This is a genomic window from Microbacterium sp. NPDC058021 (assembly GCF_042885955.1).
GTDB lineage: Bacteria > Actinomycetota > Actinomycetes > Actinomycetales > Microbacteriaceae > Microbacterium.
Window position 1 is genome coordinate 354170 of sequence record NZ_JBHVRF010000001.1, and the last position, 55621, is coordinate 409790.

Consider the following 55621-nt stretch of genomic DNA (forward strand, 5'->3'; position numbering starts at 1 on the left):
GAGTGGTTCGACCACTGGGTCGAGGCGTGCTGGAACTGGTTCGTCGACCTCGGCGTGAACCCCGACAACATGCGCCGGTTCGACGTGCCCGAAGAGGACCGCGCGCACTACTCCGCCGGCACGATCGACGTCGAGTACCGGTTTGGGTTCGCGGGCAAGGAGTGGGGCGAGCTCATGGGCGTCGCCAACCGCACCGACTACGACCTGGGCAGCCACTCCGACGCATCGGGCCAGTCGCTGACCTACTTCGACCAGGCGACCGGCGAGAAGTACATCCCGTACGTCATCGAGCCGTCGTTCGGCCTCACCCGCGCCATGATGGCGTTCCTCGTCGACGCGTACGACGAGGAGGAGGTGCCCAACGCCAAGGGCGGGGTGGACACCCGTACGGTGCTGCGCCTGGACCCGCGCCTCGCGCCGGTGAAGGTGGCCGTGCTGCCGCTGTCGCGCAACGAGCGGCTGTCGCCGCTGGCGCGCGAAGTGGCCGACACGCTGCGCAGCAACGGCTGGAACATCGACTTCGACGACGCCGGGGCCATCGGGCGCCGCTACCGCCGTCAGGACGAGGTCGGCACGCCCTTGTGCGTCACCGTCGACTTCGACTCGCTGGACGACAACGCCGTGACGGTGCGCGACCGCGACACCATGGCGCAGGAGCGCGTGCCGCTGGACGGCCTCACCGCGTACCTGGCCGAGCGCCTGCGCGGCGCGTAGCCCGCGGCATCCCTCCCCCGCGGGGGCGGGGCGCTCGCGTGCCCGGGCTGCTCGTGTGCCCGGGTGCCACGTTCGTCCCCGGGTGCCACGTTCAGCAGTCAGAAACCACTTTTCGGATGGGAAACCACGCACTGCGTGATGTCCCATCCGAATCGTGGTTTATCGGGTGAATCGGGCTGGTGAAGCGGGCGGGTGGATGCCGCCGGGCGGGTGCCCCCGGGTGGGTGCGGGCGGGTGGACGCCGGCGGCGGGGTGCCGCGCGGCATCCGTCCGACCGGCGAAGGGTTCTTCGGAGAACGCCGGTTCCTCGGAGCACAAGGCGGGGGGAAGCTCCGAGGTCGCGGCGTTCTCCGAAGAAGTGGCGTCCGCAGGGTGCGGGGTCGGGGGTCAGTCGCCCTTCGCGGCGCGCGAGCCGTTGCCGCTGCCGGCGGCGACGGGGGCCGCGGCATCCGCAGCCCGTGCCCCGGCGAAGCTCGACAGCAGCGTGCCGAGGTCGAGGCCGGTGAGGGACTTCACGACCTCGGTGCCCTCGCCGAGCACGGTGCCGACGGTCTTGGTGATCGCCGAGGCGCCGTCGGTGGAGATGACGGTGAGCTGGTCGATGTTGCTGATCGGCTCCGCCGCGGCGCGCACGATCTCGGGCAGGCGGGAGATGATCTCCTGCGCCAGGGCCGCCTCGCCGTACTTCTTGAGCGCTTCGGCCTTCGCATCGGTCGCGGCGGCCTCGGCGACACCCTCGGCCTGGGTCGCGGCGGCGCGGGCCTCGCCCTCGGCGCGGATACCGGCGGCCAGGGCGACCTGCTTGTCGCGCTCGGCCTCACCGGCGAAGCGGACGGACGTGGCGGATGCCTCGGCATCCTGCACCGCGGCGACCTTGTTCGCCTCGGCGATCTTGGTGCGCTTGTAGGCGTCGGCCTCGGTGGCGGCGTTGGCCGCGTCACGCAGGGCCGTGGCCCGCTGCACCTCGGCGTACGCCTCGGCCTCGGCGGGCTTGCGGATCTCGATGTCCAGGCGCTCCTGCGTCACGAGTGCCTGCTCGATGAGCGCCTCGCGCTCCTGCTGGGCGACGAGGCGATCCTGCTCGGCCTTGGTGAACGTACCGGCGGCCTCCGCCTCGGCGTTCGCGCGGTCGGTCTCGGCCTTGATCGACGCCTGCCGCAGGCTCAGCGCCTTCTGCCGCTCGGCGATCTGCTCGGCGGCCTCGATGCGGGCGAATTCGCTCGCACGGGCGGCCTCGGCCTCGCTGACCTCGGCCACCTGGCGGGCTCGGGCGGCCTCGGCGCGACCGAGGTTCGCGAGGTAGTCGCTGCCGGGCGTGGAGATGTCGCTGATGTTGAGCAGGTCCACCTGCAGGCCCTGCTCGACGAGGTCGGCCTTGGTCTCCGCCACGACCCGGTCGGACAGACCCTTGCGGTCGGAGATGATCTGCTCGATCGTCATGTCGCCGATGATCGATCGCAGCGACCCCTCGAGGGATTCGCGGATGATGTCGGTGAGGGTCTCCTGCTGCGAGAGGAAGCGCTGGCCGGCGCGGCGCACGCCCTCTTCGGTGCCGGAAACCTTGAAGTTGATCGACGCCTTGATCGCGATCTTGATGCGGTTCTTGTCGACGCCCTCGACGGTGATGCCGATCTGGCGCTGCTCGAGCGAGATCGGGAACCCCTGCTGCAGGATCGGCCACACGAACGTGCGCCCGCCGATGACGACCCGCTGACCGGTGGCCTCACCCGGGACGGGCTTGCCGGCTCCGCGGCCGACGATGATGAGCGCCTCGTTCGGGGGCACGCGGCGGATGCGGCGCGCGATGAACGTCAGCAGCCCGAGAACGGCGACGATCAGGGCGAGGACGGCGGCGATCTGGATGATCTCGACCGGCATGGGGTTCCTTCCGTGGATCGCGGCGACGCCGCGGGCTATTCGGCGACGACCTTGACGCGCGTGCCGCTGTGCTCGACGACGCGGATGCGCACGCCTTCGGGGATGGGCACCTCGGCATACGCCAGGCGGCGTTCGATCTCGTGCGGGCCGTCGAGGGAGACCTCGCCGCCGGCGGGAGTGATGGGGGAGCGGCTGACGCCGACGAGGCCCACCGCGTTGACGGGGGCGCCGTCGGAGCTGGCGGCGAGCCTGCGGATGAACAGCAGGGCGACGACGTACGCCACGAGGGCCAGGGCTGCGGCGATGACGTACACCCACACGTCGTCCAGCGCCGATGACGTGGTGAACACCCCGCTCGCGCCGAAGACGACGGCGGCGATGCCCAGTGCCGTGCCCGACAGGGCGCCCTCACCGATCTCGAAGTGATCGAACACGTCGCCCACGACGAGGGAGATCACGAGCACGAGAAGACCGATGCTGCCGATGATGATGAACGGCATGAGCATGGCTGGCCTCCGCGGGCTTCGGTGGTCGGGTGTCTCCTACCCTATGAGAAACCTGAGAGCCCGCGACGTTTTTCTCAGGACTTCGTGGCTGCGGCCTCGCGTGCGGCGGCTTTGGCGGCCTTCTTGAACTCGCGCACCTTCTGCAGCGAGTCGGGCGAGACGATGTCCGCGACGCTGCGGTGCGACCCCTCTTCGCCGTAGGGGGCGGATGCCTCGCGCCACCCGTCGCCGGTGTAGCCGTACTGCTTGCCCAGCAGCGCCAGGAAGATCTTCGCCTTCTGCTCGCCGAAGCCGGGCAGCGTCTTGAGGCGCGTGAGCACCGTCGCGCCGTCGGGATCGCCCTGGGTCCAGATCATCGCGGCATCCCCGTCCCAGTCGTCGACGACGGCGGTGCACAGCGCCTGCACGCGCCCCGCCATGGAGCCGGGGAAGCGGTGCACGGCGGGGGTCTGGGCGAACAACTCCGCGAACCGCTCGGGATCGGTGCCGGCGATCGTCGCGGCATCCAGGCTCCCGAGGCGCTCGCTGATCTTCAGCGGGCCGGCGAACGCCGTCTCCATCGGCACCTGCTGGTCCAGCAGCATGCCGATGAGCAGCGCCAGCGGGTCACGGGTGAGCAGCTCGTCGGCCGCGGCGTCGTCGGTGATGTGCAGGCTCATGCCTCCATCGTCTCACCGTGCGACGGATGCCGCCGGGCGTCGCGAGTGCTCACTCGGCGTCGCGAGTGCTCACTCGGCGTCGTGAATACGCGCTCGGCGACGCGAATACGCGCTCGGGGGCGGGGTCAGCTCGCGGAGGCGATGCCGTCGGGGACGGCGGGGGAGGATGCCTCGTCGATCTCGAGACCGAACAGCGCCGACACGGCGGTGAAGACGTCGTCGGCGCGGCCCTGCTCGGCCAGTTCGTGGGCGCGCACGGTGGGGGTGTGCATGAGCACCCCGGCCAGGTGGCGCAGCGCCTGCTCGGTCGTGCCGTCGTCGCCCCGGCCCCGCGCGCGGGCGATCTCGGTCTCGAGTACGGCGGCCACATGGGCCCGCATGGCCACGACGGCGGGCGTCACGCTGCGACGCTCGCCGGCGACGACGAAGCGCGCGGCGGCGTCGGCCACGAGCCGGCGGGCGTCGTCGGTAGCCTGCAGTTCCTCCAGCGGCGCGTGCAGGCGGATGGTCTCGAGGTCCAGCAGATCGGTGTCGGCGACGGCGGCGACGTCGTGGTCGACGTTGCGCGGCAGGCCCAGGTCGATCACGAGGCGGCGCGCCGGGTGCAGTGCGGCATCCGTCGCCGCCAGACCCTCGGCGAACGTCGCCGCCGACAGCACGGGGTGCTCGGCGCTCGTGCAGGTGATGACGAGGTCGGCGGTGGCGACGGCAGCGGCGAAGGCTGCCGCGGGCACCGGCTGCAGCGCGTGCCGGCCGGCGAACAGCGCCTCCCGACCCGACGGCGAGGCGACCGAGATGTCGGCGGCGCCGCGGTCGCGCAGCGCCGCGACGGTGGCCGCGGCATACGAGCCGGTGCCGACCATGACCACGCGCAGCTGCGACCAGTCGGTGACGCGGCTGTCGGCCAGCTCCAGGGAGAGGCGGACGAGCGAGCGGCCGGCGCGACCGATCGCGGTGGCGTTCTTGATGCCGCGCTGGGTCTCGCTGGCGCGCTGGAACAGGCGCTCGAGTTCGGGGGAGGTGGTGCCGTGCTCGCGGGCCTCGGTGAGCGCGCGGCGCACCTGGCCGGCGATCTCGCCCTCGCCGATGACGACGGATTCGAGGCCGGATGCCACCGAGAAGAGGTGATGGGCGACGTCATCGCCTGCCACGACCTCGTAGAACCCCTCGAGCTCGGTCGGTGTCACACCGGTGGCGGATTCGATCGCGAGGAGGGCGGCCTCGACGCCGACGGCTCCGGCCGCGGTGACGGGCTCGTCCATCTCGACGTACGCCTCGAAGCGGTTGCAGGTCGCCACGACCACGGCTCCCTGCACGCATTCGTCGTGCCCGGCGATGGTCGCGGCGACGCGGTCGGTGTGCACGCTGAGTCGTTCGAGCAACTCGAACGGGGCGGTCTTATGACTCGCGGAGACACACAGCAGCACCCTAGAAGGGTACCTGGCCCTCGGCTGGGAATCGCGGGAGCGCCGGGTGGGAGGATGGAGCAATGGCCACCGCCCCTCTTCTGCGCGCCCTCCACGGCGACCGTCCGGAGCAGCTTCCCGTCTGGTTCATGAGACAAGCCGGGCGCTCCCTTCCCGAATACCGCGACCTTCGCGTGGGCACCCGCATGCTCGACGCGTGCCTCGACCCGGCGCTCGCCGCCGAGATCACGCTGCAGCCGGTGCGCCGGCACGGGGTGGATGCCGCGGTGTTCTTCAGCGACATCGTCGTGCCGCTGCTGCTGGCCGGCATCGACGTCGAGATCCAGCCCGGCCGCGGCCCCGTCTTCGCCGACCCCGTCCGCACGACCGCGGACGTCGACCGCATCACGGCGATCGACCCCGCCGAGGTCGTCGCCGCAGCCGGCCCCGTCGCCGAGGCGGTCGGCATCGTCGCGCGTGAGCTCGGCGACGTGCCCGTCATCGGCTTCGCCGGTGCGCCCTTCACCCTGGCGGCCTACCTCGTCGAGGGCGGGCCGTCGAAGGAGCACCTGCGCGCCCGCGGCATGATGCACGCCGACCCCGAAGCCTGGCATCGCCTGGCCGGTTGGCTCGCCCAGGTGTCGCATGCCTTCCTGCAGGTGCAGGTGGATGCCGGCGCCTCCGCCGTGCAGCTGTTCGACTCGTGGGCGGGGTCGCTGTCGGTCGCCGATTACCGCGCCCACATCGCCCCGCACTCGCACACCGCCCTCGAGGGCATCGCGGTGCCGCGCATCCACTTCGGCGTCGGCACCGCGCACCTGCTCCCCGACATGCGCCTGAACGGGCTCGCCGACGCCGTCGGCGTCGACTGGCGCACCCCGCTGGATGAAGCCGCCGCGATCGTCGGCCCCGACGTCACCCTGCAGGGCAACATCGACCCCGCGCTGCTGACCGCGCCCTGGCCGGTGCTTGCCGCCCACGTGCGCGACGTCATCGCCCGCGGTGGCGCGGCGCGCGCGCACATCCTCAACCTCGGTCACGGTGTGCCGCCCGAGACGGACCCGACGGTGCTCACCCGCATCGTCGCCCTCGCCCACGGAGAGGACGTATGAGCGACATCGAGGACATCGTCGCCCACGCCCAGGAGTCGCGCATCGTCGTGATCGGCGGTGGCATGGGCGGGCTCGTCGCCGCGCTCGAATGCGCGAAGGTGGGTCTGCCGGTGACGCTGCTCGAGGCATCCGACCGCCTCGGCGGCGTCGTGCGCTCCGCCGAGCTCGACGGGGTGAGCGTCGACGTCGGCGCCGAGAGCTTCGCCGTGCGCGGCGGGGCGGTGGCCGAGCTCGTGGGCGAGCTGGGGCTGGCGGATGCCGTCGTGTCGCCCGCCGCGGGCGGCGCCTGGGTCGCCGGCCTCCCCGGCGGCGGGGCGGCACCCCTGCCGACCGGCGGCATGCTCGGCATCCCTGCGAACATCTGGGCCGACGACGTGCGGCGCATCATCGGCTGGCGGGGCGTCTGGCGGGCCTACCTCGACCGCCTGCGCCCGCCCATGACCATCGGGCACGAGCGCAGTCTCGGGGCGCTCGTGCGCGGGCGCATGGGTCCCGCCGTGCTCGACCGGCTGGTGGCGCCCGTGACGTCGGGGGTCTACTCGGCGCGTCCCGACGACATCGACGTCGATCTCGCCGCCCCGGGCCTGAACACCGCACTCACCCGCACCGGGTCGCTCTCGGGAGCGGTCGCGCAGCTGCGCGGCGACAGCACCACGGCCCCCGGCTCCGCCGTGCGCGGTCTCGCCGGCGGCATGACGCGTCTGGTCGATGCGCTGCGCGAGCGCCTCGAGGAGCTCGGGGTCGAGGTGCGGCTGAACACGCCCGCGCAGGCGATCGTGCGCGACGGCGACCAGTGGGTCGTCGAGACCTCGGCCGGCGACGTCGCGAGCCCGGCTCCCTCCGGCGGGGCGGATGCCGCGGGCGACGCGACGCCGGCCACCGGCTCGATCGAGGCGGCCATGGTGCAGCCGTCGGCCGACGCCGCCGTCGAGGCGCCGACGCCCCTGCGGGTGCCCGCGCATGCCGTCATCGTGGCCACCGGCGAAGCCGCCGCCCGGCATCTGCTGGCGCCGGTCGTGCCCAATCTCGACCCCGGCAGCGAGACCGCGCCGGTCGTGGAGATCGTCACCCTCGTGCTCGACGCCCCGGCACTGGACGCCCACCCCCGCGGCACCGGCGTGCTCACCGTCCCGGGCTCGCACACCGCCAAGGCGCTCACGCACTCCACCGCGAAGTGGGGGTGGCTGCGCGAGGCGACCCCCCACCACATCGTGCGGGTCTCCTTCGGTGCGCAGGGCGAGGCGCCCGCCACCGAGGCGCTGGACGACGACGCGGCCGCCGCGCTCGCGCTGTCGGAGGCATCGACCCTGCTGGGGGTGGCGCTCGAGCCGTCGCAGCTGCGCGCCGCGCATCGCGATCGCTACGTGCAGTCGCAGCCGGCGGCATCCCTCGGCCGCGCCGCGTTGACGGCCGCCGCCCGTGCCGCCGTGCACGCCACCCCGGGGCTCGCCGCGACCGGCGCCTGGCTGTCGGGAACGGGCCTGGCGCAGGTCGTCCCCGACGCGATCGCCGAGGCCGAACGGGTGCGCCGTGAGGCGCTGTGGGGCGACGCCGCGGTCATCGACTAACCCACGACGCCCCCTGCGCGCAACCCCGGATGCTCCGATTGGCATACGGGGCTAACCTGGGACCACGAAGCATCTCCATCGAGCGTGAGGAGACCCCATGAGGGGCAAAGTAGGACTCGTCGTCGGGCTGGCCGCGGGCTACGTCCTGGGTACGCGCGCCGGTCGTGATCGCTACGAGCAGATCAAGGCGCAGGCCATGAAGGTCTGGGAGCTCGACCCCGTGCAGAAGCAGGTGAGCAAGGTGACGGAGCTGGGCAAGTCCGCCCTCATGTCCCTCCCCAACGCCCTGTGGGACAGCGCCGTCAAGGTCACCAAGGCCGCCACCAAGAGCGGTGCGACGCCGGGCCAGCGGCTCGACGAGGCCATCGCCAGCGGCAAGGAGTCCGTCGACGAGGTCGCCGAGGCTGCCGAGGCGACGGCGAACGAGGTCCGCAAGGCCGCCCACGGCGCGATGGACGACATCCAGAAGGCCGCGGACAGCTGAGATGACCACCCCCCGCGGCTTCCGAGACCGCACCGACGACAGCCTGATGACGCTGCTCGGTGAGGTGCCCGAGCTCGTGCGCAACCTGGTCCTGGCCGAAATCGACTCCGCCAAGAAGTGGCTGTCGAAGACGGGGAAGGATGCCGGCGTCGGCGGGCTGTGGTTCCTCGCCGCCCTGTTCGTGCTGTTCTGGTCGATCCCCGCGCTCGGCGCCTTCATCATCATCGGGCTCTCGTCCTGGTGGCATCCGTGGGTGTCGGCGCTCGTCGTCTTCGTCCTGATGCTGCTGGTGACCGCTGTGCTGGCGCTGCTGGGGTACCTCCGGTTCAAGCGCCTCTCGTCACGGGAGACCCCCGTCAAGGCGATCGCCACCGACGCCCAGATCGTGAAGGATGCCGCGAATGAGTTCTGACCGCCCCATCCCCGTCCCGCGCACGGCCGTGCCGCTGGGCATCACGGACCCGGTCGAGAAGGCGCGCGCCGAACTGAAGGCGGCGCTGTTCGCCATCGAGGAGAAGGCGAACGTGCCCAAGCGCGTCGGTGAGGCCACCGACCGCGGTGTCGCCGAGGCGCGCCTGTTCGCCCGCCACAACCCCACCGGCGCGATCGTCGCGACCGTCGGGGCGGCGGCGGCCGTGGGCCTGGCGGTGTGGGGGATCGTGCGCCTCATCGCGCGCTGACCCGACCGTCGATACGTGCGGTGCCCGAATCGCCGCGGACGGCGGCGGTTTGCCGCGCCGCGACACGCGAGGGAGACTGAGTAGATGTCCGACTCCTCTTTCACGCTCTGGTCCGTGCTGCGCCGGGACCCCCTCCACCCGGTGACCGAGCAGGACGGCGGTGAGCTCGAGCAGCTCGTCGCCGACCTCGCCGAAGGCGGCACGACGGTGCGTGGGTTCTACGACGTCAGCGGCCTGCGCGCCGACGCCGATGTGATGATCTGGTTGCACGGCGCCACCGCAGAGGGCCTCCAGCGCGACCTGCGGCGTCTGCGCCGCACCGGGCTGCTGCAGCCGCTGCTGCCCACCTGGAGCGCGATGGGCGTGCACCGCGACGCCGAGTTCAACCGTGCCCACGTGCCCGGGTTCCTCCGCGGCATCCCGGCCAAGCAGTGGCTGACCGTCTACCCGTTCGTGCGCAGCTACGAGTGGTACCTCCTGCCCGAAGAGGAGCGCCGGGCCATGCTCGCCGACCACGGCCGCAAGGGCGCCGCGTTCACCGGCGTCGTCGCGAACACCGTGGCATCCTTCGCCCTCGGCGACTGGGAATGGCTGCTGCCCATGGAGGCCGACGAGCTCACCGACCTCGTCGACATGATGCGGGAGCTGCGCTACACCGAGGCACGCCGTCATGTGCGCGAGGAGGTTCCGTTCTTCACGGGCCGCCTGGTCACGCCGGCCGAGCTCGTCGAGGTGCTGGCATGAGGATGCCGCGATGATGCGCACGTTCCGCCTGGGCACGCGCCGCAGCAACCTCGCGATGGCGCAGTCGCAGCAGGTGGCCGACACGATCACCGCCGCGACCGGCCACCCTGTCGAGCTCGTGCCGATCGTGTCGGAGGGCGACGTCTCCCGCGCCTCGCTCTCGCAGATGGGCGGTACGGGCGTGTTCGCCACGGCGCTGCGCGAAGCGCTGCTGGCGGGGGAGTGCGACTTCCTCGTGCATTCGCTGAAGGACCTCCCCACCACGCAGCCGCCCGCGCTCGTCATCGCCGCCACGCCGGTGCGCGAGGACGCCCGCGACGTCGTGGTCACCCGCGACGGCACCCCGCTGCACCTGCTGCGTCCCGGCGCGCTCGTCGGCACGGGCTCCCCCCGCCGCCGCGCCCAGGTGCACCGCCGCAACCCCCGGGTCGAGGTGCGGGATCTGCGCGGCAACGTCGACTCCCGGCTGCAGCGCGTGCGCGACGGCGAACTGGATGCCGTTGTGCTCGCCGCCGCCGGTCTCTCGCGCATCGGCATCGATCTCGGCGACCTCGGGCTCGAACCGCTGGGCCTGGCCGCGTGGCCGACGGCTGCGGGGCAGGGCGCACTCGCGGTGGAGACCATCGCCGACGCGGCCGACGACCTGCAGGCGGCGCTCGCCCGCATCGACGACACCACGACGCGCATCGCCGTGACGGCGGAGCGCACGGTGCTGGCGGCGCTGGAAGCGGGATGCCACGCTCCCGTGGGCGTGCACGCCGACCTCACCGGCGACGACCTGCGCATCGACGCGGTCGTCTACGCGCTCGATGGGAGCCGGCGGATCGGGCTGGACCGAGCCACCGTCTTCCCGCGGGAGTATGGTGGGTCCGAGGGCAGCGGCGATGGTGCGGATGCTGCCGAAGACGCGAGCCCGATCGCGTACGCCGTACGCGCCGGGTCTGACGTCGCTCGTCGGTTGCTCGAAAACGGAGCAGCCGAACTGGTACCACGAGAGTCGACCCCATGAACACCACCTCCTGGCAGTCGCAGCCGGCCAAACCGTTGACCGGCTGGCGCGTGCTGGTGCCCCGCGGCGGACCGTGGGGTGACGGCGTCGCCGCCACCCTGCGGGTGCAGGGCGCGACCCCGGTCATCGCCCCGCTCATCAACTTCGCCCCGTCGACCGATCAGGCCACCCTCGAGCAGGCCCTCGCCGACCTCGGCGCCGGCGTCTTCGACTGGCTGACCGTCACGAGCGCCACGACCGTCGACGTGCTCTACGCCTATCGCGCGCAGATCCCCGCCACCACGCGGGTCGCCGCGGTCGGCGAGACCACTGCGGCGGCGCTCACCGCCGTCGGCTACAAGGTCGACCTCGTGCCCGACGACGACAACTCCGCCGCCGGGATGGCCGACCAGCTGATCGCGCTGGAAGCCGAGCCCCGCGACGTGCTCACCCTCCGCAGCGAGATCGCCAAGCCCGTGCTCACCGAGCGGCTGACCGAAGCCGGCCACCGGGTGCGCAGCGTCGTGGCCTACCGCACCGTCGGGGTGCCGGTGACCGACAAGATCGCCGAAGACGTGCGCAGCGGCCGCATCAACGCGATCCTCATCACGAGCGGCTCGGTCGCCGAGCAGGTGCGCGAGCAGTTCCCCGAGATCCCCGCGACCACCGTGCTCGCCGCGATCGGTCCCCGCACCGCGCACGATGCCCGCAAGCTCGGCCTTCCCGTCGACGTCGTCGCCGCCGAGCAGACCGCCGCCGCCCTCATCGGCGCGGTGTCGGCGCTCGCCCTGCCGCACGCCAGCGACGAGACGGTGCCGTGAGCTTTCCCGCCCATCGTCCGCGGCGCCTGCGCCAGTCGCCGGCGGTACGCCGACTCATGCGCGAGACGCACCTGGTGCCCTCGCAGCTCATCCTCCCCGCCTTCGTGCGCGAAGGCATCACCGAGCCCCACCCGATCGGGTCGATGCCCGGCGTCGTGCAGCACTCGCTCGATTCGCTGCGCCGCGCGGCGACGGAGGCTGCCACCGCCGGTGTCGGCGGCATCATGCTCTTCGGGGTGCCCGCCGTGCGCGACGCGATCGGCTCGGGCGCGGATGACCCCCGCGGCATCCTGAACGTCGCGACCGAGGCACTCGTCGCCGAGGTCGGGGACGCGCTCGTCGTGCAGACGGACCTGTGCCTGGACGAGTTCACCGACCACGGCCACTGCGGCGTGCTGCGACCCGACGGCGGCGTCGACAACGACGCGACCCTCGAGCGCTATGCCGCGATGGCGCTCGCGCAGGCGGCGGCCGGCTCCCACCTGCTGGGGCTGTCGGGCATGATGGACGGCCAGGTCGCCCACATCCGCGCGGCGCTCGAGGCCGCCGGGTTCACCGACACGCTCATCCTGGCGTACGCGGCGAAGTACGCCGGCGCGTTCTACGGCCCGTTCCGCGAGGCCGTCGACTCGCAGCTGCAGGGCGACCGCCGCACCTACCAGCTCGACCCGCCCAACGCCCGTGAGGGTGTGCGCGAGGCGGTGACAGATGTCGACGAGGGCGCCGACATCGTGATGGTCAAGCCCGCGCTGCCCTACCTCGACGTGCTCGCCGCCGTCCGTGACGCCGTCGACGTGCCGGTGTGGGCGTACCAGGTGTCGGGCGAGTACGCGATGATCGAGGCCGCCGCCGCGCAGGGCTGGATCGACCGCCGCGGCGCGATCACCGAGTCGCTCGTCGCGATCCGTCGCGCCGGTGCCGACGCCGTGCTGACCTACTGGGCCGTCGAGGCGGCCGGATGGCTGCGCGAAGGACTGTGACCCACCCCGTCGCCGGGCGGCATGCCGCCTTGCGGTGCGGCGGGCAGGCGGTCTCCCGCGCCCGCAGAGAGGAACCGACCCATGACCGACCGTAACGAGCAGCTGTTCGCCCACGCCCGAGAGGTGATCCCCGGCGGGGTGAATTCGCCGGTGCGCGCCTACGGCTCCGTCGGGGGGACGCCGCGTTTCGTGACCGCCGCCCGCGGCGCGTACATCACCGACGCCGACGGGCGCGAGTACGTCGACCTCGTGGCCTCGTGGGGTCCTGCCCTGCTCGGCCACGCGCACCCCGAGGTCGTCGCGGCCGTGCAGGAGGCGGCATCGCGTGGCCTGTCGTTCGGCGCCCCCACCGGCGCCGAAGTGGAGCTGGCCGACCTCATCGCCGCGCGCGTGGCCGCAGGCGACCGGCGGCCCGTCGAGCGCGTGCGGCTGGTGTCCACCGGCACCGAGGCGACCATGACCGCGATCCGCCTCGCCCGCGGCTACACCGGCCGCGACCTGCTGATCAAGTTCGCCGGCCACTACCACGGGCACTCCGACGGACTGCTGGCCGAAGCCGGCTCGGGGGTCGCGACCCTCGCGCTGCCGGGTTCTGCGGGCGTGCCCGCGGCCATCGCGGCGCAGACCCTCGTGCTCCCGTACAACGACCTGGCCGCCGTCGAGGAGGCCTTCGAGCTGCACGGCAAGCGCATCGCCGCCGTGATCGTCGAGGCCGCCGCGGCGAACATGGGCGTCGTCCCGCCGCTGCCCGGGTTCAACGCCGCGCTCACCGCGCTCGCGCACGATCACGGCGCGCTGCTGATCCTCGACGAGGTGCTCACCGGCTTCCGGGTGCACCCCGCCGGGTTCTGGGGCCTGCAGCAGGACGCGGGGGAGGAGTACACCCCCGACCTGTTCACGTTCGGCAAGGTCGTCGGCGGCGGCATGCCGCTGGCGGCGCTCGGCGGGCGGGCGGACGTCATGGACATGCTCGCCCCGGTCGGGCCCGTGTACCAGGCGGGGACGCTCTCGGGCAATCCGCTGTCGGTGGCGGCGGGCATCGCGACGCTGCAGCTGGCGACGCCGGAGGTCTACGCACGGGTGGATGCCGCGGCATCCGTCGTCGCCGATGCGCTCGATGCCGCCCTCACCGATGCCGGGGTCGTGCACGCCGTGCCGCGGGCGGGGTCGCTCTTCGGCGTCGCGATGCTGCCCGAGGCGCCGCGGTCGTATGCCGAGGCGCTGCAGCAGCAGGCCGCGCGCTACACCCCGTTCTTCCACGCGATGCTCGACGCGGGGGTGTCGCTGCCGCCGAGTGTGTACGAGGCGTGGTTCCTCACCGCCGCGCACGACGACGCCGCGCTCGCGCGGGTGCTCGACGCGCTGCCCGGCGCCGCCCGCGCCGCCGCCGGCGCCGCCGCCTGACCCGCACCCGCCGCGTGGGCGGCCGGGGCGGCGTGGGCTGCTCCGGTGTCACTTCCGCACAGTCGCGCGTCGTCACACCCGCCATTGGTGACACCGGAGCGGCGCTGGCTGGGCGGCGGGGGGTGGGGTGGGGCTGCTCCGGTGTCACTTCCGCACAGTCGCGCGCCGTCGCACCCGCCATTGGTGACACCGGAGCGGCGCGGGCTGGGCGGCGGGAGCAGGCTCGGGGGCGGGGGCAGGGTGGGGCGACCGTAGGGTGGTGGGGTGGCATCCTCCCCTCGCGTCGTGGTGCTCGCCGGCGGTGTCGGCGGGTCGAAGTTCGTCCTCGGCGTGCGGGAATCGCTCGCGCGGCGCGGGGCGCCGGAGCCCACGGTCATCGTCAACACCGGCGACGACCTGTGGCTGTCGGGGGTGCGCCTGCAGCCCGATGTGGATTCGATCCTCTACGCGCTCGCCGGGGTCAACGACACCGAACGCGGGTGGGGCCGCGCCGGCGACACCGAACGCGTCAACCACGAGCTGCAGCAATGGGGCACCGGCTGGCCGTGGTTCACCCTCGGCGACCTCGACCTCGGCACGCATCTCGCCCGCACCGGCTGGCTGCGCGAGGGCCTCACCCCCACTGCGGTGCTCGGCAGGCTGTCCGAGCGCTGGCCCCTCGGCGTGCGGATGCTGCCCATGACCGACACCGAGGTCGACACCCACGTGCGGGTCGCCGGCGGCGACGTGCTGCATTTCCAGGAGTGGTGGACCCGACACCGCGCGCAGCTGACTCCGGAGGCGTTTGTGAACCCCGGGATGGATGCCGCGCGCCCCGCTCCCGGCGTCGTCGAGGCGATCGCCGACGCCGACGTCGTGCTGATCGCGCCCTCGAACCCGGTCGTGTCGATCGGCCCCATCCTCGCGGTGCCCGGAATGCGCGACGCCCTCGCCGCGACCTCCGCGCGCGTCGTGGGGGTGTCGCCGATCATCGGCGGCGCCGTCGTGCGCGGCATGGCCGACGTGTGCCTCACCGCGATCGGAGTGGCCACCGCCGCCGATGCCGTGGCCGCGCACTACGGCTCCCGCCGTGACGGCGGCCTGCTCGATGCCTGGCTCCTCGCCGAGGAGGATGCCGCGCTCGCGCCGGCCGTGGACGCGCTCGGGATGCGCGCGACCGTCGCGCCGCTGTGGATGCGCGATGTCGCGTCCTCTGCGGCGATCGTCGACACCGCGCTGGTCGCCGCCGGGGTCTGAACCGCGAGGTGCCCGGGACGCTACAGCGCCATCCGCATGACGGTGATCCCCGCCGCGGCGGACTCCGCGGCATCCCGTCGCATGCCCACTTTCTCCGCGACGCGGGCCGACGCGGCATTGTCGGGATGCACGAGCGCCCGCAGTTCGGTGAATCCGAGCGACCGCGCGAGGTCGCGGCTGGCGGCGGCCGCCTCCGCGGCGTACCCGCGGCCCTGCAGCGGCGGGGACACGTGGTAGCCCACCTCCAGCACGCGGCGGTCGCCGAGCGGCTGCCACGTGAGCCCGCAGTCGCCGACGAACCGGCCCGCGGCATCCTCCACCACCCACAGGCCGAAGCCGTCGTCGAGGTAGCGCTGCCGGCTGCGGGCGATCCACTCCGCCGCCTCCGCGCGGCTGCGGGGTGCCGGGTAGTACCGCATCACGTCGGGGTCGCCGAGGAGCACCGCCATGTCGTCGAGGTCGTCGGCGCGCATCTCGCGCAGCCGCAGCCGCGCGGTGGGCGCCGGCGCGGTGTCGCCCCGCCGGGCCGCCCGCAGCAGTGCGGCCGTGCGGGGACCGACCGCCAGCTCGCCGAGAGAGTCCAGCTGCGCGGCGGTGTCGACGTCGCGCCGCAGGCCGGATGCCGCGTCCACCCCGAGCGGGGCGGCACCGAGCCGGCGGTGCCGCGCGAACGAGTCGAGGCCGAACCGGGATCCCCACTCCACGCCCGCGGCGGCGGTCAGCAGCGTCGAGCCGGTGCCCTCCGCATCGGGGACGACGGCCCGGTCGACGGCGGCCGCGTCGCGCAGCGCGGCGGCGAGTTCGCTCGGTCGCAGCCCCGCGACGTCGCCGAGCAGTGCGGCGCGCGGACGGTGCGCGTGCGCGGCCGTGCCCGCGGCGATCGCGGCGTTGAGCCCGCCACCGGGGTCGGCGACGACGGTCACCGGAGCCGCCGGGGCGGAGGGGACGGTGGTTGCGGCATCCGGATCGTCCGTCACCACCACGACCAGACCGACCCCTGCGGCCTGCGCCGCGGCGTCGATCGTGTCGCGGGCGATCGCACGCGCGAGCGCGACGCGGTCGATGCCCGCCACCGTCAGCCGGGACTTCCCGGCCGCGGCCGGCTTCACCGGTACGACCACGACCCAGTCATCGCCCGCGTCCTGTCGGAATTCAGGCTCCGCGTCGGTGTCGGCACCCGCATCCGCCGCGACAGGCCGCGGAGCCTGAATTCCGACGGGCGCGCGCTGCGTCACTCGCCGAACCGGGCGCGCAGGCGTGGCAGGATCTCGGCGCCGTAGGTGCGCAGGAACGTCTCCTGGTCGTGACCGGGGTCGTGGAAGACGAGGTGACGGAACCCGAGGTCGACGTACCGGGCGATCTGCTCCACGTGCTCGTCGGGGTCGGTCGAGACGATGAAGCGCGACGCCGCCCGCTCGATCGGCAGCGCGTCGGCGCGCCGCTGCATCTCGAGCGGGTCGTGGATGCCGGTCTTCTCCTCGGGCGACAACGCCAGCGGGGCCCAGAACCGGGTCTTCTCCAGCGCCTGCTCGCGGGTGTCGGCGAGCGACACCTTCACCTCGATGAGGGTGTCGACGTCGTCCGCGGTGCGTCCGGCCTTCTCGAGGCCCTCCTCGAGCGCGGGCAGCAGCTTGTCGGTGTACAGCACCGGATCCTTGCCGCTGGTCGTGATCCACCCGTCGGCCATGCGCCCCGCCAGCCGCGTGGCGGCGGGGCCGGATGCGCCGATGTAGATCGGCACCGGCCGGTCGGGACGGTCGTAGACGGTGGCATCGTTCACGTGCCAGAAGTTGCCCTCGTACGTCACCCGCTCGTCCGCCCACAGTTCGCGGATGAGAGTGATCGCCTCCTTCATGCGCTGGAAGCGCTCGGGCGGGTCGGGCCAGTCCAGGCCCAGAGTGACCTCGTTGAGCGCCTCCCCGGTGCCGACGCCGAGGATGATCCGCTCGGGGAACATCACCCCGAGCGTCGCGAACGCCTGCGCGATGACGGCCGGGTGGTAGCGGAACGTGGGAGTCAGCACCGAGGTGCCGAGCAGTACGCGGGAGGTGCGCGCGCCCACCGCGCCGAGCCACGGCAGCGCGGCGGGGGCGTGGCCACCCTCGTGCATCCATGGCTGGAAGTGGTCGGAGATGAACACCGAGTCGAACCCGACGTCTTCGGCGAGCACGGCGAAATCTGCCAGCTGTGCGGGCCCGAACTGCTCGGCCGATGCCTTGTATCCGAGGCGGATCGGAAGGGTCATGCGGGTCTCCTCTCCTCCCCGCCCCGGTGGGCGGGTGCGGTCATGAACTCCGAGCCGTCGGCGCGGGCGAGCCGCGCGCGGAACGCGTCGACGGTACCCGGCCACAGCAGCGTCAGCCGCCCGCGATCGACGTACCAGTTGCGGCAGCCGCCGGTCAGCCACGGGGTCGCCGCGGCTGACCGGTCGATCTCGGCGGTGTAGTCGGCCTCGGCATCCGGATGCACGCGCAGCACGCCGTCGGGCGCCGTGGCGCGCTGCACGAGCGCCCGCACGGCGTAGGCGGCCTGCTCCTCGAGCATGAGAACGGAGGAGTTGTGGCCGAGGGAGGCGTTGGGGCCGTCGAGCACGAACATGTTCGGGAAGTCCGAGACGACCGTCGAGGCGAACGAGGTCATCCCGTCCGACCAGTGCTCGGCGAGGGTTTCACCGCGCTCACCGGTGACGAGCTCGGCGTAGGGCTGGCGCTGCGAGACGAAGCCGGTCGCCAGCACGAGCGCGTCGGCGGTGTAGCGGGCTCCGGATGCCGCGACGAGCTCGGCACCGGACACCGCGGCGAGAGCCGACGGCTCGAGGGTGACGGCGGGGGAGGCGACGGCCGGGTAGAAGTCGTCGGACAGCAGCACCCGCTTGCATCCGAAGGCGTAGTCGGGAGTGAGGGTGCGCCGCAGTGACGGGTCGCCGACCTGGCTCGCGAGGTGGGCGAGGGCGACGTCGCGGGCGGCGGTGGATGCCGCGGCGTCGCCCGATCGCGACGCGTACCGCGCCTCGCCCTCGACGTACAGGGCGGCGCGGAGCGCGGCGAGCTCCTCCGGGTGGGTCGCGAAACGGTCGCGTTCGGCCTCGTCGTAGGGGTGCTCGCCGCGGGGCACGATCCACGCGGGGGTGCGCTGGAACAGGGTGACGTGCGCGGCGGTCTCGGCCAGGCGCGGCACGAGCTGCACGGCGCTGGCGCCGGTGCCGACGACCGCGACGTGGGCGCCGGTGAGGTCGGCGGAGTGGTCCCACCGGGCGGAGTGGAAGATCGGGCCGGCGAACTGCTCCAGTCCCGGGATCTCGGGGATCGCCGGCTCGGTGAGTCGCCCGCAGGCGAGCACGAGGACGTCGGCGGTGAGGATGCCTGCGGGGGTGTCGATGCGCCAGTGCGACGCCGTGGCATCCCACCGGGCGGCGAGCAGGGGCGTGGACAGCCGCAGCCGGTCGCCGAGGTCCTCGACGTCGGCGACGTGCTCGAGGTAGCGGCGGATCTCCGTGCCCGTGGCATAGAGCCCCGACCAGTGCGGGTTCGGGTGGGTCGCGAAGCCGTACAGGTGCGAGGGCACGTCGCAGGCGACGCCCGGGTAGGTGTTGTCGCGCCAGGTGCCGCCGACGGATGCCGCGCGCTCGAGGATCGCGAACGATCCCCTGCCGGCGCGGCGGAGGGCGATCGCCATGCCGAGGCCGGCGAACCCGGCGCCGACGATCGCGACCTCGACGTGGTCGGTCACGCCCCGCCCCCGTCCGCGTCCGTCGCGTGCCCGCCGGTCGCCTGCCCGCCGGTCCCGGGCCCGCCGGTCGCGTGCCCGCCGGTCCAGGGCTGCTCGAGTGTCACTTGCGCACGGTGTTGGCGCGTGACACCCACCACACGTGACACCGGAGCAGCGCTCGGCGGCGGCGGCGCGGCGGGGGGTGGCGCGGCGGCGGCGGGACGGGGCGTGCCGTAGTCCGTCGTGCGGAGGCGGAACGGGCGGAACAGGCGCGCCGCGATGCGCGCGGCGTCGGTGGCCGGCAGCTCCTGACCGTGCTCGATGCCCGCGGCGGGCCGCACCCTGCCATCCAGCAGCGCGCCGCCGAGGTCGTCGCCGCCCGCGCGCAGCAGCACGGCGGCCGCCTCGCGACCGACGCGCGGCCACGGGATCTGCACGTGCGGGATCGAGCCGTTGAGCGCGAGGCGCGCGACGGCGGTCATCGCCCGGTGCTCGTCGATCGAGCTGCGCCCGGTCACGAGCGGCACACCTGCGGCGGGTCCGGGCAGCGGGATCGGGACGAACTCGGTGAACCCGCCCCCGGTGCCGGCGGATGCCGCAGCCTCCTGCAGCCGGCGCAGCAGCCGCAGATGCGCGATGCGTTCGCCGGCGGTCTCGACATGCCCGTAGAACAGCACGCTCGTGGACCGGAAGCCGTGACGGTGCGCGGCCGAGATGCCCTCGACCCACCGGTCGACCTCGAGGTCGGTGGGAAACAGCGCGGCGCGCACCCGCTCGGTCGCGACCTTCACACCGGTGCCCGGCACCGTGTCGACGCCGGCGTCGCGGAGCGCCGCGAGGGCGCCATCCAGTCCCAGCCCGCCGCGTTCGGCGAGGTCCCAGACGTCCTGCGGGCGGTAGGCGTGCAGGTGGATGCCGGGGGTTGCGGCCTTCACCGCGCGGGCGATCGCGAGGTAGCCGGACGGGTCGACGGTGGCCGGCAGCACCCCCTGCACGCACAGCTCGGTCGCACCGAGGGCGACGGCATCCGCCGCGATCGCCGCGACGTCGTCGAGGTCGAACTCGTCCGGGGCGGCCGCGCCGCCCGCGCGCAGGCCGCTCGAGGTGAGGTTGCGGTTGACCACCAGGCTCACGGCCTCACCCACGGTGTAGCGCCGCACGTCGTCGGCAGCCGCGACGACGGCCTCGAGCCCGTCGCCGGTGGCCCGCAGCAGGACTTCCCAGTCGTCGTCCCCGAGCGCGAGCGGCTCGGATGCCGCCTGTTCGGCGAGCCGGGCGGCGGTCGTGCCGCCGGCGGGGCGTGCATAACGTCGCTGATCCGTGCCGTTCGCGTCCGATTCCGGCCTCGAAGACGCCGAATCGGCCGGATCAGCGACGTTGTGCGCGGGAGCGGCGCGAGTGGCACCGGCACCCGCGCCACCGGCACCCGCGGCACCGGCACCCCCGGCCGCGAGGCCCGTCGCGGAGTCGGCGAGCGCGGCGACCGGGGCGTGCATCGCGGGGTCGAGCCACTCGTCCGCGCGATGGAGGTATTCGGGGTGCGCGGTGAGGCGCTCGCGCAGCGTGAAGCCGAGTGCCGCCGTGCGCGCGGCGAGGTCGTCGAGGTGCGGCCAGGGACGCTCCGGGTTGACGTGGTCGGCCGTCACCGGCGACACCCCGCCCCAGTCGTCCGCGCCGGCCCGCACCAGCAGGTCGAACTCGGCGGGATCCGACAGGTTCGGCGGCACCTGCACCCGCATGCGCGGCCCGAGCACGAGGCGGGCCACCGCGACGGCCGCGACGTACTCCATCAGCGCGGCATCGGGGGTGGTGCGGGCGGCCGTGCCGGGCTTCGCGCGGAAGTTCTGCACGATGACCTCCTGCACGTGGCCGTGCCGCTCGTGCGCGTCACGGATGGCCACGAGCGACTCGGCCCGGTCGCGCAGCGTCTCGCCGATGCCGACCAGGATGCCGGTGGTGAACGGCACCCGCGCGCGCCCGGCGTCTTCGATCACCCGCAGCCGCACCGCAGGGTCCTTGTCGGGCGAGCCGTAGTGCACCTGCCCGGGCTCGGCGAACAGCCGCTCCGACGTGGTCTCGAGCATCATGCCCATCGACGGCGCGGTGGGGCGCAGCGCGATCAGCTCGTCGTGGGTCATCACGCCCGGGTTGAGATGGGCGAGCAGGCCGGTCTCGGCGGTGATGAGCCGCGCCATCGCCCCCACGTAATCCAGCGTCGAGGCGTAGCCGTGCTCGTCGAGCCAGGCGCGCGCCGCCGGCCACCGCTCCTCCGGCCGGTCGCCGAGGGTCAGCAGCGCCTCCTTGCAGCCGTGCGCCTGCCCCTGCCGCACGACCGCGAGCACCTGCGCTTCGGTCATGAACAACGGCTTGTGCAGCGCGGCCAGCTGGCCGGGGGTGTCGACGAACACGCAGTAATGGCAGCGGTCGCGGCAGAGCGTCGTGAGGGGGACGAACACCTTGCGGGAGTACGTGATGATCCCCGGGCGCCCGGATGCCGCGAGCCCGGCGTCCCTGGCATGTCCGGCGGCCCGCAGCAAGCGCTCGAACGCGCCGCCGGTCGCGTGCAGCAGCACCTCGGCGTCCATCGCATCGAGGCGCTCGCCGGCCTCGGCACGCGCGAGCGTGGCATCGACGGTCGCCGCCGCGGGGGAAGGCTGCAGCAGGGTCACCGATCCAGTCTTGCACCGTCCGGCGTCGCAGGGTCCGCACAGATCGTTGCCGTCCCGTAAGCAAACACGGAGCGTTGCGCTGGCAGACTAGAACCCATGGTGACCCTCCTGCTGGATTCGACGCGGCTCGAGGTCGTGCTGTCGGCCACCGAGCGCGCGCTCGCATTCCACAAGGGGAATGTGATCATCCCGCGGGAGACGATCGCGAAGGTGCAGCTCATCGACGACCCGTGGACCTGGGTGCGCGGCATCCAGAGCCCGGGCACGCGCCTGCCCGGTGTGATCGCGATGGGAACGTGGAAGTCGGTCAACGGCGAGGACTTCGTCATCGTGCGTCGCCGGCGTCCCGGTGTCGTCATCGACCTCGAGGGGCACCCCGAGTTCGACCGCGTGGTGCTGACCACGCGCCACGGCCTGGCACTCGTGCAGTCGCTGCACGTGGATGCCGGTGAGCAGCCCGCCGACGTCGTGGACCTCGCCACGGGCGCGGTCGCGACCGAACCCGCGCGCCCCGCGAAGAAGACGCCGGCGAAGCCGAAGGCGGCGCCGAAGTCCGCCGCAGCGGCGAAGAAGCCCGCCGCGAGCAAGACCGCCGCCGCGAGCAAGACCGCCGCCGCGAGCAAGACCGCCGCCGCGAGCAAGACCGCGGCGACCGGGACCGAGAGCAAGCCGGCAGCGACCAAGCCCGCCGCGAGCAAGACCGCGACGCCGAAGCCCGCAACGCCCAAGACGTCGGCCGCGAAGACCGGCGCCGCAGCGACAGCAGCCGGGGCGGCGCAGAAGACCGCTCCGACGAAGAAGTCGGCGTCCGCGGCGAAGCCCGCAGCCGCCCAGCCGAAGCCCGCAGCCGCCCAGCCGAAGCCGAAGGCCGCTCCCAAGCCGGCGCCCGCGACGCCTGCCGAGGACGCCCCCGAGCCGGGCTCCGACCCGGCCCAGGCCTAGCGATCCGCCGCGCGGCTAGGCGACGTCGCGCCGCCAGCTGAACAGGTACGCCAGCACGAGCAGCACCGCCGCGACCGCCAGCAGGACGAGGCCGCCGGCCCACCACTCCAAGGGATTCCCGCCGCCGCCGCCCGTCAGGGCCTCGGCGTTGAACAGGCTCGCGCCGACGAGGGCGTCGGATGCCGCACCCGGCAGGAAGCGCACGACGTCGGCGGCGCCCTCGATGAAGGTCACGAGGGTGCGGGCGATGGGCTCGATGAACTGGGTGAACACCAGGACGCCCACGACGGCGACGATCTGGTTGCGCACGAGCGCGCCGACCGCGATGCCGATGAACACCCACAGCACGAACGCGACGATCATGCGGCCGAGCATCGCCCAGGTGTCGGTGTCGCCCAGTTGGGTCTCCACGCCCTGCAGCGCCAGCATCGCCGCCGACGGGCCGACCGATGACGCGATGCCCACGATGCCGTAGAGCACGCCCAGTCCCGCGCCCACGATGAGCTTCGCGCCCAGCACGCGGGAACGCTGCGGGGTGGCGAGGAAGGTGGGGGTGAGGGTCTGATGCCGGATCTCGGTGGTCACCATGAGGGTGCCGATGAGGAGCGGGAAGACGTACCCCATCGCCGTGGCGAGGCTGTACAGCAGCGGGGGCAGGGTGTCGCCGGGCAGCTGCGGGGCATCGCCCGGCAGCGCGCCGGTCGAGGAGGCCGCGAAGAAGAACCCGAGCGCCGCCGCCGTCGAGGCGACGTAGACGACGAGCACGATGGCGAGGATCCACCAGGTCGACGTCGAGAACTGCTTCGTGGTCTCCGACTTGACGGTGCCGACCAGGCTCATCGGGCATCCCCTTCCTGGGTGGGCTCGACAGGCGGGGCGGACTCCGCGCCCGCGGCGGAATCCCCGCCGAACGCGCTGGCGTGCACGCGCGTGCCGTCCGCGAGCTGCAGGAACACCTGCTCGAGCGACGGACCCTGCCGTTGCAGCAGGGACAGGGCGATGCCGGCGGACGCCGCGATGCGCCCGATGTCGGCGGGGTCGGCGGCATCCACGCGCAGGCCGGCGCGCAGCACCTCTGCGTTCACCCCGGCGGCCGTCAGCGCCGCGGTCAGACCGGCGCGGTCGGGGGCGTCGACGACCGTGGCGTACTCGGCGGGGTCGACGAGCTCGTCGATCGTCCCCTGGAACACCAGTCGCCCGCGGGCGATGACCAGCAGCGAATCGACCGTCTGCTGCACTTCCGACAGCAGGTGCGACGACACGAACACCGTGCGCCCCTCGCGGGCGAGGGCGCGCAGCAGGTCGCGCATCCAGCGGATGCCCTCCGGGTCGAGCCCATTGGTCGGCTCGTCGAGGACGAGCACGCCGGGGTCGCCGAGGAGCGCGGCGGCCAGTCCCAGCCGCTGGCGCATGCCCAGTGAGTAACCGCCGACCTTGCGTCCTGCGGCATCCGACAGCCCGACCAGCGCCAGCGTCTCGTCGACGCGGCGGATCGGCACATCGGATGCCTGTGCGAGCGCGGTCAGGTGGGCAGCCGCCGAGCGCCCGGGGTGGAAGCTCGACGCCTCCAGCGCCGCGCCCACGCTCTGCAACGGGTGGCGCAGCTGGGCGTAGGGGGTGCCGCCGACGGTCGCGGAGCCGTCTGTCGCCCGCACGAGCCCGAGCAGCATGCGCATCGTCGTGGTCTTGCCGGCACCGTTGGGTCCGAGGAAGCCGGTCACCAGGCCGGGTTCGACTCGGGCGGTGAAGCGGTCGACCGCGGTCAGCGGACCGAACCGTTTGGTGAGACCCGAGAACTCGAGCGTCTGTCCGTCGGGCATCCCGGGATCCTCTCGTTTTCCGACAGTCTGCCGGGGATGCACGGCGAACGCGAGCCGATAGCGTGGGGATGTGAGTCAGCCGAGCACCGAATCCCGTATCCGGGCCGAGCGCCGCGACAGCGTCGGGCAGTTGACGCTCGATCGCCCGCGCGCCATCAACGCCCTCGACCTCGGCATGATCGAGGAGCTCCAGACGGCTCTGGATGCCTGGCGCGACGACCCCGACGTGGCCGTGGTGCTGCTGGACGGCGCCGGCGACCGGGGATTGTGCGCAGGCGGCGATGTGCGCGGTCTCTACGATCAGATCGTCGCGGGCCGGCCGGGGGAGACCGGCATCTTCTTCCGCGCGGAGTACGCGCTCAACGCCGCGATCGCCGAATATCCGAAACCGGTGATCGTGCTGGCCGACGGCATCACGATGGGCGGCGGCATCGGCCTGGCCGGCCACGCGGCCGTGCGCATCGTGACCGAGCGCTCGCGGCTGGCGATGCCCGAGACGCGCATCGGGTTCACCCCCGATGTCGGCGGCACCTGGCTGCTCGGCCGCGCGCCGGGGCGGGTGGGCGAGTACCTCGGCCTCACCGGGGCGTCGATGGATGCTGCAGATGCCATCTACGCCGGCTTCGCCGACCACCTCGTGCCCTCGGAGCACCTGTCGCAGCTGCACCACGCGCTGCAGACGCGCGCCGACCCGCACACCCCCACCGAACTCACGCTGCTGTTCGATGCCACGGCCGGTCCGAGCCGGCTGGAGGCCGACCGGGTGTGGATCGACGACGCGTTCGCCGCCGACACCGTCGCCGACATCATCGCGCGCCTGCGGGCGCGGCCCGAGGCCGCGGCATCCGAGACCGCCGACACACTCGAGCAGCTGTCGCCCACGGCGCTCACGGTCACCCTCGCCGCCGTGCGGCGGGCGCGTGAGCTGCCCGACCTGCGCGCCGCGCTCGCGCAGGAGTACGGGCTGGTCATGTGGTTCGCCCAGACGCAGCCCGACCTCGTCGAGGGCATCCGCGCACAGCTGGTCGACAAGGACCGCTCGCCCCGGTGGAACCCGGCGGCGCTCGCCGATCTCGACGAGGCGATCGCGGCGGCTGCGCTCGCGTTCGTCCCCGACGTGCCGCTCTGGGCGTAGCCGCAGTCCGACCGCCGCTTGGCCGATTAGCCTGAGTGGTGGACCTGGGGAGGCAACGTGTTCGACAGTCCGCTGTCCGCGTCGGCGTACGACGTGCTCGCGGTCGACCCCGCGGCCGATGACGACGAGCTGCGCAAGGCCTACCGGCTGCGCCTGCGCCAGACGCACCCCGACACCGGCGGGGATGCCGCGGTGTTCGTGCAGGTGCAGCGCGCCTGGGAACTGGTCGGCACCCCCGAGGCGCGCGCCGCATACGACCGCGGCCACGGCTTCGGTGAGGCCGCCGTGCCCGACTTCTCCGGGTGGAAGGCGCCCGCCGCCCGCACCGACACGCGCCCCCGCGCGCGGTCGTTCGGGCATCCCGGCGGCTGGCGACGGGAGCGGTATCTCAGCCTCATCCGCGAGTGGGCGGGCCGCGGCGTGGAGCTCGCGGACCCCTACGACCCGGCGCTGGTGCGCACCGCACCGCACGACGTGCGGCGTCTGCTCGCCGACGCGCTCGCCGAGGAGGCCACCGCGCGCGTGGTCGCCGACCTCGGCATGGGGTACACCGTGTGGCACGACGTGTCGGCGCCCGGCCGCCGCGACGGGCCAGACGCCAAGCTCGATCACATCGTGCTCGGTCCCAGCGGCCTGTACGCCGTGCTGTCGGAGGATTTCGGCGGGCCGGTGCGCGTGCGCCGCGGCGAGCTGATCGGCGACGGCGTCGACGGATCGCCGATCGCCGACCTGGTCGCGCGGGCACGCATCGTCGCCCGCGCCGCCGGCGTGCGCTTCTCGGGCGCCGTCGTCGTGCTCCCCGACGACGATCTGGGACAGGCGATCGAGGAGCTCGGCAGGGTGCGGGGGCTCCCCGTGGCCGTCGTCTCCCGCAGCGCCCTGGCCACGGTGCTGCGCCGCGGCATGACCGGCGCCCGCGACATCGGCGGCAACGAGCTGTTCGACGTGCGGGCGCGGCTGCAGCGCACCGTGCGCTTCGTGTAGCAGCGGCATCCGCCCGCCGCGACGCCCGGACGCGGGCCGGGGTGCGGGGGTAGCGTTGAGGCGTGGACCCCGTCACCTGGACCTTCGTCATCCTGGGGCTCGCGGTGATCGCGTTCATGAGCGGCAAGGTCCCGCTCGCGGTCGTGGCCATCGGCGTGACGCTGGGGCTGTGGGTCACCGGCATCCAGACGCTCCCCGAGGCGTTCGCGGGGTTCGGCGACCCGACGGTGCTGTTCATCGCGTCGCTGTTCGTGGTGAGCGAAGCGCTGGATGCCACCGGGGTGACGGCGTGGGTGGGTCAGCAGGTCATCACGCGCGCGGGCTCCCGTCCGCGCCGGCTGCTGGCGATCGTGGGGGCGATGGCCGCCGTCCTCACCGGTTTCATCAGCATCAACGGCGCCGTCGCCGCGCTGCTCCCGGTGGTCGTCGTGGTCGCCGTGCGCGCCGGCATCGTGCCGTCCAAGATGCTCATCCCGCTCGCGTTCGCCGCGAGCGCCGGGTCGCTGCTGACCCTCACCGGCACGCCGGTGAACCCCGTCGTGTCGCAGCTCGCGGTCTCGGCCGGTGGGCGGGAGTTCGGGTTCTTCGAGTTCGCGCTGGTGGGTGTGCCGCTGGTCGCGTTGACGCTCCTGCTCCTGGCGATCCTCGGGCCGCGCCTGCTCCCGGAGCGCTCCGCCGACCGGTTCGAATCCGCGCCCGACCCCAGTGAGGCCGCCCGCTCGTGGCGGGAGAGCTACGACGTCGACCTGTCGACGCGGTCTCTCTTCAGCGTGCGCGAGGGCGTCGCCGAGGTGCTGGTGGCGCCGCGGTCGAGCCTCATCGGCCGTCGGGTGTGGCCGGGCATGACCACGCGGGACGAGAACCTGGTCATCCTCGCCGCCCGCCACGGCCGTGCCGACAACCCCAACGCCTCACGCGGCTCGGGCGGCGTCGGCCAGCTCACCCTGCAAGCCGGCGACGCCGTGCTCGTGCAGGGCCCGTGGGCGGCGCTCGAGCGCTACACCCGGTCTCCCGACGTCATCGCGGTCACGCCGCCGCACGCCCTGCAGCGCACCGTGCCGCTCGGGCGCGGCGCCCGCCGGTCGCTCGTGATCCTCGGACTCATGGTGGTGCTGCTCGCCACCAACATCGCCCCGCCCGCCGTGGCGGGACTGCTCGCGGCCGGGGCCCTCATCCTGACGCGCGTCGTGACGATGCCGCAGGCCTACCGGGCGATCTCGTGGACGACGGTCATCCTCATCGCGGGGATGGTGCCGCTGTCGTCGGCGTTCGTCTCCACCGGCGCCGCCGACGTCGTCGCCGAGGTGGTGCTCGGCTTCACCGGCGACGCGTCGCCGCAGCTGGCGCTGCTGGTGCTGTGCGTCGTGACGATCGTGCTCGGACAGTTCATCTCGAACGTCGCGACCGTGCTCATCGTCGCGCCGATCGCGGTGTCGATCGCGGCGACGCTCGACCTCAGCGTGCAACCGTTCATGATGGCGCTCACCGTCGCCGGCGCCGCTTCGTTCCTCACCCCGATCGCCACGCCGGTGAACCTCATGGTGATGCAGCCGGGCGGTTACCGCTTCGGCGACTACTGGCGGCTGGGCACCCCGTTGACGCTGGTGTTCCTCGCCGTCGCGGTGCTCTACGTGCCGCTCGTCTGGCCCTTCTAGGGGTCTCCACCCGCGGCGGGCGATGCGGCGCCGGTCAGCCTGCGAGGCCGAAGAGCTCGAGCGGATGCGTCAGGCGCCACCAGGGCGAGGGGTCGGCGATCTCGGCCGCCAGGTGCACGTCGACGGTGTCGCTGTCCAGTGGGCCCGCCACGGTCAGGGTGCCCACAACGGTGTCGGCCTCACGGTCGTCGCCGACGGAGAGCTCGGATGCCACGGTGGCGGCACCGCCGTTCCAGAGCACGACCGAGGCATCCGCCGACGTCACGAGGTCGACGCGCTCGCCCCACGGCGTCGTGACCACCCCGGCCACGGTGCCGGCGGTGACCGACGGGCGCACCTGCAGTTCGGCTTCCAGCTGCGCCAGCAGCGCGCGGCCGGCGGCGGTGCGCGTCTCGCTGTCGCCCTGCGCCATCACCGACGCGTACACGCGCACGGGGGTGTCGCCGATCATCAGGTCCTTCGCGACCATCAGGTTGAAGTGCTGCCACAGCGAACCGGTCTTGATCCCGATCACACCGGGGTCCGCCAGCAGGGCGTTGGTGTTCTCGATGAGGCCGGCGCCGGGCAGTTCCGCCGTCCGCATCCGCACGATCTCCGCCACCACGGGGTCGGCGAGGGCCTTGTCGGCGAGGGCGAGCAGCGCCGCCGGATCGGCGGTGTTGTCCTCGTCGATGCCGCTCGGGTCGACGACCGTGATGCCGGTGAGTCCTTGCTGCGACAGCCAGGTGGATGCCGCGTTGGCGAACACCTCGTCGCTCGGCCACAGCGTGGAGGCGAGGCGGTCGGCGTAGTTGTTCGCGGAGGCGATGAGGATGCCCTGCAGCATCTGGTACTGGGTCAGCGAGCCGCCGACCGGCACCGGCAGTGCCGACTCGCCGCGTTCGCGATAGGCCCAGTACGACGACTGATCGGCTGCCGTGAACCGGTACTCCGGCCCCTGCTCGCCCACGGCGAGAGGCTGCTCGTCGAGCACCATGAGCACTGTCACGACCTTCGTGAGGCTCGCCATCGAGAGGGGGTCCACGGTGGATGCCGCGGTGGCGGCGATGCCGTCGACCCCGACGGCGGCGGCTCCGGTGGCAGGCCACGCGGGCGCCGCGGCGGGGGCCACCGGCGGGGTGATCGTCGTGGCGGTGACCTGCGGCGGCAGCGCGTGCAGCGGCCACAGGAGGGTCGTGCCGACGTACAGGGCGATGACGGCGAGCACGCTCAGCAGCGGCACCAGCACGCCTGCGCGCAGCGGCGAGCGGCGCGGGCGCCGCGCGAGCAGATCGGGGTGGATCACGGCGTAGGGCGACGCGGCTGCGGCGAGGGCGACACCGGGCGCGGCCGCGGCGACGGCATCCTCGTCGACCCAGCTCAGGGCGACGCGGCCCGGCTTCGTGACCGGGGTGGCAGGCTGCAGGGCGGTGGCGTCATCGTCGGACGCCGTGTCGGATGCCTCGGCGTCGGTCACTACCTCGGCGGGCTCGGGGGCGGGCTCGGGCTCCGGAGCGGGCTCGGGGACTTCGTCGACCGGTGTCGATTCCGCGGGAGCGGTGGGCTCGAGCGGCGAATCCGGCTCGGCGGGAGTGGCGTCGGCGCCGACCCGTGCCGTGTCGGCGCTGTCGGTGCCCGTTGCGGTGACGTCCGCCGTTTCCGGGGCGCTCGCGGCGGCATCCGTACGCGGCAGCGGGCGCGCGCCGGGGTCGGTCGTCGCCTGGGTGCGCGCGCGTCGGGCACGGCGCGTCAGCGGGGGCGCGTCCTCTGTGGTCACCAGCCAAAACTACCTCGTGTCGCCGTGGGTATACTCGACGCCACAACCACGGGAGTCCGGTGAGCCGGGCTGAGAGGAAGCGACCCACGCTTCGACCGTCGAACCTGATCCGGATCATGCCGGCGCAGGGAGGAGAACAAGAATGCACGCATCCACGTCTGCCCGCGAGACCTCGCAGGGCTCGTCCGATCGGCGCGTCCCGCTGTCCGAACGCTGGCGGTGGCGGGTCGTCGACATCGTCGTCGCCAGTGTCATCGCCGTCGCCTGTGCCGCCGTCTTCCTGCTGTGGAACGTCGGCTACGAGGGCCCGAGCGCGCTTCTCAAGCCGCTGCTGCCCGGCATCCAGGGCCTGTTCGCCGGCCCCTGGCTCATCGCCGGCGTGCTCGGCGGGCTCATCATCCGCAAGCCCGGCGCGGCGCTGTACACCGAGACGGTCGCCGCGGTCATCTCGGCGCTCGTGGGCAACCAGTGGGGGCCGCTGACGATCGCCTCCGGGCTCGTGCAGGGTCTCGGCGCCGAACTGGTGTTCCTGCTGTTCCTCTACGGCGTGTGGCGCCTGCCGGTGGCGATCCTCGCCGGTGCGGGCGCGGGGCTCGCGTGCGGCATCAACGACCGCATCCTCTGGTACCCCGGCGCCGACACCCTGTTCACGACCGTCTACATCACCTCGACCACCGTGTCGGGGGCCCTCATCGCCGGGCTCGGTGCGTGGCTCATCGCACGGGGGCTCGCCGCGACAGGGGCGCTCAACCGGTTCGCGGCGGGCCGCGAGGTCTCCCGGCGCGTCTAGCGGTGCCGGCATCCACGGCCACCCCGCCCGCCGCCGTCGAGGCGCGCGGGTGGGGATGGCGCTACGCGACGCGGCAGGCCTGGGCCGTGCGGCAGGTCTCGCTGCGCATCGAACCGGGCCAGCGCGTGCTGCTGCTGGGCGCATCGGGGTCGGGCAAGTCGACGCTGCTGCAGGGCATCGCCGGGGTGCTCGGCGGCGCAGACGAGGGCGAGCAGGAGGGGTCGCTGCACGTGGCGGGCCTTGCCGCCTCCGCCGCCCGCGGCCACGCCGGGCTCGTACTGCAGGATCCCGACAGCCAGACCATCCTCGCGCGCGTCGGCGACGACGTCGCGTTCGGCTGCGAGAACCTCGGGGTGCCGCGCGAGGAGATCTGGTCGCGCGTGGGCGAAGCCCTCGACGCCGTCGGGCTCGATGTGCCGCTGGACCGGCCCACCTCCGCCCTGTCGGGCGGGCAGAAGCAGCGCCTCGCGCTGGCGGGCGTGCTCGCGATGCGCCCGGGCGTCGTGCTGCTGGACGAGCCGACCGCCAACCTCGACCCGGCAGGCGTCGCCGAGGTGCGCGACGCCGTGGGGCGGGCGATGGATGCCACCGGCGCCACCCTCATCGTCATCGAGCACCGCGTGGAGGTGTGGCTGCCGCTCGTGGACCGGGTGATCGTGCTCGCCCCCGGCGGCGGCGTGCTCGCCGACGGGACGCCGCGGGAGGTGCTCGGGGCGGGTTCCGGCGGGGATGCCGCGCCCGCGGTCGCCCATGATCTCGCCGCCGCGGGGGTGTGGGTGCCGGGCATCCCGCCGCGGGTGCCGCCGCCGCCCGTGCACGCCCCGGGAGAGGCCCTGCTCACCGCGCACGACCTCACGGTCGCCCGCCTCCCCGGCGCCGTCGTCGCCGGCCCGCTCGACGTCGAGGTGCGCGCCGGCGAGGTGCTCGGCATCGTGGGGGCCAACGGGGCAGGCAAGTCCACCCTCGGACTCACCCTCGCGGGCCTGCTGCCGCCGGCGGGCGGCCGGGTCGCGGCATCCGCCTCCCTCGCCGCAGACGCCTCGCCCCGCCGACGTCGCGGGCAGGCCGACGACGACCCGTTCGGCTGGTCGTCGCGGAGCCTGCTCACCCGCATCGGCACCGTCTTCCAGGATCCGGAGCACCAGCTGCTGGTCCGTACGGTGCGCGACGAGCTCGCCGTCGGCCCGCGCGCCCTCGGGCTCGCCGAGGAGGAGGTGAGCGCCCGCGTCGACGACCTGCTCGACCGACTGCGACTCGCGCGGCTGGCCGAGGCCAACCCGTACACGCTCTCCGGTGGGGAGAAGCGCCGGCTCACCGTCGCCGCGACCCTCGCCGCGCGCCCCCGCGTCATGGTGCTGGACGAACCGACGTACGGGCAGGATGCCACCACCTGGGCCGAGCTCGTGGCGATCATCGCCGGCCTGCGCGACGGCGTCGACGAACGCGGCCCGCTCGCCGTCGCCGCGATCACCCACGACGAGGGCGTGCTCGCCGCCCTGCACGCCCGCAGATTCGAGGTGACCCGGTGAGCCCGGAGATCGGGCGCGGGCCGCTCGCACGCCGCAACCCGGTCGCCAAGCTCGGTGCGGCGCTGCTCATCGCGCTGCCGCTGGTGGCGACGATCGATCCCGTGTCGGCGTTCGTGGCGCTGGTGCTGGAGGTCCCGCTGCTGGTGGCGGCGGGGCTGAGTGCCCGCCAGTTCTGGCTGCGCACGCTGCCGCTGTGGATCGCCGCACCGGCATCCGCCGTCACCATCGCGCTGTACGGTGCTGCGAGCGGCGAGGTGTATCTGGAGTGGCTGTTCGTGCGCGTCAGCGAGGGGTCGCTGCTGCTGGCGGCGGCGACCTTCCTGCGGGTGCTGGCGATCGGCCTGCCCGCCGTGGTGCTGTTCGTCACGGTGGATCCGACCGACCTGGCCGACGGACTGGCTCAGATCGTGCGGCTACCGGCCCGCTTCGTGCTCGGCGCGCTCGCCGGCATGCGGATGCTGGGACTGCTCGCCGACGACTGGCGGGCGCTGTCGCTCGCCCGCCGCGCCCGGGGCGTCGCTGACTCCGGCCGCCTGCGCCGGGCGCTGGGGACCGCCTTCGCGCTCTTCGTGCTGGCCATCCGGCGCGGTTCGGCGCTGGCGACGGCGATGGAGGCGCGGGCGTTCGGGGCCCCGGGCGCGCGCACGTGGGCGCGGCCGTCGCGGCTGACCACCGGCGACGCCCTCTTGCTCGTCGCGGGCGCCGCGATCTCGACGACGGCGCTGGCCGTGGCGATCGCGGTGGGGGCGTTCACCCCCGTGCTCGGCCGGTGACCCGGTGCCGCGCCGCGGGGAGACGGTCAGCGGTGGGTCACGTCTCGTTCCACAGCTCCTGGTAGAAGGCCATGCGCTGCGGGTCGGGATCGACCCCGTACGCCGCGAGCAGCGCGTCCTCCCACCCGGGTCCGTAGTTCCACCCCGTGCTCATCGCCGCGACCGCGATGTCGGCCCACCGGTCGGCGACGCCCAGCGCGCCGAGGTCGACGTGCGCGGTCCAGCTCCCGTCGTCGTCGAGCAGGGTGTTGGGCGCGCAGGCGTCACCGTGGCAGACGACCAGACGGTCCGTCGGCGGCGGCACCCGCAACGCCTCGGGGACCCGGATGCCGCGCTCGGCGGCGTTCTCGACGCGCGCCGGGACCCCCCAGTCGTACGGGCACTCGGTGACAGGCAGCGCGTCGTGCAGCGCCCGCAGGCCTTCGCCGATCGCGCGTACCGCCACGGCGGGCTCGGCCACCCAGCGCGGGTCGACGGCCGAACGCCCCGGCATGGCTGCCGTCACGAGCCACTCGGTGGTGGCATCCGCCCCCTCTTCGAGCACCCGCGGCACCGGAGTGAACCGCGCTGCCCACCGCAGCCGTTGCGCCTCGCCGGCCATCGACGTCTCCGCGTTGCGGGGTCCGTGCTTGATGTAGCGGCCGTCGTCGGTGGCGAAGGTCACTCCACCCAGGTCGTTGCGCCAGACCGGGGTCAGCGCGGCGCCGGCGGCGAGCGCCTTCACGCGGGCGGGCGCCGTGATCGGATCGACGGGGATGGACACGCCCCCATCCTGCCCCGTGACCCGCCCAGACCCGGTCAGCCGGCGGGTGCGGTCAACGCCTCCCGCAGCAGCAGAGCGTGGTTGTGGGCCTCGTCGTGCGTCGCGTACAGCAGCGTCACGTCGTCGTGCTCGGCGACGATCGCGCGGAGCGCGTCGACCGCGGGACTGCCGGCGAGCTCAGCGCGGTACGCCGTCGCGAACACATCCCAGGGCAGGGCTTCGTGGTGGAAAGCCGTGCGCAGTGCCGCCGACGGCGCGACGTCCTTGTCCCAGAGGTCGACGTGCGCCCGCTCCTTCGAGAGCCCCCTCGGCCAGAGCCGATCGACCAGCACGCGAAAGCCGTCGGCGGACGACGGCGGCTCGTAGACGCGTTTGACCTGCAGCATGAGCCCAGTCTGCGCGTCCCGGCGCGCGCCCGGTAGCCTGGGTATCGTCGACCTCGGCCGTGAGACGCAGTCGCAGGCATCGTGAGACGCAGCATCAGTTCGAAGGAGAACGCATGGACATCGCCGGTGCATCCGCCCTCGTCACGGGAGGCGCCAGCGGGCTGGGGCTCGCCACCGCGCGGCGCCTCGCCGCCGCGGGCGCCCACGTCGTGATCGTCGACCTCGCCTCCTCTGCCGGCGCCGAGCGCGCCGGGGAGTTCGGGGGCACCTTCGCTCCCGCCGACGTCACCGACCCGAGCGAGGTCGCCGCCGCCGTCGCGACCGCCGCGAGCGTCGGACCGCTGCGGGTCGTCGTGAACTGCGCCGGCATCGCCCCGCCCGCGAAGGTGCTCGATCGCGAAGGCGTCCCCACTCCGCTGGCGGACTTCGAGCGCATCGTGCGGGTGAACCTCCTCGGCACGTACAACGTCATCGCACAGGCATCCGCCGCCATCGCCCGCACCGAGCCGACCTCCGGCGGTGATCGTGGCGTCATCGTCAACACCGCCAGCGTCGCCGCGTTCGACGGGCAGATCGGGCAGCCGGCCTACGCCGCCAGCAAAGGCGGCGTGCACGCGATGACGCTCCCCATCGCGCGGGAACTCGCGCGCTACGGCATCCGCGTCGTCACGATCGCCCCCGGCATCATGGAGACCCCCATGCTCGCAAGCCTGCCGCAGGCCGCGCAGGACTCCCTCGGGCAGCAGGTGCCGCACCCTGCGCGCCTCGGCCGCCCCGACGAGTACGCCGCCCTCGTGCAGCACATCGCGGAGAACGACTACCTCAACGGTGAGACCATCCGCCTCGACGGCGCCATCCGCATGGCACCGAAATAAGGAGTGACCATGAGCGACACGATCCTGCTCACCCGTGAGGGCGGCCTCGCGCGGCTGACCTTCAACCGCCCCGCGTTCCTCAACGCCGTGGATTTCGAGATGGGGCAGCGCTGGCGCGACCTCGCGCACGAGGTCACCACCGACGAGACGGTCGGGGCGATCGTGCTGGATGCCGCGGGCCGGGCGTTCTGCGCCGGCGGCGACGTCGTGGCGATGGCCGCGTCGGGCACCGGGGGCGCGGGCGTGACCGACATGGCGCGCGTCATCCATGACGGCATCCGCACCTTCGTCGAGTCCGACAAGCCGATCGTCGCGGTCGTGCAGGGCGCCGTCGCCGGCGGCGGCCTCGGCCTCATGCTCACGGCGGACTACATCGTCGCGTCCGAGCAGGCGAAGTTCGTCAGCAAGTACGCCAACATCGGGCTCACCCCCGACCTCGGCGTCTCGACGCTGCTGCCCGCTGCCGTCGGGCAGCGCCGGGCTTTGCAGCTGCTGCTGCAGGACCTCACGATCGACGCCGCGACGGCCGCGGACTGGGGCCTCATCACCGAGATCGCCGCCGACCCCGCCGCTCGCGGCGATGAGATCGCCCGATTCTGGCTCGAGGGCGCGACGGGCGCCTTCGGTCAGGCGAAGCGGCTCATCCGCACCGGCGCCCGGCGTGCGTTCGCGGACAACCTCGACGACGAGGCCGCCTCCATCGGTGCCCGCTTCGACACCGCCGAATCGCGGGTGCGCGTGACCGCGTTCGCCGCGGCATCCCGCAAGTCCGCTTCGAAGGAGAACGCATGAGCCTCGCCGGCAAGACCATCCTGATGTCCGGCGGCAGCCGCGGCATCGGCCTCGCGATCGCGCTGCGTGCCGCGCGCGACGGGGCGAACATCGCGCTGCTCGCCAAGACCGACACCCCGCACCCGAAGCTCGAGGGCACGGTGCACAGCGCCGCCGAGCAGATCCGTGCCGCCGGCGGGCAGGCACTGCCGATGGTGGGCGACGTGCGCAACGACGACGACATCACCGAGGCGGTGCTGAAGACCCAGGGCGAGTTCGGCGGCATCGACATCGTCGTCAACAACGCCAGCGTCATCGACCTGTCGGGCTCGCTTGAGCTCGCGGCGAAGAAGTACGACCTGATGCAGGACGTCAACGTGCGCGGCACGTTCATGCTCAGCCGCACGGCGCTGCCGATCCTGAAGGATGCCGCGAACCCGCACATCCTGTCGCTCTCGCCGCCGCTGAACCTCGACCCGAAATGGCTCGGTGCGCACACCGGCTACACGCTCGCGAAGTACGGCATGACGATGGTGACGCTGGGGCTGGCAGCAGAGTTCGCCGACTCCGGCGTCGCCGCCAACACGCTGTGGCCCGCGACGACGATCGCGACCGCCGCGGTGCAGTTCGCCCTCGGCGGCGACCGCATGATGAAGGTGAGCCGGACGCCGGAGATCTACGCGGATGCCGCGTACGAGGTGCTGACGCGTCCGGCCGCCTCGCTCACGGGGCAGAGCCTCATCGTCGAGGACGTGCTGGCCGAGGCCGGCGTGACCGACCTCTCGGGCTACGCCGCCGTGCCCGGTACCCCCGACAGCGAGCTGTTCCCCGACATCTTCCTCTGACGCCCGGCGCCCGGCCCCGGGCGGTTACGGGCCCGGGGTGGATGCACGGGGCTGCTCCGGTGTCGGTTGTGGTGGGTGTTGTGCCCGCGCACTGTGCGGTGGTGACACTGGAGCGGCGCGTGGGATGCCGCGCGGGGCCGGGGGGCTGTTCCGGTGTCGCTTCTGGTGGGTGTTGTGCCCGCGCACTGTGCGGTGGTGACACTCGAGCGGCGCGAGGGATGCCGCGCAAGGCCGGCGGGCTGTTCCGGTGTCGGTTGTGGTGGGTGTTGTGCCCGCGCACTGTGCGGTGGTGACACTCGAGCAGCTCGAGCAGCTCGAGCAGCTCGAGCAGCTCGAGCAGCTCGTGTCGCCGCGGCGGCGCGCCGAAGCCGCGGCGGCGCGGCGGCGGGGGGTCAGCCCGCGACGAGGCCGTGCCGCACGAACGCGTTGTACACGCCGTCCTCGCGCACGCTCGTGGTGACCTCGTCGGCACGCGCTTTCAGCGCATCCTCGGCGTTGCCCATCGCGATCCCCACACCGCACACCTCGAACATCTCCACGTCGTTCCAGCTGTCGCCGATGCCGATCGAATCGGCCGGGTCGATCCCCAGCCGTTCGAGCACGCGCTCGATCGCGGAGCCCTTCGTTGTGCCGCTCATGCCGATCTCCCCGTTGGTGCCGCCCGGCAGCGGCATGCTGCCGGCCACGACGTGGAAGCGGTCGCCGAGGTCGGCCCGCGCCCGCTCGAGCGTTGCGGGGTCCTCGCCCAGGAACACCGCCTTGGCGACGTGATCGGGGTCGATGTCGGCGACGTCGAGGAACCGTGGCGCGCGCTGCGGCGCCGTCTGCGGCTCGTCGGCATCGTCGTGCACACTCAGCCACTGCTCCATGAACGCGGCGGTGGCCGCCTGCGCCTCGGGGGTGGCGTACACGGCGGCATCCGTCTGGAGGAAGTAGAGGATGCCGTGCTCGTCGAAGTAGCCGACGAGGCGCTCGACGGCATCCCTCGGCATGGGGTCGGCCACGATGACTTCGTCGCCGAGGGTGGCGTAGGCGCCGCCGTTGGTGATCGCGCCGTCGAATCCGATGGCGCGCACGCGCGGGTCGATGTCGCCGGCGGCCCGACCGGTGCTGAGGAAGACGAGGCTGCCGGCGGCGCGTGCGGCACGCACGGCCTCGATGGTGGAAGCGGCGATGGTCCTGCCGTGGTCGAGGATCGTGCCGTCGACGTCGAGGAAGGCGATGCGGGGGGCGGTCACGCGCTCACCCGGAGTGGTCGTTCCCATGCCCGGATTCTAGGAGGCCGGGATCAACGGATCCTGCGCGTCAGCGGTCGTTGCCGGCGACCAGCAGCGCGCCGCCGAGCCCGATCATCATGCCGCCGCCGGTCGCGGTGAGGCGCTCGATGCGGGTCGGGGACTTCGCGAACCACGTGCGCGCGGCGGCCGCGGCCAGCACCCACGCGCTGTCCGAGATGAGCGCGAGGACGGCGAAGACGAGGCCCAGCACCATCATCTGCACGGCGGGCGCACCGGCATCCACGTCGATGAACTGCGGCAGCACGGCGACGAAGAAGGCGATGGTCTTCGGGTTGGTGACGCCGACGACGAACCCCTCGAGCAGCTGGCGGAAGGGCGAGCGAGCGACCGTCTCGGGCTGCGCGGCGGCTGCGGCGGCATCCTTGCGGTGCCGGATCGCCTGCACTCCGAGGAACATCAGGTACAGCGCGCCGACGATCTTGAGCGTCGTGAACAGCGCGGCCGACTGGGCGACCACCGCTCCCACGCCGATGGCGACCAGGCCCACGATCGGGATCAGCGCGAGGCTCACTCCGAGCACGCTGAGCAGCCCACCGGTGCGGCCGAGGCTGAGGGTGCGCCCCACCGAGAACAGCACGGCCGGCCCCGGGATCACGATCAGCACGAGGGCGGCGACGGTGAACGCCAGGAGGTTGTCGAGCGGGATCACCGGCCCAGCGTAGACCCGGCGGGCGCGTCAGTCGCGCGCCGTCGCGGCCGGGGCCGCGCGCAGGCCGGCCTCGAGGATCGCGGTCAGACGGGGGACGAGGTGGGGGCTGGATGCCGCGATCGCCGGCGGCTGCGGGCGGGTGATCATCCCCACCGCGAGCACGAGCTCCAGCGGATCGAGGTCGGCGCGCACCAGACCGGCGGCGCGAGCGGCGGCCAGCACGTCGGCGACGCGGGCGAGGGTGTCGTCCTGTGCCGCGCGGACGTCGGCGGAGATCGCATCGTCCACGGGATGCGCGATCGCCTCGGTGAGAGCCCCGAGGTCGAGCCCCACGAGGGCCCGGAGGAAGCCGTGCCAGGCGGCGTCCGGGTCCGCCGGCAGCGACGCGAGCGCCCTGCCGGCGGCTTCGCGCATCTCGGCCAGGATCGACAGGGCGACGGCATCGGTCAGCGCCGCGCGCGACTCGAAGTTGCGGTAGAGGGTCGCGATCCCCACGCCGCCGGCCTCGGCGATGGCCTCGAGCGGTACCGACGCGCCGTGTGCGGCGAAGAGGCGACGAGCCTCACGCACGATCACCTCGCGTCTTCGCAGCGCATCCGCGCGCATGGCGGCCCCCCTTCGCCGGGCATCGCGACGATGTCCGCACTCCCAGCGTAAGCGGAGGAACCGCCTCCTATACTGGAGGAAATTCCTCCACTTCGCCCTCGGGCAGACAGGATGCCGCATGACCTCTTCCGCCGTCGACGTCTCCACCGCAGGGCGCCCTGCCCCGGCATCCGCCGCTGCGGCGCCCGACTCTCCGGCGCCCGACTCGGGCTCCGGCATCCCGGCATCCGGCGCTCGCCGTCGTCCGTCGCCCCTCGTGATGTTGCTCGGGCTCACCGCGGGGCTCGGCGTGATCCTCGTCGTGCTGCTGATGCTGTTCGTGATGCCGTCCCTCAAGAGCGGCGCGCAGGACCTGCCGCTCGGTGTCGCGGGTGATGCCGCGGCCGTCGCGCAGGTCGAGCACACGCTGGGGGATGCCGCGCCCGGCGCGTACGACGTCGTCGCCTACGCCTCGGCCGACGATCTGCGCGCCGACGTCGCCGCGCGCGAGGTTGCTGGCGGGGTCGCCGTCGACGGATCCGGCGTGACGGCCTACGTCGCGAGCGCGGCGTCGCCGGTGGTCTCCGGCGCGATCACGGCTACCGCGCAGGGGCTCGGGCAGGCGGTCGGGGCGACCGTGACGGTCACCGATGTCGTGCCGCTCCCCGACGCGGATCCCACCGGCATCGGCATCGGCGGGCTGGCGTTCCCGCTCGTCTTCGGCGGGATCGTTCCCGCCGTCGCCTTCCGCAAGGTGTTCGCGCGCCGGCTCGGGTGGGCCGTCGCCGGTATCGCGACCTTCTCCGCCGTCGGCGGGATGATCGTGGCGGGTATCCTCGCGTTCTCGTTCGGCAGCATCGCCGCGGCCGCGTTCTGGCCCGTCGCCGGCGCGATGGCCCTCGGCATCGGCGCGCTGGCTCTCGCCCTCGCCGGGCTGCAGGAGGCCTTCGGTGGCAAGGGCTTCACGATCGGTGCGATGGTGATGATGTTCGTCGGCAATCCGCTGGCCGGCATCGCCACGGGCGCCGCCTGGCTGCCGGCCGGGCTGGGCCTGGCTGGCCAGCTGCTGCCGCCGGGCGCGACCGGCACGCTCGTGCGCTCGGTCGCGTACTTCGGCGGGTCTGGGGGAGCCGTCGCGGCGCTCACCCTCGCCGGCTGGGCGGCCGCCGGCATCCTGCTGCTGGCGGTGGGCGCTCGCCGTCGCCGCGCGGTGGCGCCCGGGCTCGCGGCGCCCGAGCCGGCGCCCGCTGCCGTCGCTGGGGTGTGACGAGCTCGGCTGCGTGCTCCGCCCGCCGGCTCACCTGTCGCGCGATGCGGGTTTCCGGCCCGCGAAGCCGCGTTTCGCGACGGGCGAGCAGGGGATGCCGGAGGGAGCCCGCTCAGGCCAGGGGCTTCTGCAGGAAGATCTGGTCGCTGCCGTCGCCAGGAACGCGTTCGGATTCGGCGTACCCCTCGCGTTCGTAGAGGCGCAGGTTCGCCTCGCTGAGGGACCCGGTGAAGAGCTCGGCCGTGCGTGCTCCGGCATCCCGCCCGCGCTGCTCGACCGCTGCCAGCAGCCTCGTGCCGATGCCGCGGCCCTGCTGATCGGGGGCGATCGCGATGCGCCCGATCAGCAGCAGCTCGCCGTCGTGCCGGGCGCGCACGGCGCCGACGATGCGCGGGCCGTCGAGGGCGACGCAGCCGAGGTTGTCCACCAGTTCCGCCTGCAGCTCCTCGAGGGTCTGCGTCAGCGGTGGCATGTCGGGGTCGCCGTAGATGAGTGCCTCGCTGACGAACGCCGCGCGCTGCAGGGTCAGCACCTCGCCGGCATCCTCGGGGCGGATGTCGCGGACCTCGATCTCTTCGTCGCTCACCCCGCCACGGTATCCGCGCCCCGAGCTGCTCGAGTGTCGCTTGCGGCGCGTGCGCCCGCGCCCTATCGTTCGCCGGCCGCGCCGGCCGCGCCGTCCCCCGAGCCGCTCCGGTGTCGCGTTCGGTGGGTGTTCCGCGCGTACATTGTGCGGAAGTGACACCGGAGCCGCCCTGAACCCGCGACAGGCGGGCGCGGGCGGCGGCCAGCGCCCGCTCAGGACGGGTCCCGTACCCTGGGAACATGACCGATTCCCCCGTGCGCGCCACCAAACCGCGGCAGGTGCGTCCGGCGACCGAGGGTTGGTCGCAGCAGAAGGATGCCGAGGGCCGCCCCCTCCTGCAGTTCGCGAGCCCGAAGCGCGGCAAACCGCCGGTGCACCTGGCCGACCTCACGCCCGAGCAGCGCGTCGAGAAGGTGAAGGAGCTCGGGATGCCGGGCTTCCGCGCCGCGCAGCTGGAGAAGCACTACTTCACGCACTACACCTCCGACCCGGCGCAGATGACCGACCTGCCCGCGGCCGCCCGCGACGAACTCGTGCACGGCATGCTGCCGCCGCTGCTGACCGAGGTGCGGCGCCTCGAGACCGACAAGGGCGACACGATCAAGTTCCTGTGGAAGCTGCACGACGGCGCCCTGGTCGAGTCGGTGCTCATGCGCTACCCCGGCCGCATCACGCTGTGCGTGTCGAGCCAGGCCGGCTGCGGCATGAACTGCCCGTTCTGCGCCACCGGCCAGGCCGGCCTCACCCGCAACATGTCGGCCGCCGAGATCGTCGAGCAGGTCGTCCGCGCCAACCGCCTCATCGCCGACGGTGGCCTCGGCGACCCCCGCAAGGTGGGCCATGAGGGCGAGCGCGTCACCAACATCGTCTTCATGGGCATGGGCGAGCCGCTGGCCAACTACAACCGCGTCATGCAGGCCGTGCGCACGATGGTCGACAAGAAGCACGGCCTGGGCATGAGCGCCCGCGGCATCACCGTGTCGACCGTCGGGCTCGTCCCCGCGATCCGCAAGCTCGCCGACGAGGACATCCCCGTCACCTTCGCGCTGTCGCTGCACGCCCCCGACGACACGCTGCGCGACGAGCTCATCCCGGTGAACTCCCGCTGGAAGGTCGATGAGGCACTGGATGCCGCGCGCGAGTACTTCGACAAGACCGGCCGCCGCGTCTCGATCGAATACGCCCTCATCAAGGACATGAACGACCACGCCTGGCGTGCGGACCTGCTCGCCGACAAGCTCAACGCGCGCGGCCGCGGCTGGGTGCACGTGAACCCCATCCCGCTGAACCCGACGCCGGGCTCGATCTGGACGTCGTCGGACAAGGACGTGCAGGACGAGTTCGTGCGGCGCCTCAACGACGCCGGCGTGCCCACGACCCTCCGCGACACCCGCGGCAAGGAGATCGACGGCGCGTGCGGGCAGCTCGTGGCATCCGAAGACGACGAGGTCGCCGCGGCCGGGGTGTCGCCCGTCTCCTGACGCACACGACGTCGGATGCCGGGACCGTGAGCCCCGGCATCCGACGCGGTGTCACTCCTTGACCGCTCCGGCGGTCAGGCCCTGCACGATCCACTTGCTCGCGAGGGCGAACATGAGCATCGTCGGCAGGATCGTCACGACCGCGGCGGCCGACATCGAGCCCCAGTCGACGTTGAACGTCGAGATGAAGCCGTTCAGCGCCGCGGGCACCGTGCGGTTCTCGGTCGAGTGCATGAGCACGACCGACAGGAACAGCTCGTTCCAGCAGTTGACGAAGTTGAAGATGAACGCCGCGATGATGCCGGGGGTCATCACCGGCACCAGCACCCGGAAGAGGGCTCCCAGGCGCGAGCATCCGTCGATCATCGCCGCTTCCTCCAGCGCCGCCGGCACGTTCTCGAAGAACCCGCGCAGCATGACGGTGGAGAACGGGATGCACACCGCGATGTAGATCAGGATGAGGCCGAACTTGGTGTCGACCAGCCCCAGGTTGGACATCATCGAGTACAGCGGTCCCAGGGCGATGAACGCCGGGATCATCTGGGTCAGCAGGAATGCGATGAGCACCGCGCCCTTGCTGCGGAACTCGAAACGCGACAGCACGAACGCGCTCAGCAGCGCGATGAGGGTGGCCACGAACCCGGCCGTGAGCGACACGATCGCGGAGTTCATCAGGAACACCCCGAAGTCGTTCGCCGCGAACAGGTTCAGGTAGTTCTGCACAGACGGCTCGCTCGGCCAGTACTCGATCGGGAACGCGTTGACGGTCGCGGGCGACTTGAACGACGTCAGCGCGATCCAGTACAGCGGGAACAGCGTGATCAGCAGCCACACCGCCAGCAGCGCGAAGCGCATCGTGCCGGTGAGGGTGAGCCGCCGGCGCGACGAGGGGCGGATGCCGGAGCCCGCGGGCCCCGCGACGCGGACCGGTGCGACGGCCGGGGCAGGGGCGATCGAGGTCACTTGGTCACCTTCTTCATCGCGAGCAGGTAGAAGCCGCAGAACACGAACAGCACCGCCACGACGATGAGACCGATGGCGCTGGCCAGCCCGTAGTTGCCCTGCTGGGTGTAGTTGATCATCCAGGTCGTGATGATGTGGGTCTGGTTCGCGGGTCCGCCGGCGGTCATCGCCCAGATGATGTCGGGGAAGTTGAAGATCCAGATGATGCGCAGCAGCACCGTCAGCAGGAGCGTCATGGAGATGTACGGGATGATGATCGAGAAGAGCTGACGCACCTTGCCGGCGCCGTCCAGGCTCGCAGCCTCGAGCATCTCGTCGGGAACCGACTGCAGCGCGGCGAGGATCATGATCGCGAAGAACGTCACGCCGTACCAGATGTTCGCGAGGATCACCGCGGTCATCGCGAGCTTCGGGTCGGCCAGCCACGGCAACGGCGCGTCGATGAGTCCCGCCCGCATGAGCAGGTCGTTGACGACACCGAATTCGGCGTTGAACATCCAGCGGAAGAGCATGCCGATGAGGAAGCCCGACACCGCCCACGGGAAGAACACCAGCGCCTGGTAGACCCCGCGGAAGCGGAAGCGACGGCGCAGGGCGAGGGCGATGAGGAAGCCGATGACGAACTGCGGCACCAGCGAGCACACCACCCACAGCACCGAATTCCACGCGACGACGGGGAAGACCGGGTCGCTGAAGATCGTGACGAAGTTGTCGAACCCGACGAACGGCGTCGAGGTGAGGTCCCACAGGTTCCAGTCGTGGAACGCCATCCCCGCGCCCTGCAGCATCGGGTAGTAGGTGAACCAGCTGACGAACACGATCGCGGGGGCGAGGAACGCCAGGATCGTCCAACCGTGCCGACTGCGGAACACGCGCCGGCGGCCGAGCGGGGCGGCGGCCCCACCGGAAGAACCGGTGGGGCGCGCCTCGCGCGTGAGCAGCGACATCGTCAGTCCTGCTCGGTGGCGTACTTGTCCGTCCAGAACGCATCCCACGAGGCGAGCAGCTCGCTCGTGGTCATGTTGCCCAGCAGCACGCTCTGCACGTCCTGATCGGCCTTCTGCACCCACTCGGTCCACCAGCTCACGCCGCGGGGCTGTTGCACGTTGACGTAGGTGTCGGGGTTCTCGGTCATCGTGACGTAGCTCGTCCACGGACCGGTCGAGTAGAACTCGTCATCGGCGGCATCCGTGATGATCGGCACCAGGCTGTTGGCCTGGGCGAACTCGGTGGCCGGCTCCACGGAGGAGAGGAACTGCACGAGGGCGACGGCCTCCTCGGTGTGCTCGCTGGCCTCGGCCACACCCCAGCCGGCGACGGCCAGGGGCTGCGCGGCCTTGCCGGTGGGGCCGACCAGCAGCGGTGCGGTGTCCCACTGGTCGTCGGTGAGGCTGGATGCCTGCACCGTCGCGATCACCTCGGGGTCCTGCAGCAGGAAAGCCGTCGACCCGTTCGTGAAGCCGGCGACCATCTCGGGGTAGCCCCACGAGACCGCCGACGGCGGCGAGGCCTGCTCGAACAGCGCGAAGTAGTCGTCGGCGGCATCCTGCGCCTCGGGGGCGGAGAAGATCGTCGACCCGTCCTTCAGCAGGAAGGCGTTGGCGGGGTCGAGGTCGTCGACGAGGTAGGCCTCGACGGCCGCGACGACGTTGGTGTTGCCGTTCGTGCCGCCGCGGAACGCGTAGCCGTAGACGTTCTCGGCCGGGTTCTGGATGGCGGATGCCTGCTCCAGCAGGTCTTCCCAGCTGTGGGGAGGGCCGTCGAAGCCGGCCGCCTCGACGAGGTCGGTGCGGTAGAACAGCGACAGCCCGTAGAAGCCGTAGGGCACGAAGTAGCTGGCGCCGTCGGTGAGGGCGGCGGCCTGGGCGTTCTCGGTCAGGGCGTCCCAGCCGTCCCAGTCCTCGAGGTCACCGGCCATGTCGTAGAGCCAGCCGTTGTTCGAGAACGGTCCGACGGTGATGTCGCGCACCTCGAGCACGTCGACGCCCTTGCCGGACTGCAGCATCTGCTGGATGGTCTTGTCGGCCTGCTCGGTGGGCGGCGAGACGAGTTCGACGGTGATGCCCGGGTTCTCCTGCTCGAACGTGTCGAGCAGGCCCCGCAGCACCTCGGTGCGGGCGGGGTTGGTCAGGCTCTCGACCATCTTCAGGGTGACGTCGCCGTCACCGGAGTCTCCGGACGATCCGGAACAAGCGGTGAGGGCGAGCATGGCGGCGGTGCCGATGCCGACGGCGAGCGTCAGGCGGTTGCGCTTCACGACGTGGCTCCTTCTTTCTGTGTGCGGGTGGGGGTGGAACGGGTGCGACTGCTCCGGCGGGAACGGTCAGGTCAGGATCGTGCGGGGGAGGGCGGGGGCGCCGGCGCGGCGGAGGATCTCCGGCACGCAGCGCTCCACGAACGCCGTGAAGTCCTCGGCCTCGGTGTACAGGTGCACCGACAGGCGGAAGTAGCCGCGGCCTTCGTAACTCGTGAACGCGGTCTCGACGCCGGTGGCATCCAGCAACAGCATCCGCAGGTCGTCGGCTTCCTCGCGCGTCGCGCCGAGACCGTCGGGCAGGCGGATGAGACGCATCGACGGCACCGGCCGCGGCAGGGTCACACGCGCGTCGTCGGCGACGTAGGGCTGCAGTGCGGCCGCGATGACCGCGGCCCCGAGGTCGGCGGTCTGCCACATGCGCTCGCGCGTGCGCTCCCAGCCGTACTCGCGCTCGATGAAGTCGATCGCGGCAGGGGCGGCGATGTAGCCGGTGGCATCCAGCGTGCCCTGACTGTCGAAGCGGTCGGGGTACGTGTCGGCGCCACCCCACGAGTCGATGAGCGGCCAGAGGTCGTCGCGGTCGGGCGCCGCGGTCACCAGCAGCGCGGCGCCGCGTGGCGCGCAGGGCCACTTGTGCAGGTTGCCGAACCACCAGTCGCCGCCGCCGGCGGCGGCAGCGTCCGCGATGAGACCGGGGGCGTGTGCGCCGTCGACGAGCACGCGGATGCCGTGTTCGTGCGCGAGGGCGGTGATCTTGCGGGTGGGCAGGCGCATCGCGGTGGGCGAGGTGATCTGGTCGACGACGATGAGCCGGGTGCGGGGGGTGAAAGCCGCGCGGAACGACTCGAGCACCTCGTCCTCGCCGGCGAACATGCCCACGCGCACGGTGCGCACGCGCGCCCCGTAGCGGCGGGCCAGGCGTGCGGCGCCCATCGTGATGGCCCCGTAGCCGTGATCGGTGACGAGGATCTCGTCGTCCGCGTCCAGCCGCAGGCTGTTGTACACGACGGTCGCGGCCGCCGACGCGTTGGGGACGAACACGGTGTCCTGCGCCTCCGCGCCCACGAACGGGGCGATCTCGGCGCGCGCCGTTCGGACGTAGTCGGCCACGCGCGGGAACCAGCCCACGGGGCTCGCGTCGGCGCGGGCGCGCAGCTCGTCCTGTACGGCCACGACCGCCGTCGGCACCGCGCCGAATGACCCGTGGTTGAGGTGGACGATCGCGGGATCCAGCGGCCATGCGGCCCTGGCGCGCTGCCCTGAGGTCAGGCGCGCAGGAAGCGACGTGGGGGGAAACGACATGACGCCTCGTTCGTTCTGGGGGAGACTTGTCGCACAACATTGCCACAAACGGCCCGGCGGGTGGGATCAAAGTGGGAGAACTTCGCAAAGTTGTAATACGACTTGGTGATTTGTCGTGCGCCCGGGCAGACTCGGCCCACGCGCGGCGAGGGGGAAGGTGGCGCGAATGAGCGCATTGGAGACGGCCCTGCAGGGGCTTCGGGAGCTCATCGCCGACGGCACGCTGCGTCCGGGCGATCGGCTGCCCAGCGAGGGGGAGCTGTGCGAGCAGCTGGGGGTCTCGCGCGGCTCGCTGCGCGAGGCGATCCGCATGCTGGCCGCCCTCGGTGTGCTCGACACCCGCCACGGCTCGGGCAGCTACGTGGGAGATCTGAACGCCGCCGACCTCATCAAGGCGCTCTCGCTGACGGTCGGGCTGCTGCCGCTGGAGTCGATCATCGAGCTGTACGAGCTGCGTCGCGCGCTCGAGGCCCACGCCGCGAGCCTCGCGGCCGCCCGCATCGACCCCGCCACCGTCGCCCACCTCGAACGCGTGCTCACGGCTCTGGAGGCCGAGACCGACGAGGAGCGGCAGTCCGAGCTCGACCACGAATTCCACATGGGCATCGCCGCGGTGGCGGGAAACGCCGCCCTGGCGAACCTTCTCGACGTGCTGCGGGCCCGCTCCCGGGCCTACCGCATCTTCGCGACCGACGACGCGGCGAGCATCAAGGTGCTCTCGGACGCCGGCCACCGCGCGATCCTGCGGGGCCTCGATGCCCGCGACCCCGTCGCCGCCTCCGCGGCGTCCGCCGCCCACGTCGCCCAGACCGAGTACTGGCTGCGCAAGCACCAGCCCCCGCAGCCGCCCGCCTGACGCGGGGTGGATGCCGGGCCTCGGCGGCCGAGGTGCGGGTAGCGTTTGAGGATGGTCAACTATCGCTATCTCGGCAACAGCGGCTTCAAGGTCTCGGAGATCACCTACGGCAACTGGATCACCCACGCGTCGCAGGTCGAGAACGACGCCGCCATCGCCACCGTCCACAAGGCACTCGATCTCGGCATCACCTCCTTCGACACCGCCGACACCTACGCCAACACCGCCGCAGAGGTCGTGCTCGGCGAGGCGCTGAAGGGTCAGCCGCGCGAGTCGCTGGAGATCTTCACCAAGGTGTACTGGCCGATCGGTCGCAAGGGTCCCAACGACACCGGGCTCAGCCGCAAGCACATCTTCGACGGCATCCACGGGTCGCTGCGGCGCCTGGGCGTGGACTACGTCGACCTCTACCAGGCCCACCGCTACGACTACGAGACCCCGCTGGAAGAGACGATGCAGGCGTTCGCCGACATCGTCCGCCAGGGCAAGGCGCTCTACATCGGCGTCTCGGAGTGGACCGCCGAGCAGCTGCGCGACGGCCACGCCCTCGCGAAGGACCTCGGCGTGCAGCTGGTGTCGAACCAGCCGCAGTACTCCGCGCTCTGGCGCGTGATCGAGGGCAAGGTCGTGCCGGCATCCGAAGAGCTCGGCATCTCGCAGATCGTGTGGTCGCCGATGGCGCAGGGCGTGCTCAGCGGCAAGTACCTGCCCGGCCAGCCGCTCCCGGAGGGCTCGCGCGCGACGGATGACAAGAGTGGTGCCGCGTTCATCAAGCGCTTCATGAACGACGAGGTGCTCACCGCGGTGCAGAAGCTGCGGCCGATCGCCGAGCAGGCGGGCCTCACCATGCCGCAGCTCGCGATCGCGTGGGTGCTGCAGAACCCCAATGTCGCCGCCGCGCTCGTGGGCGCATCGCGGCCGCAGCAGCTCGAGGACACCGTCAAGGCTTCGGGCGTCGTGCTCGACGCCGACACGATGACGGCGATCGACGAGGCGCTCGCCGGTGTGGCCGTCACCGACCCGAGCGAGACCGACAGCGTCTCGCCGAAGAGTCGCCCGGCCTGATGCCCGTCCACAGCGCCGGCATCCTGCTCTACCGGCTCGCCGATGGCGGGCCCGAGGTGCTGATCGCCCACATGGGCGGTCCGTTCTGGGCGAGCAAGGATGCCGGCGCGTGGTCGATCCCGAAAGGCGAGTACGACCCCGACTCCGAGCAGGCTCTGGATGCCGCGCGGCGCGAGTTCCGTGAGGAGCTCGGGGTCGACCCGCCCGAGGGTCCGTACGCCGAGCTCGGCACCTACCCGTACTCGTCGGGCAAGCGCGTGACGGTGTTCGTGGCCGACGGCCTCGGATTCACGGCGACCGAGGACGACTTCTCGTTCGGGGAGTTCGAGATGCCGTGGCCGCCGCGCTCGGGCCGGATGCAGTCGTTCCCCGAGGTGGACCGGGCGGAGTGGATGCCGCTCGCCGCCGCCCGCGCGCGGGTCGTGAAGGGGCAGCAGGCCGCCCTCGACCGGCTCGCGGAGATGCTCGCCGACGCCCGCTGACCCTCCGTGGGCCCGGCGGCGCCGGCTCCGGTGTCACGGGCGCAGCAGCACCTTTCCGACGCGGCCGGCCGACAGGCTGGCGCCGACGGCCTCGGCGATGTCGTCGAGCGCGAACGTGCCCGAGACCGGCAGGGTGAGAGTGCCCGAGGCCAGGTGGCGGGCGAGCTCGTCGAACAGCTCGGCGCGCCGCGTGGCATCCATCGTGGCGATGACCGTGCTGCCCCAGAAGCCCGTCACCGTGAGGTGGCGGAAGATGATGTCACCCGACGTCAGCTCCATCTTCGGAGATTCCATCGCGCCGAAGACCACGAGCGTGCCGCCGTCGCCGAGGAGCGACAGCACCTGGCCGCTGGACCTGCCGCCGACCGAGTCGACGCCGGCGACGATCGCCGCGCCGCCGGTGATCTCGGCGACGCGGTCGCGCCAGCCCTCCGCCTCGACCGAGACGATCCGGTCGATGCCCTGATCCGCCAGCTCGGCCACGCCGGCGTCGCGGCGGACGAGCCCGAGGACGTTGATCCCTCGTGCCCGGCCGATCTGCGCCACCATGCGGCCCACGGCGCCGTTCGCGGCGTTCTGCACGAGCCAGTCGCCGGGGGCGAGGTCGAGGGAGTCGATGAGGCTGATCGCGCTGAACGGCATCGACACGAGCTGGGCCGCCTGCTCGTCGGGCAGGCCATCCGGCACCGGGACCAGAGCCCCGGCCCGGGCGATGAACTGCTCCGCCCACACCCCGAAGGTGCCGCCGGTCGCCACCCGCTGCCCGACCTCGAACCCCGTCACCTCCGGGCCGACCGCCTCGACGACGCCGACCGCCTCGGTGCCCGCGCGGGCGGGGAGGTCGGGACGGAAGCCGTAGGTTCCGCGCACGGTCCACAGGTCGTGGTTGTGGATGGGGGAGCAGAGCGTCCGCACCCGCGCCTCCCGTGGGCCGGGCTGCGGGGTCTCCACATCTCGCACAGCGAGAACCTCGACCGGATCGCCGAATCGGTCGTGCATGAGTGCGCGCATCAAATCCCCTCGCATCGGATGTGGAACTCCCATTCTCGTGGACGGGTGAGCGGTGAGGGCCGAATCCCGCGGCCCGGATGATGTATACCCTGGATGCTCCCAGGTGGCATCCGATGGCAGGAGGTGGCCTTTGTGTATACACTGAGGTGACGACCATGCCGACGGAGGGGGAAGCGATGCGCGCCAGCGACCGTGCCTACGCGGCTCTCCTCGACGAGATCCAGTCCGGCACCCTGGCTCCGGGAAGCGTTCTGGCGGAGGTGGAGCAGGCCACGCGACTCGGCGTGAGCCGTACGCCGCTGCGCGAGGCCCTCGGGCGCCTCGCCGCCGACGGCCTCGTGGAACAGGCCTCGCCGCGCGTCACGGTCGTCTCCGGCATCGATGCCGACGACATCCGCGCCCTCTTCGTCGTGCGCCGCGCCCTCGAGGAGATGGCCGCCCGACTGGCCGCAGCCGCCGGTGACCGCGCGGTCTTCGCCGACCTCGCCGCCGAGTTCGTCGCCGCCGAACCCACGGGCGACGCCGATGCGTACTACGCGCTCATCGCCCGCTTCGACGCGGCGCTGGACTCGGCGGTCGCCAACGAATACCTCGCCTCGTCGCTGCGGATGGTGCGCACCCACCTCGTCCGGGTGCGCCGCCTCGCCCGCGACAACCCCGAGCGCCTGACGGCATCGGTCGCCGAGCACCGGCTCATCGCCGCGGCGATCACCGCCGGTGACGCGGACCTCGCCGCCCACGCCACCCACGTCCACCTGCACAACGCCCTGACCTCGATCCTTGAGTCCCTGGAGGCCCAGCCATGACCATCACGCATCACCTTCGCGTGCACCGCAGCGACGAGAACCTCGCCCGTGAGGGGCAGCTCGCCTGGCACATCGCCGAGGTCGCCGCCGACCCCGTCGAGGTCGACCCCGAGGTCGTCGACATGATCATCAACCGGGTCATCGACAACGCGGCCGTCGCCGCGGCATCCCTCACCCGCGCCCCCGTCAGCGCCGCCCGCCAGCAGGCGCTGGACCACGCCGTCTCGGTCGGCGGTGCCGGTGCGACGGTGTTCGGCTGCAGCCTCGACCGCCGCACGAGCCCCGAATGGGCGGCATGGGCCAACGGCGTCGCCGTGCGCGAGCTCGATTACCACGACACCTTCCTCGCCGCCGAGTACTCCCACCCCGGCGACAACATCCCGCCGATCCTCGCCGTCGCCCAGCACGTCGGCTCCGACGGCGCCGCGCTCGTCCGCGGCATCGCGACCGGCTACGAGATCCAGATGGACCTCGTGCGCGCGATCTGCCTGCACAAGCACAAGATCGACCACGTCGCCCACCTCGGCCCCTCGGCCGCCGCCGGCATCGGCACGCTCTTGGGGCTTCCCGTCGAGACGATCTACCAGGCCGTCGGCCAGGCGCTGCACACCACCACCGCCACGCGCCAGTCGCGCAAGGGTGAGATCTCCACCTGGAAGGCGCACGCTCCCGCCTTCGCCGGGAAGATGGCCGTCGAGGCGGTCGACCGTGCGATGCGCGGCGAGACCTCGCCCTCCCCGATCTACGAAGGCGAAGACGGCGTCGTCGCCTGGATGCTCGACGGCCCCGATGCCTCGTACGACGTGCCGCTGCCCGCCGCCGGCGAGCCCAAACGCGCGATCCTCGACTCCTACACGAAGGAGCATTCCGCCGAGTATCAGGCGCAGGCGTGGATCGACCTGGCCCGCAAGCTCCACGGCGAGCACCCCGAGGCCACCGACCCCGCGAACGTCGAGTCGATCGTGCTGCACACCTCGCACCACACCCACTACGTCATCGGCTCCGGCGCCAACGACCCGCAGAAGTACGACCCGACGGCATCCCGCGAGACGCTGGACCACTCGATCCCGTACATCTTCGCCGTCGCGCTGCAGGACGGCGGCTGGCATCACGTCGACTCGTACGCCCCCGAGCGCGCGAACCGCGAGGACACCGTGGCGCTGTGGCACAAGATCACCACGGCGGAGGACGCGGAGTGGACCCGCCGCTACCACTCGGACGATCCCGCCGAGAAGGCGTTCGGCGGCCGCGTGGAGATCCGGCTGACCGACGGCACCGTCATCGAGGAAGAGATCGCCGTCGCCGACGCGCACCCCCTCGGCGCCCGCCCGTTCGCCCGTGCGGACTACATCCGCAAGTTCCGCATCCTCGCCGAGCCGGTGCTCGAGCCCGCCGAGATCGAGCGGTTCCTCTCGCTCGCGGAGCGGCTGCCGGAGCTGGATGCCGCGGAGGTGCGTGAGCTGTCGATCGTCGCGAAACCCGGCGTGCTGCTGGCCGCCCCCGCACCCAAGGGGCTGTTCTGATGCTGTACTCGACCGTGACCCCCGCCGACAAGCGCCGCCTGCTGCGCGAGCGCCTCGCCTCCGGCGAACTGCTGCGCTTTCCCGGCGCCTTCAACCCGCTCTCGGCCCGCCTGATCCAGCAGAAGGGCTTCGAGGGCGTCTACATCTCGGGGGCCGTGCTCTCGGCGGACCTGGGACTGCCCGACATCGGACTCACGACCCTCACCGAGGTCGCCGGCCGTGGGCAGCAGATCGCCCGCATGACCGACCTCCCCGCCATCATCGACGCCGACACCGGCTTCGGTGAGCCGATGAACGTCGCCCGGTCGATCCAGACCCTCGAGGACGCCGGCATCGCCGGTGCCCACATCGAGGATCAGGTGAACCCCAAACGGTGCGGCCACCTCGACGGCAAGGCCGTCGTGGACGAGGACACCGCCGTCAAGCGCATCCGTGCCGCCGCCGACGCCCGGCGCGACCCGAACTTCCTCATCATGGCCCGCACCGACATCCGCGCCGTCGAGGGGCTCGACGCCGCCGTCGACCGCGCCAAGGCGCTCGTCGACGCCGGCGCGGACGCGATCTTCCCCGAGGCGATGCGGACGCTGGCGGAGTTCGAGGCCGTGCGCCGGGCCGTGGACGTGCCGATCCTGGCGAACATGACGGAGTTCGGAAAGAGCGAGCTGTTCTCCGTCGCGCAGCTGCAGAACGTCGGCGTGAACATCGTGATCTGGCCGGTGTCGCTGCTGCGCATCGCGATGGGAGCGGCGGGCCGGGCGCTGGACGAATTGACCGCCGAGGGTCATCTCACCGGCAAACTGGGCGAGATGCAGCACCGTGCCGACCTGTACGAGCTGCTCGACTACGAGTCGTACAACCAGTTCGACACGAACGTCTTCAACTTCCAGATCGCTCGCTGAGCGGCATCCATCACGAAGGAGTGAGCATGACCGAGTCCGACATCCACAAGGGCCTGGCCGGAGTCGTCGCCGACGTCACGGCGGTCTCGAAGGTCAACCCCGAGACCAACAGCCTGCTCTACCGCGGCTATCCCGTGCACGAGCTCGCCGCGACCCAGCCCTTCGAGGCCGTCGCGTACCTGCTGTGGAACGGCGAACTGCCCGACGCCGCGCAGCTGGCCGACTTCCGGCGCACGGAGCGCGAGCATCGCGCCCTCCGCGACGACGTCAAAGCGGCGATCGACCTGGTGCCGCTGGACGCGCACCCGATGGACGAGGTGCGCACCGCGGTGAGCCTGCTCGGCGCCGTCGACCTGGCCGGCACCGGCTCGGTGCTCGACGCGAGCGGGAGCGACGAGGACAACCTCGCGCGCAGCATCCGCCTGTTCGCCGCACTCCCCGCGATCGTCGCGTACGGTCAGCGCCGCCGGCGGGGCCTGGCGCCCGTCGAGTCGCGCGACGACCTCGACTACTCGGCGAACTTCCTGTGGCTCACGTTCGGAGAGGAAGCCGACCCGATCGTCGTCGATGCGTTCAACCGCTCGATGATCATGTACGCCGAGCACTCCTTCAACGCTTCCACCTTCACCGCCCGGGTCATCGCCTCGACCCTCAGCGACCTGTACTCCGCCGTGGTCGGCGCGATCGGGGCGCTCAAGGGTCCGCTGCACGGTGGGGCCAACGAGGCGGTGCTGCACATCTTCGACGAAATCGGGGAGGCCGCGAACGTGGGGCCGTGGCTGGACGACGCCCTCGCCGCCAAGCGCAAGATCATGGGCTTCGGCCACCGGGTCTACAAGCGGGGCGACTCGCGGGTGCCGACCATGAAGGCGGCGCTGGACGAGCTCATCGTCTTCTACGACCGCCCCGAGGTGGCGGAGCTGTACGACGCGCTGGAGTCGGAGTTCGTCGCCCGCAAGGGCATCTACCCGAACCTCGACTACCCCTCGGGTCCCGCGTACAACCTCATGGGCTTCGACACCCTCACCTTCACGCCGCTGTTCGTTGCCGCGCGCGTGACGGGATGGACCGCGCACATCCGCGAGCAGCTGGCATCCAATGCCCTGATCCGGCCGCTGTCGCTGTACAACGGCCCTGATGAGCGGCACATCGACGGCCATGTTCCCGACGAGGCCGTGCTCGAGGCGCTGCAGCGTCAGGAGGAGGCCGCGGGATGATGCGGGCGGCCCGCGTCGGATTGCCGCCCGAAGATTGTATAGAATCGTCCCACGCGTGAGGAGAGTCAATGAAGATCGTCGTGCTGGTCAAAGAAGTCCCCGATACCTACGGTGACCGCAAGCTGAACCTGGAGACAGGGCTTGCGGACCGTGAAGCGAGCGAGCGGGTGCTCGATGAGATCGGAGAGCGGTCGCTGGAAGTGGCGCTGAGCTACGCCGATGCGAACCCCGGCACCGAGGTCGTGGTGCTCTCGATGGCGCCGGAGGCGTCGGCGGCGACCATCCGCAAGGGATTGGCGATGGGCGCGGCATCCGCAGTGCAGGTCGTAGACGAGGCACTCGCCGGTGCTGACCTGGGCCTGACGGCCGAGGTGCTGGCCGCCGCCGTCAAGCGCACCGGCTTCGATCTCGTGATCACCGGCAACCAGTCCACCGACGGCACCGGCGGGGTGGTCGGGGCGATGATCGCCGAGCACCTCGGTGTGCCGCACGCGACCGCGCTGTCGGCCGTGGAGATCGGCGAGACGCAGGTCTCGGGCAACCGCGCGACCGACGCCGGCAACGCCCGCGTGACCGCGTCCCTGCCGGCACTGATCTCGATCACCGAGGCGCTGCCCGACGCACGGTTCCCGAACTTCAAGGGCATCATGGCGGCGAAGAAGAAGCCCTTCGAGACCTTGTCGCTCAGCGACCTCGGGGTGGATGCCGGTGTGGAGACCACCGCGCGGTCGATCATGACCGCCGTGAATGAGAAGCCCCCGCGTTCGGCGGGAGTCAAGATCGTCGACGAGGG

54 protein-coding genes and 1 riboswitch (2 of these 55 cut by a window edge) are annotated in these 55621 nt (G+C 72.4%); of the genes, 32 read left to right on the plus strand and 22 right to left on the minus strand.

The genetic code is table 11. The annotated features are described in order from the left end of the window. Positions 1–714: the 3' portion of a glycine--tRNA ligase gene (locus ACFVR6_RS01715; RefSeq protein ID WP_386958211.1), read on the plus strand. 675 nt of this gene lie to the left of the window's left edge; only the last 714 of its 1389 coding nucleotides appear in the window; its start codon lies beyond the left edge, outside the window; it ends in the stop codon at positions 712–714. Positions 715–1101: 387 nt separating this feature from the next. Here the strand turns inward: ACFVR6_RS01715 and ACFVR6_RS01720 are convergent, their stop codons facing one another. From ACFVR6_RS01720 to ACFVR6_RS01735, 4 genes are all read right to left on the minus strand, one after another. Next, entirely contained in the window at positions 1102–2592 is a 1491-nt protein-coding gene (locus ACFVR6_RS01720) for a flotillin family protein (RefSeq protein WP_386958213.1), read from the minus strand. Between the two features lie 35 nt (positions 2593–2627). Next, complete coding sequence (locus tag ACFVR6_RS01725) at positions 2628–3098, minus strand: NfeD family protein (protein ID WP_386958215.1); 471 nt, start codon at positions 3096–3098, stop codon at positions 2628–2630. A 74-nt stretch (positions 3099–3172) separates the two neighbouring features. Then, the gene (locus ACFVR6_RS01730; protein WP_386958217.1) at positions 3173–3757 is read right to left on the minus strand and encodes an HhH-GPD-type base excision DNA repair protein; all 585 of its coding nucleotides are present in this window, start codon (positions 3755–3757) and stop codon (positions 3173–3175) included. A 125-nt stretch (positions 3758–3882) separates the two neighbouring features. Continuing rightward, the gene (locus ACFVR6_RS01735; RefSeq protein ID WP_386958219.1) at positions 3883–5184 is read right to left on the minus strand and encodes a glutamyl-tRNA reductase; all 1302 of its coding nucleotides are present in this window, start codon (positions 5182–5184) and stop codon (positions 3883–3885) included. A 62-nt stretch (positions 5185–5246) separates the two neighbouring features. Here ACFVR6_RS01735 and hemE point away from each other — a divergent pair, with 62 nt between their 5' ends. The 11 genes from hemE (at position 5247) to cofD (ending at position 15180) form a co-directional block, all read left to right on the plus strand. Beyond that, entirely contained in the window at positions 5247–6275 is a 1029-nt protein-coding gene (gene hemE, locus ACFVR6_RS01740) for a uroporphyrinogen decarboxylase (RefSeq protein ID WP_386958221.1), read from the plus strand. Next, on the plus strand, positions 6272–7843 hold the full coding sequence (locus ACFVR6_RS01745; RefSeq protein ID WP_386958223.1) for a protoporphyrinogen/coproporphyrinogen oxidase: 1572 nt from the start codon (positions 6272–6274) through the stop codon (positions 7841–7843). Before hemE ends, ACFVR6_RS01745 begins: the two co-directional genes overlap by 4 nt. Positions 7844–7940: 97 nt before the next feature. Further along, positions 7941–8327 (plus strand): hypothetical protein, encoded by a 387-nt coding sequence (locus tag ACFVR6_RS01750; RefSeq protein ID WP_386958225.1) that lies wholly within the window; start codon positions 7941–7943, stop codon positions 8325–8327. Between the two features lies 1 nt (position 8328). Next, positions 8329–8739 carry a phage holin family protein gene (locus ACFVR6_RS01755; protein ID WP_386958227.1) on the plus strand — a complete coding sequence of 137 codons (411 nt, stop codon included), beginning with the start codon at positions 8329–8331 and terminating at the stop codon, positions 8737–8739. Further along, positions 8729–9007: a hypothetical protein gene (locus tag ACFVR6_RS01760; RefSeq protein ID WP_386958229.1), complete on the plus strand. Its 279-nt coding sequence runs from the start codon at positions 8729–8731 to the stop codon at positions 9005–9007. The genes ACFVR6_RS01755 and ACFVR6_RS01760 overlap by 11 nt, the downstream gene beginning before the upstream one ends. Positions 9008–9091: 84 nt before the next feature. Then, complete coding sequence (gene hemQ, locus ACFVR6_RS01765) at positions 9092–9751, plus strand: hydrogen peroxide-dependent heme synthase (protein WP_386958231.1); 660 nt, start codon at positions 9092–9094, stop codon at positions 9749–9751. 10 nt (positions 9752–9761) lie between these two features. Next, positions 9762–10760, plus strand: coding sequence for a hydroxymethylbilane synthase (gene hemC, locus ACFVR6_RS01770; protein ID WP_386958233.1), 999 nt, complete (start codon positions 9762–9764; stop codon positions 10758–10760). Next, entirely contained in the window at positions 10757–11560 is an 804-nt protein-coding gene (locus ACFVR6_RS01775; RefSeq protein ID WP_386958235.1) for a uroporphyrinogen-III synthase, read from the plus strand. Before hemC ends, ACFVR6_RS01775 begins: the two co-directional genes overlap by 4 nt. After that, positions 11557–12540: a porphobilinogen synthase gene (hemB, locus tag ACFVR6_RS01780; RefSeq protein WP_386958236.1), complete on the plus strand. Its 984-nt coding sequence runs from the start codon at positions 11557–11559 to the stop codon at positions 12538–12540. The genes ACFVR6_RS01775 and hemB overlap by 4 nt, the downstream gene beginning before the upstream one ends. An 81-nt stretch (positions 12541–12621) precedes the next feature. Continuing rightward, on the plus strand, positions 12622–13944 hold the full coding sequence (hemL, locus tag ACFVR6_RS01785) for a glutamate-1-semialdehyde 2,1-aminomutase (protein WP_386958238.1): 1323 nt from the start codon (positions 12622–12624) through the stop codon (positions 13942–13944). Between the two features lie 264 nt (positions 13945–14208). Further along, positions 14209–15180, plus strand: coding sequence for a 2-phospho-L-lactate transferase (gene cofD, locus ACFVR6_RS01790; protein ID WP_386958240.1), 972 nt, complete (start codon positions 14209–14211; stop codon positions 15178–15180). A gap of 20 nt (positions 15181–15200) precedes the next feature. Here the strand turns inward: cofD and cofC are convergent, their stop codons facing one another. From cofC to cofG, 4 genes are all read right to left on the minus strand, one after another. Beyond that, positions 15201–16301: a 2-phospho-L-lactate guanylyltransferase gene (gene cofC, locus ACFVR6_RS01795; RefSeq protein ID WP_386958242.1), complete on the minus strand. Its 1101-nt coding sequence runs from the start codon at positions 16299–16301 to the stop codon at positions 15201–15203. A 110-nt stretch (positions 16302–16411) separates the two neighbouring features. Beyond that, positions 16412–17425: a glucose-6-phosphate dehydrogenase (coenzyme-F420) gene (gene fgd, locus ACFVR6_RS01800; RefSeq protein ID WP_386958244.1), complete on the minus strand. Its 1014-nt coding sequence runs from the start codon at positions 17423–17425 to the stop codon at positions 16412–16414. Next, positions 17422–18909: a flavin-containing monooxygenase gene (locus tag ACFVR6_RS01805; protein WP_386958246.1), complete on the minus strand. Its 1488-nt coding sequence runs from the start codon at positions 18907–18909 to the stop codon at positions 17422–17424. The genes fgd and ACFVR6_RS01805 overlap by 4 nt, the downstream gene beginning before the upstream one ends. Continuing rightward, positions 18906–21557: a 7,8-didemethyl-8-hydroxy-5-deazariboflavin synthase CofG gene (cofG, locus tag ACFVR6_RS01810; RefSeq protein WP_386958248.1), complete on the minus strand. Its 2652-nt coding sequence runs from the start codon at positions 21555–21557 to the stop codon at positions 18906–18908. The genes ACFVR6_RS01805 and cofG overlap by 4 nt, the downstream gene beginning before the upstream one ends. Before the next feature lie 96 nt (positions 21558–21653). On the opposite strand from cofG, the gene ACFVR6_RS01815 reads away from it, so the two are divergent. Then, positions 21654–22499: a hypothetical protein gene (locus ACFVR6_RS01815; RefSeq protein WP_386958250.1), complete on the plus strand. Its 846-nt coding sequence runs from the start codon at positions 21654–21656 to the stop codon at positions 22497–22499. A 15-nt stretch (positions 22500–22514) separates the two neighbouring features. Here ACFVR6_RS01815 and ACFVR6_RS01820 read toward each other — a convergent pair whose 3' ends face one another. Both ACFVR6_RS01820 and ACFVR6_RS01825 read right to left on the minus strand, forming a co-directional pair. Then, the gene (locus tag ACFVR6_RS01820) at positions 22515–23339 is read right to left on the minus strand and encodes an ABC transporter permease (protein ID WP_386958251.1); all 825 of its coding nucleotides are present in this window, start codon (positions 23337–23339) and stop codon (positions 22515–22517) included. Continuing rightward, the gene (locus tag ACFVR6_RS01825; RefSeq protein ID WP_386958253.1) at positions 23336–24319 is read right to left on the minus strand and encodes an ABC transporter ATP-binding protein; all 984 of its coding nucleotides are present in this window, start codon (positions 24317–24319) and stop codon (positions 23336–23338) included. Before ACFVR6_RS01825 ends, ACFVR6_RS01820 begins: the two co-directional genes overlap by 4 nt. 70 nt (positions 24320–24389) lie before the next feature. Between ACFVR6_RS01825 and ACFVR6_RS01830 the strand changes: the two genes are divergently transcribed. The 3 genes from ACFVR6_RS01830 to ACFVR6_RS01840 all read left to right on the plus strand — a co-directional run bounded on the left by ACFVR6_RS01830 (position 24390) and on the right by ACFVR6_RS01840 (position 28093). After that, entirely contained in the window at positions 24390–25454 is a 1065-nt protein-coding gene (locus ACFVR6_RS01830) for an enoyl-CoA hydratase/isomerase family protein (protein WP_386958255.1), read from the plus strand. 57 nt (positions 25455–25511) lie between these two features. Beyond that, positions 25512–26438, plus strand: a complete 927-nt coding sequence (locus tag ACFVR6_RS01835; RefSeq protein ID WP_386958257.1) for a DnaJ domain-containing protein — start codon at positions 25512–25514, stop codon at positions 26436–26438. A gap of 62 nt (positions 26439–26500) precedes the next feature. Continuing rightward, on the plus strand, positions 26501–28093 hold the full coding sequence (locus tag ACFVR6_RS01840; RefSeq protein ID WP_386958258.1) for an SLC13 family permease: 1593 nt from the start codon (positions 26501–26503) through the stop codon (positions 28091–28093). Positions 28094–28127: 34 nt separating this feature from the next. Here ACFVR6_RS01840 and ACFVR6_RS01845 read toward each other — a convergent pair whose 3' ends face one another. After that, on the minus strand, positions 28128–29849 hold the full coding sequence (locus tag ACFVR6_RS01845; protein ID WP_386958260.1) for a D-alanyl-D-alanine carboxypeptidase: 1722 nt from the start codon (positions 29847–29849) through the stop codon (positions 28128–28130). 38 nt (positions 29850–29887) lie between these two features. Then, positions 29888–29997, plus strand: a riboswitch (TPP riboswitch). Between ACFVR6_RS01845 and ACFVR6_RS01850 the strand changes: the two genes are divergently transcribed. The 3 genes from ACFVR6_RS01850 to ACFVR6_RS01860 all read left to right on the plus strand — a co-directional run bounded on the left by ACFVR6_RS01850 (position 29992) and on the right by ACFVR6_RS01860 (position 32941). Continuing rightward, positions 29992–30639, plus strand: coding sequence for an ECF transporter S component (locus ACFVR6_RS01850; RefSeq protein WP_386958261.1), 648 nt, complete (start codon positions 29992–29994; stop codon positions 30637–30639). (Overlaps the previous riboswitch by 6 nt.) A 2-nt stretch (positions 30640–30641) precedes the next feature. Next, on the plus strand, positions 30642–32168 hold the full coding sequence (locus tag ACFVR6_RS01855; RefSeq protein WP_386958263.1) for an ABC transporter ATP-binding protein: 1527 nt from the start codon (positions 30642–30644) through the stop codon (positions 32166–32168). Beyond that, entirely contained in the window at positions 32165–32941 is a 777-nt protein-coding gene (locus ACFVR6_RS01860; protein ID WP_386958264.1) for an energy-coupling factor transporter transmembrane component T family protein, read from the plus strand. Before ACFVR6_RS01855 ends, ACFVR6_RS01860 begins: the two co-directional genes overlap by 4 nt. Positions 32942–32978: 37 nt before the next feature. Here the strand turns inward: ACFVR6_RS01860 and ACFVR6_RS01865 are convergent, their stop codons facing one another. Together ACFVR6_RS01865 and ACFVR6_RS01870 are read right to left on the minus strand one after the other, a co-directional pair. After that, positions 32979–33704 (minus strand): phosphotransferase, encoded by a 726-nt coding sequence (locus ACFVR6_RS01865; protein ID WP_386958266.1) that lies wholly within the window; start codon positions 33702–33704, stop codon positions 32979–32981. 35 nt (positions 33705–33739) lie between these two features. After that, the gene (locus ACFVR6_RS01870; RefSeq protein WP_386958268.1) at positions 33740–34090 is read right to left on the minus strand and encodes a DUF488 domain-containing protein; all 351 of its coding nucleotides are present in this window, start codon (positions 34088–34090) and stop codon (positions 33740–33742) included. A 113-nt stretch (positions 34091–34203) separates the two neighbouring features. Between ACFVR6_RS01870 and ACFVR6_RS01875 the strand changes: the two genes are divergently transcribed. Genes ACFVR6_RS01875 through ACFVR6_RS01885 form a run of 3 tightly spaced genes read left to right on the plus strand, consistent with a single transcriptional unit; the run spans position 34204 to position 36581 of the window. Continuing rightward, positions 34204–34965 (plus strand): SDR family NAD(P)-dependent oxidoreductase, encoded by a 762-nt coding sequence (locus ACFVR6_RS01875; RefSeq protein WP_386958270.1) that lies wholly within the window; start codon positions 34204–34206, stop codon positions 34963–34965. A 9-nt stretch (positions 34966–34974) separates the two neighbouring features. Beyond that, positions 34975–35757 (plus strand): enoyl-CoA hydratase/isomerase family protein, encoded by a 783-nt coding sequence (locus ACFVR6_RS01880; protein ID WP_386958272.1) that lies wholly within the window; start codon positions 34975–34977, stop codon positions 35755–35757. Then, positions 35754–36581 (plus strand): SDR family oxidoreductase, encoded by an 828-nt coding sequence (locus ACFVR6_RS01885; protein ID WP_386958274.1) that lies wholly within the window; start codon positions 35754–35756, stop codon positions 36579–36581. Before ACFVR6_RS01880 ends, ACFVR6_RS01885 begins: the two co-directional genes overlap by 4 nt. A 392-nt stretch (positions 36582–36973) precedes the next feature. Here ACFVR6_RS01885 and ACFVR6_RS01890 read toward each other — a convergent pair whose 3' ends face one another. From ACFVR6_RS01890 to ACFVR6_RS01900, 3 genes are read right to left on the minus strand one after another with little or no spacing between them, the layout of a single operon-like run. Next, positions 36974–37846, minus strand: a complete 873-nt coding sequence (locus tag ACFVR6_RS01890) for a Cof-type HAD-IIB family hydrolase (protein ID WP_386958275.1) — start codon at positions 37844–37846, stop codon at positions 36974–36976. 40 nt (positions 37847–37886) lie between these two features. Beyond that, positions 37887–38528, minus strand: coding sequence for a LysE family translocator (locus tag ACFVR6_RS01895; RefSeq protein WP_386958277.1), 642 nt, complete (start codon positions 38526–38528; stop codon positions 37887–37889). A 27-nt stretch (positions 38529–38555) separates the two neighbouring features. Then, a complete protein-coding gene (locus ACFVR6_RS01900; RefSeq protein WP_386958279.1) occupies positions 38556–39134 on the minus strand; it encodes a TetR/AcrR family transcriptional regulator in 579 nt (192 codons plus the stop codon). Positions 39135–39252: 118 nt separating this feature from the next. On the opposite strand from ACFVR6_RS01900, the gene ACFVR6_RS01905 reads away from it, so the two are divergent. Beyond that, on the plus strand, positions 39253–40380 hold the full coding sequence (locus ACFVR6_RS01905) for a hypothetical protein (RefSeq protein ID WP_386958280.1): 1128 nt from the start codon (positions 39253–39255) through the stop codon (positions 40378–40380). A gap of 112 nt (positions 40381–40492) precedes the next feature. Here ACFVR6_RS01905 and ACFVR6_RS01910 read toward each other — a convergent pair whose 3' ends face one another. Then, positions 40493–40966: a GNAT family N-acetyltransferase gene (locus tag ACFVR6_RS01910; protein WP_386958282.1), complete on the minus strand. Its 474-nt coding sequence runs from the start codon at positions 40964–40966 to the stop codon at positions 40493–40495. 239 nt (positions 40967–41205) lie between these two features. On the opposite strand from ACFVR6_RS01910, the gene rlmN reads away from it, so the two are divergent. Beyond that, on the plus strand, positions 41206–42447 hold the full coding sequence (gene rlmN / locus ACFVR6_RS01915) for a 23S rRNA (adenine(2503)-C(2))-methyltransferase RlmN (protein WP_386958284.1): 1242 nt from the start codon (positions 41206–41208) through the stop codon (positions 42445–42447). Positions 42448–42498: 51 nt separating this feature from the next. Here rlmN and ACFVR6_RS01920 read toward each other — a convergent pair whose 3' ends face one another. From ACFVR6_RS01920 to ACFVR6_RS01935, 4 genes are all read right to left on the minus strand, one after another. Next, positions 42499–43410 (minus strand): carbohydrate ABC transporter permease, encoded by a 912-nt coding sequence (locus tag ACFVR6_RS01920; RefSeq protein WP_386958286.1) that lies wholly within the window; start codon positions 43408–43410, stop codon positions 42499–42501. Further along, positions 43407–44357 carry a carbohydrate ABC transporter permease gene (locus ACFVR6_RS01925; protein WP_386958288.1) on the minus strand — a complete coding sequence of 317 codons (951 nt, stop codon included), beginning with the start codon at positions 44355–44357 and terminating at the stop codon, positions 43407–43409. Before ACFVR6_RS01925 ends, ACFVR6_RS01920 begins: the two co-directional genes overlap by 4 nt. A 2-nt stretch (positions 44358–44359) precedes the next feature. After that, positions 44360–45667, minus strand: coding sequence for an ABC transporter substrate-binding protein (locus ACFVR6_RS01930; protein WP_386958290.1), 1308 nt, complete (start codon positions 45665–45667; stop codon positions 44360–44362). 66 nt (positions 45668–45733) lie between these two features. Then, positions 45734–46969, minus strand: a complete 1236-nt coding sequence (locus ACFVR6_RS01935; RefSeq protein WP_386958292.1) for an aminotransferase class V-fold PLP-dependent enzyme — start codon at positions 46967–46969, stop codon at positions 45734–45736. A 166-nt stretch (positions 46970–47135) separates the two neighbouring features. On the opposite strand from ACFVR6_RS01935, the gene ACFVR6_RS01940 reads away from it, so the two are divergent. Genes ACFVR6_RS01940 through ACFVR6_RS01950 form a run of 3 tightly spaced genes read left to right on the plus strand, consistent with a single transcriptional unit; the run spans position 47136 to position 49372 of the window. After that, on the plus strand, positions 47136–47825 hold the full coding sequence (locus tag ACFVR6_RS01940; protein ID WP_386958294.1) for a FadR/GntR family transcriptional regulator: 690 nt from the start codon (positions 47136–47138) through the stop codon (positions 47823–47825). 51 nt (positions 47826–47876) lie between these two features. After that, a complete protein-coding gene (locus ACFVR6_RS01945; RefSeq protein WP_386958296.1) occupies positions 47877–48890 on the plus strand; it encodes an aldo/keto reductase family protein in 1014 nt (337 codons plus the stop codon). Further along, positions 48890–49372 carry an NUDIX domain-containing protein gene (locus ACFVR6_RS01950; RefSeq protein WP_386958298.1) on the plus strand — a complete coding sequence of 161 codons (483 nt, stop codon included), beginning with the start codon at positions 48890–48892 and terminating at the stop codon, positions 49370–49372. The genes ACFVR6_RS01945 and ACFVR6_RS01950 overlap by 1 nt, the downstream gene beginning before the upstream one ends. A gap of 33 nt (positions 49373–49405) precedes the next feature. Here the strand turns inward: ACFVR6_RS01950 and ACFVR6_RS01955 are convergent, their stop codons facing one another. After that, positions 49406–50383 carry a zinc-binding dehydrogenase gene (locus ACFVR6_RS01955; RefSeq protein ID WP_386958300.1) on the minus strand — a complete coding sequence of 326 codons (978 nt, stop codon included), beginning with the start codon at positions 50381–50383 and terminating at the stop codon, positions 49406–49408. Between the two features lie 176 nt (positions 50384–50559). Here ACFVR6_RS01955 and ACFVR6_RS01960 point away from each other — a divergent pair, with 176 nt between their 5' ends. The 5 genes from ACFVR6_RS01960 to ACFVR6_RS01980 all read left to right on the plus strand — a co-directional run. Continuing rightward, complete coding sequence (locus ACFVR6_RS01960; protein ID WP_386958302.1) at positions 50560–51189, plus strand: GntR family transcriptional regulator; 630 nt, start codon at positions 50560–50562, stop codon at positions 51187–51189. After that, positions 51186–52712, plus strand: a complete 1527-nt coding sequence (locus ACFVR6_RS01965; RefSeq protein WP_386958304.1) for an MmgE/PrpD family protein — start codon at positions 51186–51188, stop codon at positions 52710–52712. The genes ACFVR6_RS01960 and ACFVR6_RS01965 overlap by 4 nt, the downstream gene beginning before the upstream one ends. Next, positions 52712–53611: a methylisocitrate lyase gene (gene prpB, locus ACFVR6_RS01970; RefSeq protein ID WP_386958306.1), complete on the plus strand. Its 900-nt coding sequence runs from the start codon at positions 52712–52714 to the stop codon at positions 53609–53611. Before ACFVR6_RS01965 ends, prpB begins: the two co-directional genes overlap by 1 nt. Before the next feature lie 26 nt (positions 53612–53637). After that, positions 53638–54828 (plus strand): bifunctional 2-methylcitrate synthase/citrate synthase, encoded by a 1191-nt coding sequence (locus ACFVR6_RS01975; RefSeq protein ID WP_386958308.1) that lies wholly within the window; start codon positions 53638–53640, stop codon positions 54826–54828. 68 nt (positions 54829–54896) lie between these two features. After that, positions 54897–55621, plus strand: the 5' portion of a protein-coding gene (locus ACFVR6_RS01980; protein ID WP_386958309.1) for an electron transfer flavoprotein subunit beta/FixA family protein. Its footprint extends 52 nt past the window's final position; 725 of the gene's 777 nt are visible here — the first part of the coding sequence; its start codon is at positions 54897–54899; its stop codon lies beyond the right edge, outside the window.

Bases quoted from the DNA above. Each gene is read 5' to 3' on its own strand.
- ACFVR6_RS01885 (WP_386958274.1), top strand. From the start codon at position 35,754: ATGAGCCTCGCCGGCAAGACCATCCTGATGTCCGGCGGCAGCCGCGGC.
- ACFVR6_RS01955 (WP_386958300.1), bottom strand. From the start codon at position 50,383: ATGCGCGCACTCATGCACGACCGATTCGGCGATCCGGTCGAGGTTCTC.
- ACFVR6_RS01975 (WP_386958308.1), top strand. From the start codon at position 53,638: ATGACCGAGTCCGACATCCACAAGGGCCTGGCCGGAGTCGTCGCCGAC.
- ACFVR6_RS01815 (WP_386958250.1), top strand. From the start codon at position 21,654: ATGGTGACCCTCCTGCTGGATTCGACGCGGCTCGAGGTCGTGCTGTCG.
- ACFVR6_RS01900 (WP_386958279.1), bottom strand. From the start codon at position 39,134: ATGCGCGCGGATGCGCTGCGAAGACGCGAGGTGATCGTGCGTGAGGCT.
- fgd (WP_386958244.1), bottom strand. From the start codon at position 17,425: ATGACCCTTCCGATCCGCCTCGGATACAAGGCATCGGCCGAGCAGTTC.
- ACFVR6_RS01935 (WP_386958292.1), bottom strand. From the start codon at position 46,969: ATGTCGTTTCCCCCCACGTCGCTTCCTGCGCGCCTGACCTCAGGGCAG.
- ACFVR6_RS01965 (WP_386958304.1), top strand. From the start codon at position 51,186: ATGACCATCACGCATCACCTTCGCGTGCACCGCAGCGACGAGAACCTC.
- hemQ (WP_386958231.1), top strand. From the start codon at position 9,092: ATGTCCGACTCCTCTTTCACGCTCTGGTCCGTGCTGCGCCGGGACCCC.
- ACFVR6_RS01725 (WP_386958215.1), bottom strand. From the start codon at position 3,098: ATGCTCATGCCGTTCATCATCATCGGCAGCATCGGTCTTCTCGTGCTC.
- ACFVR6_RS01775 (WP_386958235.1), top strand. From the start codon at position 10,757: ATGAACACCACCTCCTGGCAGTCGCAGCCGGCCAAACCGTTGACCGGC.
- rlmN (WP_386958284.1), top strand. From the start codon at position 41,206: ATGACCGATTCCCCCGTGCGCGCCACCAAACCGCGGCAGGTGCGTCCG.
- ACFVR6_RS01960 (WP_386958302.1), top strand. From the start codon at position 50,560: ATGCGCGCCAGCGACCGTGCCTACGCGGCTCTCCTCGACGAGATCCAG.
- ACFVR6_RS01825 (WP_386958253.1), bottom strand. From the start codon at position 24,319: ATGCCCGACGGACAGACGCTCGAGTTCTCGGGTCTCACCAAACGGTTC.
- prpB (WP_386958306.1), top strand. From the start codon at position 52,712: ATGCTGTACTCGACCGTGACCCCCGCCGACAAGCGCCGCCTGCTGCGC.
- ACFVR6_RS01875 (WP_386958270.1), top strand. From the start codon at position 34,204: ATGGACATCGCCGGTGCATCCGCCCTCGTCACGGGAGGCGCCAGCGGG.
- ACFVR6_RS01905 (WP_386958280.1), top strand. From the start codon at position 39,253: ATGACCTCTTCCGCCGTCGACGTCTCCACCGCAGGGCGCCCTGCCCCG.
- ACFVR6_RS01940 (WP_386958294.1), top strand. From the start codon at position 47,136: ATGAGCGCATTGGAGACGGCCCTGCAGGGGCTTCGGGAGCTCATCGCC.
- ACFVR6_RS01755 (WP_386958227.1), top strand. From the start codon at position 8,329: ATGACCACCCCCCGCGGCTTCCGAGACCGCACCGACGACAGCCTGATG.
- ACFVR6_RS01925 (WP_386958288.1), bottom strand. From the start codon at position 44,357: ATGTCGCTGCTCACGCGCGAGGCGCGCCCCACCGGTTCTTCCGGTGGG.
- hemC (WP_386958233.1), top strand. From the start codon at position 9,762: ATGATGCGCACGTTCCGCCTGGGCACGCGCCGCAGCAACCTCGCGATG.
- ACFVR6_RS01880 (WP_386958272.1), top strand. From the start codon at position 34,975: ATGAGCGACACGATCCTGCTCACCCGTGAGGGCGGCCTCGCGCGGCTG.
- ACFVR6_RS01945 (WP_386958296.1), top strand. From the start codon at position 47,877: ATGGTCAACTATCGCTATCTCGGCAACAGCGGCTTCAAGGTCTCGGAG.
- hemE (WP_386958221.1), top strand. From the start codon at position 5,247: ATGGCCACCGCCCCTCTTCTGCGCGCCCTCCACGGCGACCGTCCGGAG.
- ACFVR6_RS01870 (WP_386958268.1), bottom strand. From the start codon at position 34,090: ATGCTGCAGGTCAAACGCGTCTACGAGCCGCCGTCGTCCGCCGACGGC.
- ACFVR6_RS01730 (WP_386958217.1), bottom strand. From the start codon at position 3,757: ATGAGCCTGCACATCACCGACGACGCCGCGGCCGACGAGCTGCTCACC.
- ACFVR6_RS01760 (WP_386958229.1), top strand. From the start codon at position 8,729: ATGAGTTCTGACCGCCCCATCCCCGTCCCGCGCACGGCCGTGCCGCTG.
- ACFVR6_RS01890 (WP_386958275.1), bottom strand. From the start codon at position 37,846: ATGGGAACGACCACTCCGGGTGAGCGCGTGACCGCCCCCCGCATCGCC.
- ACFVR6_RS01720 (WP_386958213.1), bottom strand. From the start codon at position 2,592: ATGCCGGTCGAGATCATCCAGATCGCCGCCGTCCTCGCCCTGATCGTC.
- ACFVR6_RS01820 (WP_386958251.1), bottom strand. From the start codon at position 23,339: ATGAGCCTGGTCGGCACCGTCAAGTCGGAGACCACGAAGCAGTTCTCG.
- ACFVR6_RS01950 (WP_386958298.1), top strand. From the start codon at position 48,890: ATGCCCGTCCACAGCGCCGGCATCCTGCTCTACCGGCTCGCCGATGGC.
- hemL (WP_386958238.1), top strand. From the start codon at position 12,622: ATGACCGACCGTAACGAGCAGCTGTTCGCCCACGCCCGAGAGGTGATC.
- ACFVR6_RS01850 (WP_386958261.1), top strand. From the start codon at position 29,992: ATGCACGCATCCACGTCTGCCCGCGAGACCTCGCAGGGCTCGTCCGAT.
- ACFVR6_RS01745 (WP_386958223.1), top strand. From the start codon at position 6,272: ATGAGCGACATCGAGGACATCGTCGCCCACGCCCAGGAGTCGCGCATC.
- ACFVR6_RS01750 (WP_386958225.1), top strand. From the start codon at position 7,941: ATGAGGGGCAAAGTAGGACTCGTCGTCGGGCTGGCCGCGGGCTACGTC.